This is a genomic window from Natranaeroarchaeum aerophilus (assembly GCF_023638055.1).
Classification (GTDB): Archaea; Halobacteriota; Halobacteria; order Halobacteriales; family Natronoarchaeaceae; genus Natranaeroarchaeum; species Natranaeroarchaeum aerophilum.
This window is the reverse complement of sequence record NZ_JAKRVY010000004.1, coordinates 56,444-112,672: the sequence shown is the minus strand read 5'-3', so window position 1 is coordinate 112,672 and position 56,229 is coordinate 56,444. Positions and strand designations below refer to the sequence as shown.

Genomic DNA, 56,229 nt, shown 5'->3' with positions numbered 1-56,229 from the left:
GGGACGCGGCGATGGAAGCGCGCGATACTCGCGCGGAGGGATAAGGAAGTTCCCACGTCGACGGACGGAGATGTACTGCAGGATGCCGTTATTCAGTATCGAACCGATCGGCAAGTCGGAGCCAGTCATCGCTTCTCGTGTTTTCACGAAGTCCCCGATCTCACGCTGCAGCGAAACGAAGTGGAGTCCGGCGATATCGTCGTCGGTCGTGTCAAAGTCGCGTCGGTAGATGATCGGCGAGCCGTCCTCCCGTGCCCTGGCTGTTTTCTGTGCGTGGCCGACCATCCCCCCGGAAGCGTCTGCTTCAGTCTGTTCGACAACGTCCTCGATTTCGGGGGAGTCGGTGAGCTTCTCACCGTACTCGCCGACGCGGTCCTCGCGTTCGTGAGTGGGACTGAACATCTTCGCGACTCGGACCGACTGGCTGTCCTGTTCCCACCACTGATCGAGTTGCTGGCGGATCTTCGAGACGTGCTGCGTTGTGCCGCCAGCAAAGGGGCCGTCCTGAATCGTTACCCGCTCCTCGCTTGGCTGGCTCTTTGTGAAGCGACCGCGAAACCCCATAAACATCGGTGCTTCCTCGGGAATCGGATAGTCGTCCGGGATTCCGGTCGCGTCGGTGTTCTCGGTGGGTAGTCCAGCTCCGAAAAAGCCCGTCCGACGGTCTGCAAGCTCGAAGACATCGGAGAGCCGATCCTCCACGGCGACCCCGTTCACAGTGTCAGAATCCGTATTCTGGGGCTCGGCGTCCGATCCGCTGAGCGTGTCGGTGTCGCCGAACATCGCCAGTTCGGCTTCGAGCAGCGCGACGGGCTCGTCACTGGCGAAGTGGACGAGCGCATCGTACGTATCCAGATCGTCATCGTCGAGGTCCTCCAGGGATGTCAGGCTGGTCGGGTCTGGGAGATCCACACCATCGGGCAGCGATTCCTCGTACCGATCGAAGTACGATGGGGAGTATCCGATCGTGAACACGAGGCCGTCGTTGCTCCACTCGTAGGCACGTTCGAGGGTTTGCAACGCTGACTCAACCGCTTCACGATCGGTATCGGTCGGTTCGCCGTCCAGTTCGAGATACGCCAGTACGTGATGTCGCGGCAGTCGGACGTTCCCGTGCTCGTCCGCCTCGAAAAACGAGTTCCACTCGTGCTGTCCCATAGGGAGATCGTCGAATTCGTCCGTACCAGATGGTATTTCGATATCGTCGTCCTCACCGAGACAGGCTGACAGAGCCCCTGCACCACCAACTGCAACGACCGATTTCACGTACTCGCGGCGGGACAGTCCCTCTGGGTCCGGAAGCGACATTTGTTACTCGAACTAGTTCCCGATGATACTTGTACCGAACGCCTCGTGCCGTCACAGATACCAGCAACAAAACCCTCTGTTATGGATACAAATATGTTGTTGCCGCTATCTAGGTCAGATGCCGATTTTTGCAACTCTGACGCCCTCATAACGGAGGTCTTTTATTGTAGAATTACTGTAAGAGCCAGTATGACGACCCGAGAAACTCGACGTCGATTCCTGCAGACGAGTGCGGTCGCAGGCGGTATTGCACTCGCTGGCTGCCTCGGCGGCGACGATGACGAGAACGGAGCGGAGAACGGCGACGAAAATGGAGACGAAAACGGCGACGAGAACGGCGACGAAGACGGTGAAGAGGCAGCGGCCTTCGCCAGTGCCAGTCCGGTTTGCCACGACTACACGCACGATGGCGAGGCGTACGTTACGCTCGGTCCCAGCTACGCTGACGGCGGGCTGATCGTATTCGACCCCGAATCGTTCGAGATTACCGAGGAGTTCCCGGAGATCCCCGCGAACTGTGGGACGCTCGCCCACCCGACCGAGGAGAAGTTCTACGTCAATGCCGGAAGCGCGGACACGGACGAAGCCGACGGAGCCGGTGACTGGTGGGTCTTCGATACCGAGAGCCACGAGATGATTGGTGACACCCGCAGCACCGAGGGCTACGACGCACACGGCGTCATGTTCACCCCTGATAACGAGGAGCTGTGGATGGTCAACCGCGACACCGACGACGGCGTCATCATCGATCCGGAGACCGACGAGGTCATCGAGGAGATCGACGAAGTCGGCGAGTCTCCCGACATTCTCGCAGCCTCCCCAGATGGCGAGCTGATGTTCGCTTCGACCCGTGGCCCCGAACAGCAGTCCGGCCCACACCAGATCGCAGGTGATACCCCCGGCGTGGCCGTCATCAACGTCGAGAGCCGCGAACTGGTCGAGGTCGTCGAACCCGACCCGATCGACAACTACGATGACGATGATCGTGAGGACCCCGATCAGCCGACCCCTGACTTCCACGGAATCGGCGTTGTCCCCGGCGACGGCGACGACGATTACGAGGTCTGGGCGCTCGATCAGGGCGTTGCGAACCTGTACATCCTTCATCCGGACGGCGAAGGCTCCATCGAGGTTCAAAACGAGGTCAGTCTTGGCGAGGGTACCGAGGAGGTCCCACACATGGTCGACTTCGACAGTGAGTATCGCTACGCTGCAATCCCGAGCACGGGCGGCGCAAAGACCCAGATCGTTACTGTCGACGACTACGAGGTTGTCAAAGAGCTCGACACGGGTGCAGGATCGCACTTCGCTGGCTGGAACCCCGGCGACGAGACGATCCTCGTCGATGTGATCGGTGACGAGAAGTTCGTCGAAATCGAGGCTGACCTCGAAGCCGAGGAGTTCGAGATGGGTCAAGAGCTCGTCCTCTCCGACCTCGACCAGTTCCCGAACTAGGCGCACCCCGATCCGAACCGATTTTTTTCGAGCACTACTACTAATAGCCAGTGGCCCCTCGCATCGAGAGTGCACGAGCAGACGATACTCAAACTCGCGGCACTCGCCGGTCTCCTCGCGGTGGGAAGCTTTCTGGTACTCGGAACCACGCGACTGGTCCTTGGCTTTGAGACCGCCCAGACCGTTGCGGCGCCGCTGTTTGCCGGTGGATTCGTACTCGCTGCGCTCGTCTTTGTCCTCTCAGTACTGGGCAAAGTCGGTGCGATTGAACTGGAGAACGAATAGCACCCCGTGACGACACCCTTTTTGAACTGCCGGGCATAGACCCAGTGCGTGCCTTTGTCCCCGCCCGAGTACGTCCACACGGACGCGATGACGCGCGGCGAACCCAGGCATGCGACACGCGGCACAAAACACAGGCACCTGCCGCAGTGCCAGCCCGGCACGAGGGTTTCCCGGTTGAGACGGCACGCCGCCAGCAATGATACCGGCCGTTAGTGTTCCGGGCGACATTCTTCACGACGAGAGCGATCGATACGGAAAACGGTTTTGCTCACCCATCGTAACACCTTGTATGAACTACAAAGCAGTCGCGGACCTCTCACCTGGCGAGCGGACGAGTCTGTTCGACCGCGATTCGGGGGTCGACGAGATTCGCTCCGACGTCGCCGAAATCGTCGGACGCGTCGAGGAGGAAGGAGACGTCGCAGTACGGGAGTTCTGCCGGGAATTTGACGACGTTCAGGTCGGCAGTCTGGAGATCACCGATCGGGTCGAGCACGCGTACGAGGAGATCGACGACGAGCTCCGGGGGGCGATCGATACGGCCGTCGCTAACGTCAGCGAGTTCCACGAGGCACAGGTCCCCGAAGACTGGCGAGACGAGTTCGACGGGCGAGAGCTGGGTCGTCGGTTCCGGCCGATCGACAGCGTCGGCGTCTACGCCCCCGGTGGTACTGCGGCGTACCCATCCAGTGCGATTATGGGTGTCGTCCCCGCGAAGGTCGCAGGTGTGGAGGACGTCGCCGTCGCGACGCCGCCGGCCGACGAGATCAATCCGGCGACACTCGCAGCGATCCACGCGGCAGGTGCGGATCGGGTCTACAGTGTGGGCGGGGCTCAGGCGATCGCCGCGCTCGCATACGGTACCGAGTCCATTGAGCGCGTTGGGAAGGTCGTCGGGCCGGGTAATCGATGGGTTACCGCAGCCAAAGCCGAAGTACGTGGTGACGTCGACATCGACTTCCTCGCAGGGCCGAGCGAGATTCTCGTCATCGCGGACGGGACAGCAGATCCCGAGTACATTGCGGCGGACCTGCTCGCACAGGCCGAACACGATCCCAACGCATCAGTCGTCGCAGTGACGGATGACGAATCCCTTGCCGAAGCGATCGGCGAGGCAGTCGAGGCAGGGATCGACGAACGCGCCCGATCGGACGTGATCCGCGACGCGCTGGCCGGTGACGAAAGCGCGATCCTTCACGCCCGATCGATGAGCGAGGCGATACTCTTCGCCGAGGAGTATGCTGCCGAACACCTCTCGATCGTCGCCGAGGACGACGAAGCGGTGCTCGATCGGATCGACAGCGCCGGGAGCGTCTTTCTGGGCCCGTATACGCCCGTCGCAGCGGGCGATTACGCCAGTGGGACGAACCACGTCCTCCCGACCGGGGGCGGCGCAAAACTGACCGGGGGGCTCTCCGTCGACACGTTCGTTCGATCGACGACCGTTCAGCGACTCGATCGGGAAGCGTTGGCGGACCTGGGGGGGACGATCACGACGCTTGCGGAAGCCGAAGGACTGGAAGCACACGCAGAGAGCGTCCGGACGCGGCTCGAAGAGTAGGAGCAGCCAGCTCAGACGCCGCCTAACCCGTTGGTGCTGCGAGACAACGTGCAAGATGCGAATGGCCATTGTGTTAACAGGCACCTAGCCGGATGAGGATCTCAGCTGAGCGACTGCCTCGTGGGGATCAAGTAGTCCGATGGTAATTGCCAGCACACCCCAGACAGCTACACCACAGAAAATCGTCAGTACAAGCATCAGGAGGCCCGAGACGTATGGAAGGATCCAGGAGACGACGAGGCCCATACAGAGGCTGATTCCAATAATAGGAACGATGGATCGAACAACGGATCGGGTGTTCAGAGGAAGTTCGGCTTGCATAATGTATAGATTCACCGCCGTGTACACCCCATACGTGGCCAGCGTAGCGAACGCCGCTCCAACAACCCCATACAGTGGGATCAGAAGTAGATTCAACAGGAGATTGGCGATGGAGGTGATACCTTTGGCTATCGCTCGATCCTTCGCACGTCCAAGATAATCGAGACTCTGGGTTGTCACGTTGGTGATGGCATGAAAGACGACGTACAGGCCAAAGATCTGTAGAACCGGAACCGCACCCAGGTAGTCTGCTCCAAAAATAAGTCGAACAGCAGGCTCAGCAACCAAAAACAGCCCGACTGCGGCTGGCAGGTACAGCAACATGACGTATCTGAGGGTCGTTTCATAGATTCGAGCGCCTCCTTCAAGTGACCCCGTCGCCTTTTGCTCACCGTACGTCGGAGAGACGGAGAAGCCGAGCGAGCCCGCTGGCACAAGAATAAATTCCGTGATCTGCTTGCTAAGTACGTAGTAGCCTACTGCCACGGGGTTGAGAAAGAAGCCGATCAGGATAGTATCAACCCGCTTGTCGACCACGTTTGCGGCCTGTGTGGCGGTCAGTGGAACACTGTATCGTAACATTCGGTTCCGCAGCGTCTTTGTTGGCTCCGTACCGTCGTAGTTCGAGTAGAATCTTATATATAGTATAACGAATCCGATAGTAGCAGAAATGAGTGCCCCGATCAAGTAACCAGCCATCGCTCCAGCAACTCCAAACCCGAGTACGAGGAACCCGACAACGAGTAGCAGCCTGGAGACGTTGTGGACAATATCGATCACTGCCGTCAGAGATACTCGATTGAACCCCTGAAACATGGTCCCTACAAACGAATGTAACGACAGCGTGACGAGATATCCGGCACCGATAACGAGTACTGGGGCCAGTTCGGGCTCGTCCAGAACGGTAGCGATTAGACCACTACCAACCACGAGTAGAGTACCGACGAGACACAGTAGCAATAGTCGGTATTGTATTGCAATACGAAGGACGGAGGGGACCTTTGCTGGCTCTGCTTCTTTGAATTTGGTCACGTAATATGCTGCAGACCGAGAGAGACCAAGGTCGCCGAACATCTTTGCTACCCCAACGATCGAAATAGCAAGAAAGAGTAAGCCATATTCGGTCGGTGTCAGAAGAACACGTGCGAGTAACAGGAGAAGTAGCCCGTTGACAATCATCTTGCAGAGGCGGGCTACGAGTGTTGCTTTCAGTCCGTGTACGATGCGATCAGGAACCGACATCACTCCAGAGATGTGCTGTGCGTTTTCATAGCGCTCAACTCCACGTGTTAATTGATCAAACTGCTATTACGGAGACGGCAGGCGATCCACACTGCTTGTCAAGAGGAAACGATGTATAGTTATACTTTCAATAACGACAAGCTGTATCCATCAGGCAACGAAAGGGTAGTGCAGCGGTTTATAAGAGAATATTCAGGTAGCTTCTGAACCGTAGTCAATTTCTACTCGCTACTATACGTTCTTTATCTGGATTCATCGTTAATAATACGAGATATAACTAAGCAAACGATGGACAACTTGTCGGTATGGAGATCGGGTTGTATCACGATTCGGCAGGAACACGCCACGCAGGTGGTGTTGCTATCTACGCACAATGGATGGCAGCTGAACTCTCGAAGCGCAACGAGGTATCTCTCTACACGCAATCCGGGGAGTTCACAGAACTTGTTCGCTCGTCAGATATCGACATCATCGAGGTACCGTCCTTTTCGAACCGTATTCCGGACGCCCTTGGATCGTATACACCGATCAGCGACCAGAACTGGGCAAAACTGGCGATGGCGATCTGGTCGGCTCGAAGCGACGTCATCCAGCAGATGAACGATAATCTGGATGTGCTGTGTACGTTCCAGTGGCTGGACGACGTGTTGCTCTCGAACGCCATCGACATTCCCACTGTGTTTCAGTACCATGGGCTCGCCAACACAGGAGTTGGAGTCAAGCTACGTGAAACACTGTCGGACACCGAGTTTGTACTGGCGAACTCGCATGACACCGCAACGGCCGTGAGAGAAACGCTCGGGTACGACGTAGAGGACGTAATCTATCCAGGCGTGGACACTGACGCGTTTTTGCCGAGTGCTTCGCCAGCGTTTATCAGTGATGATCCGGTTATACTATTTGTTGGCCGGGCTACCGAGCAAAAAGGGATCTTCGATCTTATCGAGGCATTCGCCACTCTCGATAGCGACGCCCGATTGTGCATCATCGGTCGTGGCAATGAGGAAGTTATTCGAGGCCAGTGTGAGCGACATGGTGTCTGGGACTCAACAACGATACTCGGGGAAATTCCGCATCATGAACTCCCCAACTATTACGCAGCAGCAGATGTGTTTTGTCTTCCGTCGTACTCGGAGGGCTTTGGCATGGTGAATCTCGAAGCTATGGCCTGTGGGACCCCGGTTGTGACCGCTGATCTGGAAGCGATTCGGTCGTATATCACGAATAAAGAGAACGGGCTGTTAGTCGAGCCCGGAGATACCGTCGCCATATCGAACGCCATCTCCAGACTTCTCGATTCAACAGAGCTCCGGGCCGCGCTGGGTGAGCGTGGACGCGAGACGGCGCTGGAGTTCAGCTGGGAACAACAGGCGGCCCGGCTGGAGGAATTCTGTATCAACAACATTGGAACTGTGGCGGAATCCACTACGGACAACGAGCGATTCGTCCGACCGCAAGCTCAGTTGTCGGGAACCCACGACTGAAGTCGTGGGCTTGTCAGTGGACTCCCGCTCTAACTGCGAAGGGCAGTCGGTCGGAATCGACCATTCGCGTTCACTGTCCCTGACTTCAGCGCCACCTGACTGTTGGCGCGTCCAGCACCAGACTTGAGCCAGTGCTGGACAAGACGCGACCCAATATTCCGAGCGGCGTTATGATCTTTCAATATCGAGTCCAGCGTCGCCACGGATCTCGACGCTAATGATGTTACCCGAATACCGGTAGCCGTCTTTCCCGTGGCCAACGACGCCGACCACCGTCCCGTCCGAGATGGTAGAGGGGAGCGTATCCCAGGCCAGGCCCTGGTTGACTACAGATGAGAGCTCTTCGTCAGGCACTATTTCGCCCGAGACGGACACTTCGTACTGACTTACTGTGCCGTTGTCCGACCCGTCGATAATGAGGTCGTTCGGAAGATCTCCCTCATTGGCACCCGTCGATGTCGACGACCTTTGTTCGGTATCGTCACCACTATCTGATGTGATGTTCTCGTTTCCGTCGTCGGTGTCCGCTGACCGTTCTGTGGTGGATTCCCGTTCGTCATCGTCCTCGCTTTCACTGACGTTCTGATCGCCTGTCCGTTTAACGAGTTCCGCTTCGTTGATACGGTCGCCGTCCAGTTCGATGATCATCTCGTCGGAGTCGACTGTCGCTTCGGTAACAGATCCGTAGACTTCGAACGCATCACCATAACCGTTTCCGGTGTGCCCCTGGATGACATAGTCGTCATCCTCTTGATCGATCTGGAAATTACTCGTTGCCCGGATATCGTTCCCGCTAGGGCTCATGTATGGGGATTCTGTGAGGGCTTCGACCGGCCCATCAGCCATGAACTGGTATTCCATTCGGTCGTCGTCGTCCGTGGAAATAAATGTCAGTAGATGTGGCTCCATCTCTGGGAGGTTTTCTGCGGGTTCTTCCTCCTCGGTCGTGTCCTCAGGTCTGCCCGTTGCAGCAGTCTCTGCATCGGTTGGAACACCCTCTGGAACTCTGATCGTGGGATCGCTGCCAACGTTGTCGTACTCGACGTACTCTCCGTGGGTTTCTCCACGTACTTCCGAATCTTGAACTCGGATAGTGGTGAGTGGTCCCTGAATATCGTGGGTTCCGGAGACGAACGCCGATCCTGCACCGTTCGTGTTATGACTGCCGATATCGACGTCGCAATTTCGCACAGTAACTGTCTGTGAGGGATCACCGTAGCCTGTGTAAATCCCCCGAGAATTAATCGCCGAAGAGCCGCCCTGTCGAACCTCTGAGTCGTTATGGAACACACAGTCTTCAATAACTGTTCCGTCGGTTGCAACGCGAAGGTGGCTGATGTTGTTGTCACGGAAATAACAGTTGTAGAAGTTGATAGTTCCACCGCCGCCATCAGTATCCCGAGCCGCACCAGCAGCGTAGACGGCGTTGTCCTCCCAGCCGCTGATGTAGGTGTCGTGGACGTTAATTTCTCCGCTATGGGTGTGGCTCACGCCGATACATCCTTTGCTCCAGCTGGCATCGAGTGGGATACCATCGCCAAAATAACACCGTTCGATCGTCCCGGTACCACTCGCGGCAATACAGTTCGAAAGCGATGATTGTGAGGCCACTCCGTGGAAGCCAACATTGCGAATTGTCCAGTTGTTTCCTTGCGCCACGATTCGTGCGTCAGCGCCATCCGCGGAGATATCGACCAGCAGGTTCTCGAGTGTTTCATCGCTGTTGACTCTGATTACCCGAGTTGCGCCGGAATCTACAGTAATTGTTCTGTAATCGTCGGCAAGCACAGTTGAAGCTGTACCGAGCCCAGCTGCTGTAATCGTGGAAGCTCCCAGTAGCTTTAGATATTTTCTTCGTCCGTACTCTGAATTATCTCCGCGTAAGCTATTCTTACTAAAAGTTTGCTCTGTACTTGTAGTAGTAGTTATATCCTTCTGTGCATCAGTCTGCTCAGACTTTCGGTCCATGTAACGGTAAGAGCAGGTTACTTAAATAATTCTTATTGCTGTATAAAATATCTTCACTGTGAATAGTATCCAGAAACAATTTTTTATAGTTGTTTAGTTACCACATGATGAGTCACACTATATTTACGTGCTACTGTGGACGCAGCAAGACTCTGTACGAGCGCTGTGCCTGTCGTTAGGGTGATTCTACTACTTTTTTAAATGGTTGTGTGACATTCACAGAATCACGTCGGATGTCATTCATCACTGACGGGCAACTTGTCGAATACCTGACGATCAGGAGTGGCGCCCGTCTCGCGATGGGTATGCTACGGGCCACCGCAAGTACCGCTGACCGGGAGAACAACGAACAAATATCCAGTGATCTACTGCGTCACTTTCAGGGCGGGTGTTCGCGCACGGATCAGACAAAAATCGGCAATTCGTTCACGCCTCAGTAGTAGGTTGTCTGTGACGCCACCCACGAAAACGGCTTCGAGATACAGGCACCGGAAGTCGCCGTCAGTATTATCTGCGTACCCATCATATGATGTGTTATGAGTACCGAGACCGCACAGGGCAAGGACGGATCGGGGACCGTCAAGGTAACGCAAGCGGCTGCAGATGAGGCGCTATCGCTACTCGACAGCGAAGGCCTCGACGAGGGGGTCGCCGGACTGCGACTGTTCGTCCAGCAGGGCGGCTGCGCGGGACTCTCGTACGGAATGCGCTTCGACGATGCCCCGGAAGAAGACGATACGATAACCGAACACAACGGGCTACGCGTGTTCGTCGATCCGGCAAGCCAGAACTACATCGAAGGTAGCGTCGTCGATTACGAAAGCGGACTGCAGGCGGAGGGGTTCCACGTCGAGAACCCCAACGTCGTCAGCGAGTGTGGCTGTGGCGAGTCGTTCCGTACCTGATCAGTCCTCGAGTTCGAACGCGATCTCGACTTCTGCCTGATACTCGCGACCGTCTGCAGATGCTACTTCGACGCCGAGGTTCTCGACTTCCGCCCAGTGGATGTTCTCCAGTGTCGCTTCCGCCCTGTCGAGGGCGTCGTCGGTTGCGTCCTCAAAACTGTCCGAGCTCGTGCCGATCATCGTGATTTTCTTGAATACCATTGTATCAACCCTCGTCGTTTCCTTTTACGCGATATCACTTAAACTTCGCCTACGCAGCGACGATCAGGAATCTGTCCGGGAACACTGATCGATACTGGCCTGACTCAGTCTTAAACGACCAGATTGCCGTCGTCGTCGAAGCGGAATCCAGCATCCCTGAACGTGTCCCGCGCAGCCTCCGGATCCACGGCTCCGTCTTTACCCGGAAACAGTCCGAGACTGCTCTGACCAGTCCACGTGAACTCGTCCGTAACGAACTCCGTACGCTTCAGCGGGGTGTCCGATGGCTGTCCATAGCCCTCGAGAACGGTTTCAGCAATATAGTTCCGATCGACAAGACGGGCAACTGTTTGTCTGAAACGGTGATTCCCCATTGGATGGCGTCGAGTGTTGAAGCCGAGAACAAAGAACTCCTGTCCCTCTCCTACGAGTACTTCGGTATTGTCATAGTTGTTCTGGACGCTCTCGACGTCGCCCGGGGGGATCGAAGTTGCGGTAATATCCCGGTTACCGCTGTCGATATCGCTGAGTACAACACCGACGTTCACCCCCACCTCGAACTCGATTTCGTCGAATGTGGTGTCGCCACGTAACGATTCGAGTCGTTCGTGTGGATCCTCAAGATCTAGCAGAAAGTGATCCTCGTTACGCGAAAGGATCAGATCACTGTCCTCGGTCGAGTCCTCGTAGATGAATGGGCCGCTACCGATCGGCTCTTCATTGGATGTTTCGATCGCCGTCGTTAGATGGTCTGCAGACCGTTCTGTCCGATCTTCCCACTCGTGCTGTGGAAGTATCGGGACGGTAAGCGCACGCCGGGCGGTTTCGATACTCGTATCGGGGAACTCCAGGGTGATTTCTCTGTTCGAGAGTGTATCGACGCTGTCGACCAGCGAACTACGGCCACGGAACTGGGGGGCAGGGATCGCATAGTCGGAGTCGCCCATGGTAGTATCCCGTAGCATGTCGTATGTGAACCCGATATCAGCCGTCGTCAACGCGGTTTCGTCGTGCCACCGAAGTGCAGGTCGTATCCGAACTGTCGCCGTGACGGTGTTTTCGGCCTCCGTCCATGTGACATCCTCGGCTAGCCACGGTACCAGTTCGCCATCGATCCACTCGAACAGCGGATCGTAAATACAATCGAGAATTGCGCTGTCGGGTCCGGTTTCAGGGACGAGAGGATTCAGGTTTTCGGTCACAGTCGGCCGAAAGAGGCTCACCAATAGACGATCCCGTTCAGGATTCGCAGCCTCGAGTCGTAGATAGTCGTTCCGCGTAGTGAGTCCCCCAGGGAGAGTATCAGTGACCAGATCTGTACGTACGGCTGTTAGTTTGGAGGGGTACGCGATTACGGACAGGGGGTGGAGATCAAATAGTTCCTTCTGGAGTTCTGTCACCGTCTGCATGCGCTGTTCGCCGGACTCGCTCCGTTGACGATCCAGTAGGTCGTCAAGCGACGGAATGGTTACTCCGTAGGGGTTTTGCCAACCCTTTTCCTCGCTATATCGTGTATGGAGCAGTGTCCGAAGTTCGTCCGGATCGGTGATTGCGGGATGGCGGCCGACAAAAATGTCGTAGTCGTTGTCCAGCAGTAGTGCTCGAAGCGCCTGCTCGTCCTCGCGTGGGTCAATTGTCGCATTGATCCCCGCCTCGGAGAGGTTATCTACGAGCTGACGCGCGATGCGGGAACTAGCAGTATCGTCGTCAGCAGGGAGCGTCGTGACATTGACCGAGAGTTGGGTTGGACCTGTGCTTCCCACTTCACGGAAGAAGTCAAGACAGCCTGCACTCGCTCCCAGTGCTGTCGCTCCCAGGCCAGCTAGTACCTGACGACGATAGCTGACAGATCCGGGGACCATTAGTAACAGGTAGCGTAGTCAACGACTTACCGTTTTCTCATTGGAACGACCTGTTCGTCCGGTGTCGAGACCCTGTCAGCAAAAAATGGATTCAGGCTGCTTCAGCACATGGCGGGGCTCGTACGACCTCGTAGTCATCGTCTTCAACTGTAATGATCGCCCAGTCGTACTCGGGGTTTGCCTGCCGAATTCGCTGGCGAAGGTCGCGGACACTGTGTTGATATGTAACGAAACATCGAAGTGATCCCGACGCGGGTGGTGATTTCGGTTCGGGCATGGGCGTAACCTCAACGACTTTCCAGCCCCGTTCAGCCGTTAATTCGTCGCCGTGGTCAGAGATCGTGTACCCGAGTTCTGCGAAGATGGACCTCGCCTCTTGGGCAAGTGGGTTGCTAACGGTTCCCATTCGCCTATCAGTACCACACCCGGCATAATAAAGCTACTGGCGACACCTCGGAACTGAGAACGATCGGTACGAGGACTGTTACTCGTGGGCGGCGTCCCACTCGGTCGGTTTCCGGAAGTTGCCACAGCGGTTGCACTGGATACGACCCATCGCGTCCATGGCGTTGTCGACCGATTCACAGTTGCTACAGAACCAGCCGTACTTTTGCTCGCGAGCGGCTGTTCCGTACGCGACGTAGAACGGCCCGTCCGATCCTCGGTCGCCCTCGTCCTCGGCAATGAAGAGTGTCTCACCGTCCTCCGTCGTATGCGTTCTCATACGTATTCCCTCGGTGGAGAGCCTGAAATGTGATTCGACACTGGCCGAGGCCGTCCGCGGGGTATATACGCACTCGGGGACTCGGCTACCGGTATGTCCGTGCGGCTGCTTCACTACTCTGATCTCGAAAACGCCTACGACGACCCCGAACGAGTCGGTCGACTCGCAGGGTTGATAGACTCGCTTCGTGACGACACAACGCTCGTTGCGGGAACTGGCGACAACACCGGTCCCGGCGTCCTGGCGCTGACCGAGGACGGGGAGCAATCGCTCGATTTCTTCGAGGCCGTCGAGCCGGCCGCAGACATCCCCGGGAACCACGACTTCGATCACGGATACGACGCGCTCAGAGGGCTTGTAGAATCCTCGCCACAGATCTGGCTGGGTGCAAACATCGAACTCGACGGCGAACGGTTTGGCTCGGACGTCGGTATGCGCCCCTGGACCGTCATTGAACGTGCGGGCCATCGGATTGGCGTGATCGGTGTCACGACGCCGACGACGCCTTCAATTACGCCACCTGCCGCAGATCTCACAGTTACCGATCCAGTCTCCGCGGTGGCGAACGCGACCGCGACGCTTCGCGAGCGCGGCGTCGACATGATCGTCGTTCTCGCACATCTGGCAGACGACGAGCAGATCGCACTCCAGTGTGACGTCGACGTCATCCTCGGCGGGCACGTCCACGCGGAGCGGATCCGGCGGCTCGACGACACCCTCCTGACGCGCCCCAGAGCGGGCGGAAACACGCTGTACGAAATCGTCCTCGAAGACGACGGTACGGCGTCGGTCAACCGGCACACGGTCGACGATGCACCGGTTGCCAGACAGGTAACGGAGGCACTACGAGTGCGCAAGCGCCGTGCGGGACTCCAGACGGTTGTCGCCACGGTCGAACGACCGATCGAGCGAACGGAAGCAACGACCCACCGTGGTGAGAGCCGAATCGGGAACTTCGTCGCCGATGCGTATCGCTGGTACACTGACGCGGATATTGCCCTCCAGAACGCCGGGGGGATCCGTGGTGGAGAACCCCTTGCTGGAGGCGTCACTGTCGCAGATCTGATCGGCATCGTTCCGTTCGAAGAACCGATCGTGACGGCCGAGTTGACGGGGGCGGAGATCGTCAACCTCTGTCGGGAAGCCAGTGGACAGCGAATCGACATCGGGGAACCGGACTGGTGGCACGCACACCTTTCGGGGGCCGAGGTCGTCTGGGACCGCACGGACGAGTCGCTCGTGGACGTCCATGTCGGGGGAGAGCCTGTAGATTCGACGGGGGAGTATACGCTCGCCACCTCCGCGTACCTGCCGGTAACCGACCACGAGTTCCCCACGCTTTCGGAAGGCCACGTCGTGAGCGAGGGACCGATCCAGTACGACGTGCTCGTCGAGTACGCCCGGGATGTGGGGATCGATCCGTCGATCGACGGGCGAATACGCTGGAGCGACGACCGTAGCGAATCGTCAGATGCGGATTCGTCAGATACGGATATACCTGCAGCCGACAAGTGAGAACGTTTACCCTCGTCGCCCCAATCAGTACAGATGATGAGTCACGTGGTCGTTCCGGTCCGGTACCCGCTCAGCAGCCACTCCAAGGAGACGCTGGCACAGGCGATCGAGCTCGCCGACGATCGTGACGGCGATCTTTCAGTTCTCCACGTTGACCTCTATCAGGACAGTCGAGATATCTCCCGGGCTGAACTCAAACGGTCCGTCGAAGCGGAGTTCGGGACCCTACAGAACGCTCGATACATCGTTCGCAAGGGCTTTCTTGTCGAAGAGACCATCCTGGAGGAGATTGCGAACGAGGACGCCGATGTCGTCGTCATCGGCCACAAACAGGAAGGTCGGTGGCGCCGCATGATCCGAAAGCTTGTTTCCGATCCCGATATTGAGAGCTATCTCCGCCAGCGGCTGGAATGTGAACTCGTCGTCGTTCACGCGCCGGAGTAGCAGATCGCTCAGACCAGCTATTGAGCCCCATCATTTTCGACCGAAGGTTCGCCAGGGGCGATCTCACTGCCCTCTGTCACTGCTGGCGAGTGGTCCCCCTGTGAGACAGCAACCTGTGCCTCCCCGCTCGTCTCGTCGAAGACGAGATGCGTATGCGGGTATGCGATCTCGACGTCGGCATCATCGAGGTCGTTCCAGATATTCGTTTTTACTTCGGACTCGATCGCCTGGAGCTTGTACGGCTCTTCGACCCAGTATCTGAGCATCAACAGGACGCCGTTGTCCGCGTACTCCTCGATGAAACAGGTCGGGGCTGCCGGAAACCGGGTCTTGCCGATTCGGATGTCCGGACCGCCGCTGATGACATCCTCGACACGTCGAGCGCTCCGCTCGGCCAGCGTCCGTGCGGCTTCAACATCACTTTCGTACGTGACCAGCAGTTCCAGGGACCGTCTGGTTCGCTCGTCCTCTGCGGAGTAGTTGATCACGTCCCGGTCCCGGATCGTCGAGTTTGGGATGACGATAAAGGTGTTGTCGAGCGTGAACATCTTCGTATAGCGGAGTGTGATATCGTCGACAAAGCCTTTCTGTCCCTCATCGACGAGTTCGATCATATCGCCGATCTCGAATGGCTGGTCCGCGAGCACGAACAGCCCGCTGATAACCGAAGCGACGATCGGCGCGAGGATCACACCGAGTACTGCACCGAATACGGCACCGGAAAGCAGGACATCACCGGTATCTAGCTGCAGGATCCTCGCCGCGATAAAGACGAAGACGACGATAACGCCGGCACGGATTCCGCCCAGTACGGTCTGTGTGATGCTGGGTCGCTGGAACTGTCTGGCAATCGCACGACCGACGGAGCGAACGACGAGCTTTGAGACGTACCAGCCGAGGACCAACACGAGGATTGCACCGACGACCTCCCAGACGCGTGCCGGAACATTCTCGATCGTAGGGTCGACTGCCCGCGATGCTGTTGAGAGTCCGGGCTCGGTTCCGACAGATTGGAGAAGAACTGCAGAGAGCATACTGTAAGCATTCTGCCGGAGCCGATAAACGTTGTGTCCGGGCGACAGACGGAGGTAGCTGGCGGTCGAAGTCCGGCTATGGACGAGCACACGCGGGATCCCTCAGTCGCGCCACCGGACGGTGACCCGACGGGATGGGTCGCTGATACAGCTCACACGGGCGGACACTGGGAACACGCAACGCTCCGGCGGGCAACCGTCCACGGAGTCCGATTGTACAACAGCGGGGAGTTTCACGAATCCCACGACTGCTTCGAAGACGAGTGGTATAACTACGGCAACGGAACCACCGAAAGTGCCTTCGCACATGGAATGGTTCAGGTCGCAGCGGGAGCCTACAAGCACTTCGACTTCAAGGACGACGACGGGATGCGCTCGCTGTTCGAGACGGCCCTGCAGTATCTTCACGGTGTCCCGAACGACTACTACGGCGTCGACGTGCTGGATGTCAGGACGACTCTGACGAACGCACTCAATGATCCCGGGGCGCTGCACGGCTGGCGGATTCGGCTCGACGGCGAGACGCCCACGGCTCGTCAGGAGGATTGTGCGTTCGCCGCCGACCGATGAATCGGTTGAAACCGTTATTTGCGGGGTGAGAGGTGCCTATCGGGTCGGCGATTCGAGGACGGCGTTGAGCAGTTTCGACTGGGCCGCAGAGAGATGCTCGGAAAACGTCGACCGGGCGATGTCGAGGTCGTCAGCAACCTCGCCTGCGTTCGCTCCTTTGGGATAGTCGAAGTAGCCAAGATCGTGGGCCCGTTCTAGAACCTCCCGCTGTTTGTCGGTGAGCTGTCCGCGGTCGACCGGTACGATATCCTCGCCTTCTGTCGGATCGAACTTCGAGAGCGTCTGGAGCCGGACACCGTCGTAGCGGTCACGGAGCCGCTCGATGACGGTTCGGACGTTAGCGACGTCCTCCGCACGGAAGGTGATAAAGAGCGAGCCATCATTCGCGCGGACATCCGCCACGGGTGGGCCTGCAGTCTCGACGAGGTCGCAGGCACATGCGTTCTCGCGTTCGCGGTCGAACCGGTACACCGACCGGGTGCCGTCTGACGTGATCTCGTTGGCGTCGATGTCGCCGTTGGCTGTCGCAGAGACGACGAACTCCTCGCCGACGGTTCCGTCTATATCCGCGCTGGCTCTGTCGACACGGTCGATCCGTGTACCTGTCGTCGAGGACGCACCAGCAACGGGACAGTCTTCTGGGGACGATACTTCGACCTGTGCTCGAACACCACCACTCATACACGACCGTTGGTGTGTAACCGCCATATACTGGGTGCGTCATTTTCAGTCACTGAGAATCGCTCGACTACGGTACGATATTCTCGATATCACAGTGGCTGAACTGATTCAGGAGACGAACAACAGTCGATTTATATGAATGTATCGCTCATGTACGGTAGAATGGTACGGGATCCGTTCGCGGAGGAAGAGAAACCCGATGTGCAGGCCCTTCTCGAAGCTCTGGAGGATTCCGACTGTCGGACAATCATCCGGAAACTCGACGAGCCCATGACGGCGGGTGAACTCTCCGAACGCTGTGAGATCCCACAGTCGACGATCTATCGAAAGCTCGACACCCTGTCCAGTGCGACGTTGCTCGAAGAGCTGACGGAGGTTCGGAGCGACGGACACCATACGACGCGGTACGAGGTCGCGTTCGAGGACGTACGGATCGCCCTCACAGACGATCGGGAGTTCGAGTACGAGGTCTCCCGCCCTGCGCGAACACCGGACGAACGACTGGCGGATATGTGGTCGGAGGTCAGCAAAGAACTATGAGCCCACACGAAACAGCTGGAGCGGAGGTAACGACAGCGCTGGCGATCGTAAAGACACTCATACTGATCCTCGGAACGATCATCACGTACTACGCGTTTAAAGCGTATCGACGTACCCAGAGCACGGCGCTAGGTGCCCTTGCGCTTGGATTCGGTGCGATTACATTGGGGTCGTTCCTTGCCGGTGTAGCGACCGATATCCTCGGCGTCCCACTGGCAGCCGGCATCCTCATCGAAAGCCTGCTGGTGCTGGTCGGCTTTGCGATCATCGCGTACTCGCTGTACGCACGGTGATCTCACTGCAGGTCGGCTCTGTGCTCGTGCCGCCTGTGTGAACAGAATTCATTGGAGTCCAACTATTTATATTGAATAGAGTATAACACTGCAACAACAGTTCAAGGATCACAATGTCTCTCCGGCACGGTACCCAACACGGTATTTTTGGCCTCGTTTCTGTTTTGCTCGCGGTTAAACTGCTCGTGAAAAAAGGGCTCTTTCTCGTCGACGATATCCTGACACACGGCGCGATGAAGGCACCGATGGAACTCGCACTCGTCGAACTCCCGGTATCGCTATTTGGAACGGTCGGTGGCGTAATCGTCCGAAGTATCGGCCTCGGCGTCCCCGCAGAAGCCGCGGGACTCGTTGTGGTCTACCCACTGCTGGTCGCCCTACTGGTCTTCGTGTTCGAAGGGCCTTCCCCCCGTACTGTGGGGAGCTACTGGCTCGGCGCGACGGTGATCACGTCGACGGCTGTCCTGATGAGTCTGGGGTATCTTCCGGATTCGGGTGATATCGGCTCCGGGCTCACGTATCACCTTATCAATCACACGCTCGCCGAACTGCTTCGGGGTCTCGTGCTCGAACTTGGCGGCCTGCTTAACGCGGCCGGACACATGGCTGGCCTCGATGTCGATCCGCTCGTGGGCCTCGTCCTCGCGGTCGCGGTCGTCGCAGTCGGCTACGGACTTCTCTGGGAGACACACGTCGGGCACTGATTCGATAGCTTCCAACCGAAACACGTTTTCTCAGTGCCGTCGAACCTGAACTCATGCACGTCGTCGTCAATGCCGCCATGAGCGCGGATGGAAAGCTCTCCTCGCGGCGACGGGAACAGATCAAAATCAGTGGGTCCGAGGACTTCGAGCGGGTCGACCGACTGCGTGCCGACAGCGACGCCGTCATGGTCGGCGTCGGTACGGTACTGGCGGATGATCCGAGCCTCACCGTCGACGAGACGGAGCTGTTGCCCCAAAGCGACGATGGCACCCCTCGCCAACCAGCGCGAGTCGTCGCTGATTCACGCGCACGCACGCCACCGGACGCCCGGATCGTCGACGACGCCGCGACGACGTACCTGCTCGTGAGCGGCGCCGCACCTGTCGAGCGGATCAAAGCGCTGTCGGCCACGGATGCAGAGATCGTCACCGCAGGCGAGACACGGACCGACCTCGACGCCGCGCTGGATGTGCTCGAAGCGGCAGGTATCGAACAACTGATGGTCGAGGGAGGGGGCGAACTGATCCACTCGCTGTTCGCGGCCGATCTCGTCGACGAACTGACGGTCTTCGTGGGACCGACAGTGATCGGCGGTCGAGACGCACCGACGCTGGCCGATGGCGAGGGGTTTATTGACGAGTTCCCCGCGCTCCAGCTCGACGGCGTCGAGCGGATGGACGGCGGCGTCCTGCTCCGATGGAGCGTTCCCGTGAGTGAACCGAACAGTTAACGGTATCCGGACGAATCGTTTCCGGAAACGGTGTCTATTACGTGAGTCGAAACCGAGGTGACCGCAAGTGCGCCTGATCCAGACCCTCGTCCCGGAGGGAAAACGCGATGTCGTTATCGGCGTTCTGAACGACGCCGAGATCGACTACGCGATGACCAGGGAGACGTCCGAGCAGGGGTACAGCGACGTCCTCTACATCCCGACCGACTCGGACGACGTGGAGGGGATACTTGATCAGCTCCGCGACGTCGGGGTCGAGCGTGAGGGGTACATGGTAGTCAGCGACGTCGAGACGATCGTCTCCGAGCGGTTCGAGGAGCAAAGCGAGAGCGACGAGCTCACGGACGACGAACGGATCTCTCGGGAGGAGCTATCGACGAAAGCCCACAACCTCTCGCGGTCGACGACGAACTACATCGTCTTTACGATCGTCAGTGCGATCGTCGCTACCGCGGGATTGCTCGAAGACAGCGCCGCGGTCGTCGTCGGATCGATGGTGATCGCGCCCCTGATCGGTCCGGCGATGGCCTCGTGTGTGGGGACGGTGATCAACGACGACGACCTCTTCTGGGAAGGGATCCGCTCGCAGGCGCTCGGGATCGGCGTGGCAGTCCTCAGTGCGACGCTGTTTGCGCTTTCCTATCGCCTGTTGCTCGCGCCCGAAGTCGATCTGCTCTTGATCCAGCAGGTCGCGGAACGGGTCCATCCCGGCCTGCTGGCGCTTGCGGTCGCACTCGGCGCTGGCGTCGCAGGCGCGCTCTCACTGACATCGGGGGCCGACGAAGCGCTGGTCGGTGTCATGATCGCCGTGGCGTTGATGCCACCGGCCGCGAGCGTCGGCCTCGGGATCGCATACGCCGATCCGGTGATCGCGGGCGGCGCGGGGATCCTCGTGCTGGTCAACCTGCTGTCGATCAACGCGGCCGGTATCGTGACGATCTGGGCCAAGCGGTATCGGCCGACACACTGGTTCGACGAGCGGCGGGCGAGACGGGCGACCCTGGAGCGGTTCGCGGCCTTCGTCGTCGTCATTCTGCTTTTGACCTCGTTTCTGGCGACGAGTTCGTTCGACGCGCGGGACAACATGACGTTCGAGCAAACGGTCGAGAACGAGATCGAGGCGACGGTTGACGGGAACGTACTGGATATCGAGTTCGACTACCGGGCGGACCTGTTGACACAGTCCCAGACCGGCGTCACGGTGTACGTCGATACCCAGCAACGCGGGATGGCCGAGGAGATACGTGATCGGATCGAGGCCGAGACGGGCGAGCAACTGGCCGTGACGGTCGTCTACGAGGATGTCGAACACAGCGCGGAGTCGTCACCGCCCGATCAGTCTGTCGAGTAGCGACCGATCCTGTTTCGTCTCGGCGAGCAGGACCGAACTGTCGACGCGCTCGACGACGTCGTAGATCAGCGATCGGCGGACGAGCCGCGAGAGCAGCCCCCGTTCGGACGCCCCGATCAGGAGCAGCGTGTGTTCGTCCGCCGCCGCCCCGATGGCTGCCTCGAGATCCGGCGAGACGACGACTTCGAGCCTGGCGTCGTCGAGGTCCATCCGCTCGGCCCAGTCTTCGAGGAATCGCTCGCCCCCGCCGCGGGCGCTTTCCCCGCCGACGACGTGCAAGAGCGTGATCTCGCTGTCGAAGGTCTCCGCAAAACGGGTCGCAACGGTCGCACAGAGGTCGTCGTTTGGCGTTCCCGCGGTCGGGATCACGATCCGCGCGGGATCGAAGTCGCGGTCGCGGAGCACGAAGACGTCACACGGCAGGTTGTGCGCGAGTTCGTCGAGACTGCTTTCCGTGCGGCCGCCAACCGCCGGCTCGCGGCCCCACCAGCCCATCACGACGGCGTCGACGTTCCAGCGGCGCGCCGCATCGAACACTTCTTCGAGCGCCTGATGCGAGTAGACGACGCGCGATTCGACCTCGACGTCGAATCCGGCGGCCGTTTCGCGGGCCGTCTCGACCAGATCGTCGGTGATCGGCTCCGGATCGGCCATCCGCAGGTATTCGGGGGCGCGATCGAGCGGGAGCTGATCGGGCACCTCGATGACGTGTGTCGCGACGACCGTCCCGTTGCGCTCGGCCGCGATCCCGGCTGCGACTGTAGTCAACTGCTCTGCGGTGTTCGGGTTCGAGAGCGGCACCATCACGCGGTACTCCGCCTGCTCGGGACGGGCTGCCCGCGCCGCGGCCACGGCAGGATCAGGAAGCTCCGCCGCCCGGCCGAGCAGGTACTCGCTCAGGATTCCCTCCCTGTCGACGTGGCGGCGGCCGTAGAGAGCATACCACAGACCAGCCCCGAACACGACGAGTGCGGCGAACAGCTGTACCATTCCGGGGAGTGCGAGAAAGAGCGCACCGGTCAGCGCGAGCGCCGCGGCCGGAACAAGGGGGTACAGCGGGACAGTGAAGGGCGGTTCGTACTCGTCGGGGTCGGTGAGCCGGAGCACGAACAACGAGACGGTCGTCAGTCCGTAGACGACGAGGTGGAGCCCGACGGCGATCAGCGCGAGCGTAACGAGGTCGCCGACCAGCACGGCGACGATGACCAGCAGTCCGGTGACCTGCAGGGACCGGTACGGCGTCGCAAACCGTCTATGAAGGTTATTGAGCCAGTCGACGACAAGCCGGTCACGTCCCATCGTGAAGCTGATGCGGACAGTCGAGAGGATCGAGAGGTTGGCGCTGGTTGCGGTCGCGACCAGCCCCGTGACCGCAACGACGAGGACCCCGGTCGTCCCGAGGAGCCCGTCCGCGGCGGTGATCATCGCGGGGTCAGTCGTCGCCGGCTCGACTGGCAACACACCAGAGACGACCGACGCGATACCGACATACAGCACCGTCACGAAGACCACGCTTCCGATCACGGCACGGGGGAGCGTCCGCTCGGGCGAGCGAAGCTCCGCGCCCACCGTGGCGACTTTCGCGTAGCCAAGATAGGAGACGAAGATCAGCGCGGTCGCGCCGAACAGCTCGCCGCCCTGGCCGGGCGTCGTCGGCGTCTCGCCCGGTGGCTGTGCACCCGAGCTGAACAGCCCCACGAGGACGAACAGCGTGAGCACGCCGACCAGCCCGCCGACCACGGCCGTCTGGACGCCACCCAGCTCGCGCGCGCCGAGGTAGTGCAACAGGACGACCACGCCAGCCGCGAGCATCGCGCCGAACTGCTCGGGCGAAAGCGTGACGACCAGCAACCCGACCTCCGGGAGTGCCACGAGATAGCCGAAGTAGGTTCCGAAGCCGAGCACGTAGAAGGCCGACGCGGCGACGAGGCCGATCCAGTCACTGATGCCCGCGACTGTACCGGCGAGTGGACCAAGCGTCCGATCGATCCAGTAGTACGCGCCGCCCGAAGCCGGGATCCCCGAGCCGAGTTCGCTCACGACCAGCGCGTTCAACAGCGCTATCGCGCCGCCGAGCGCGAACACGAGGACGAGCTGGCCGCCGGCCGCCTCCGCGGCGACCGACGGCAACACGAAGATCCCGGCACCGATCATCGTCCCGACACCGATCGTCAGCGCGCCGAGCAAACCGACATCCGCTCCGAAGGCGTCCTCTGGCATCGAGTACTCTCGTGTAAGTTGCCTCGTTTTCGGTATAAAAGAATGCGGATACGTGCCGATCGGGTCGGCCCGTCAGTGGTCGTGCCCAGTCAGCTCGGCGAACGTCGCGCCGAAGCGCGCCTCGAAGAGCTCCATCGTCTGCTCCTCGATGGCCTGAATCTCGTCGTCCGGTTCGCCCTGTGCGTGGTGGACCGCGCCGTGGATCCGCTGTGCCAGGCTGATCATCGCCATATCGGAGACGACTGTCGCCGCCGGCTCCTCGCCCTCCGAGAGGAGATCGAGCAGCGCTGCGGGGACCTCGAACTCGTCGACCGATTCGTCGTCTGCCTCGACCGTCACAGTGACCGTTTCGTTTGCCATGCAATCTGCTTGTCGCGTGGACGTATAAGCCCGGCTTTGTCGTGCGTGGACGCGTATACTTCGAGAACTGTAGTGTAATGCTTCGAGAACAATAGTAATACGCTTCGAAGAATGAAGTATAGGGAGAGAGGGTTTAAAATTGGGTTATATGTCGTTACGGCAGTCAGTCGTCCGCGACGGCTTCCGCAGGCGCGTGCTCGGTGGCGTGCTCCTCGAGATACTCGTCGGCGTCGATGGCTGCCTTACAGCCCATCCCGCCCGCCGTGATCGCCTGCTGGTAGTGGTAGTCGACGACGTCGCCCGCACCGAAGATGCCGGGGACGTCCGTTGCCGTCTGGCCGCCGTCGAAGCCGCCAGCAGTACTGATATACCCCTCCTCGTCGGTGACGACGTCCGTGTCGGCGAGGTACTCGGTGTTCGGCGTGTGGCCGATGGCATAAAAGACCGCGCCGATCTCCTGTTCGTACTCCTCGGTGTCCGGATCGTCGAGCTTGTCGGTGGGATGGCCCTCCGGGTGCGTGACCATCGTCACCGACTCGACGCCGTCCTCGGGCGTTCCGTGCAGCTCGGTGACCTCTGTGTTGCGGACGATCTCGATGTCGCCCGTGTCGGCTTTCTCCTGAACGCGATCGATCCAGTAGTCCTCCGCGCGGAACTCCTCGCGTCGGTGGACGATGTAGACCGTATCGGCGAACTTCGTCAGGAAGTTGGCTTCCTCCATCGCGGCGTCGCCGCCCCCGACGACGATCATGTCCTCGTCGCGGAAGAAGGCACCATCACAGGTCGCACAGGTCGAGAGTCCATAGCCCATTAGCTCGTCCTCGCCGGGAATCCCGAGCGTTCGGGCGCTCGCACCGCTGGCAGCGATCACGGCATCGGCGGTGTAGACGTCGCCGTTACGCATCTCGACGCGGAACGGGCGCTCTGAGTCGTCGACCGACTCGACGATGCCGTTTTTCGTCTCCGCGCCGAACTTCCGGGCCTGCTCTTTCATGCGGTTGATCAGGTCCGGGCCGCTGATCCCCTCGGGGAACCCGGGGTAGTTCGCTACATCCGTAGTGAGAGTGAGCTGGCCGCCGGGTTCGTCGCCCTCGATCACGAGCGGATCGTTGTTCGATCGCCCGGCATAGATCGCGGCCGTCAGGCCCGCGATCCCGGTTCCAGCGATGAGTAATTTTCTGTGTTCGACGAACTCGTCCTCGGCGCTCGGCTGATCACTCATGAATACGAATACGCGTCCGAATCGGTATTTAGTTTGCGCTGTCGGGGAGTGGTTCCGCACGTTCGTCGCTATTCACATACATAGCGGTACGTAGCTCCACGCGACGGCACAGCCACCAGACCGAAGTGCTCCGACAGAGTTACACCGCGTTCGGCCGATCACTCGACCATGCCCGCCGATCTCGCCGAAAAGACGGACCGCTACGAGGGACTGCTCGCGGAGGCACTCGAGGCTGCAGAGGTTTCGCCGCCCGCCGAGACGCCGATGGGCGACGCTGCTGCGGAGTGTCTGGAGATGGCCGAATCGTATCTGGAGGACGGCCGGCACTTTCGGGCGGATGACGACCTCGTGAACGCCCTTGCGGCCTTCTCGTACGGTCATGCGTGGCTGGACGCTGGCGCGAGAGTGGGACTGTTCGACGTGCCGACCGATGGGCACCTGTTCACGGTTTGAGACCGCTACCGTCCGTCAGGTAGCGATCAGCCTGCCGATAGCTGCTTGCTACCTTCGGGATGCTTAAGTATCGTCCCGCGCAACGCTTTGCTCACATGAGCGCCGGGGTCACGATATCGTCGATGGCGGACTACGCTATTCTGGGCTGTGGGAGTGTCGGTCACGTCGTCGCGGAGGAACTGGTCGAACAGGACAAGGACGTCCTGATTATCGACCGGGATGAGGGACGCGTCGAGGCACTGCGCGATCAGGATCTGAACGCCCAGACCGCAGATATTCGCGATGTCGATGTTACGGATACCATCGCGGATCGCGAGGTAGTGATGATCCTGTCCTCCGACGTCGAGGCGAACAAGGCGGCAGTCGAGAACATCCGCGGTCAGAACGGCGATCAGTTCACCATCGCCCGGGCAAGCGATCCCGTCTCGGCCGACGAACTGGACGAGCTGGGAGCCGACGTGGTGATCAACCCGTCTGCGGTGATCGCCGACTTTGCGCTTCGTTCGCTCGAATCTGGCGAGCTGGAGTACAAGGCACGCCAGCTAGCCGAAGTTATCTCGGAGACCAATGATCGGATGGCGGTTCTCACCCACGATAATCCCGATCCGGACTCCATCGCCAGCGCCACGGCGCTGCAGGCGGTCGCCGAACATCACGGTGTCGACGCCGACATCTTCTATCTCGGGGACATCGGTCATCAGGAGAACCGTGCATTCGTTAATCTGCTCGGGATCGAGCTCAACGACTGGCACGAGCGCGACCACGACGTCGAGTACGATACGATCGCGCTGGTCGATCACGCCCGGGCAGCCGAATCCGAGACCTCGTGGGATCCGGATATCATCATCGATCATACGGAGTCCGACGCCGAGTACGAACCGACGTTTGCCGACATCCGGCCGAACATGTCCTCGACCTCGACGATCCTGACGAAGTACATCCAGGAGTTCGACATGAACGTCGGTGAGGCGGTCGCGACAGCGTTGCTGTACGGCATCCGCGCCGAGACGCTCGATTTCAAACGGGATACGAACCCTGCGGACCTCACTGCGGCGGCGTATCTGTACCCCTTTGCCAACCACGATACGCTCGAACAGGTCGAGTCGCCGTCGATGTCGCCCGAGACGCTGGACGTCCTCGCGGAGGCCATCACGAACAGGGAGGTACAGGGGAGCCATCTCGTCTCGAACGCCGGGTTTATTCGGGATCGTGAGGCGCTCGCACAGGCAGCCCAGCATCTCCTCAATCTGGAGGGGATCACGACAACCGGCGTCTTCGGGCTGGCCGACGACAAAATCTACCTCGCGGCACGCTCGAAGGATATCCGGATGAACATCGGGAAAGTGCTCCAGGACGCCTATGGCGAGATCGGGGAGGCCGCTGGCCACTCGACGCAGGCCAGTGCGGAGATCCCACTGGGTATCTTCACCGGAATCGAGACCAACGAGGATAATCGAGACACGCTGCTCCAGTTGACCGAGGAAGCGGTAAAGACCAAGCTGTTCGACGCGATGGGCGTCGAGAGCGGTGACGGAAACGGTAACTGAGCACCGTATCTGCCGGAAGCACTTTATAAACATCCCCGAGTATTCTACGAAGGATCGAAATTCATCGATCAATCTCTCGTGAGCCTCTCACAGACAACACTGACAGTGACGTTGATTCCGGCCATCGGTATCTGTCTGGCCATGGCCATCTACGGCTGGCGAAAGCGGCCGGTTCCGGGGGCGTCCTCGTTCAGTGCATTCATGTTCGGTGGTGGACTCTGGGCAGTCGCAGTCCTCGGTATTCGGACGACTCCGGGCCCGACAACTGAACTGTTCTGGTCCCTGTTCCAGTATTTCGGTATCGTGTTGCTCCCTCCGGCGTGGCTCGTGTTTGCACTGGATTACACCTCACGAGACCGGTGGATCACGCCCTCGACGATCGCCATCCTCTCGGTGTTGCCAGTCGGGACGCTGGTCGCTCTCTGGACGAACGATCTCCACCGGCTGTTTTACGATCCAACGACCACCGAGACTGTCGCATCGGCCTCGATTGCAGGCATGCCGTACGGGCCACTGTTCTACGCAATGGTCACGTGGGCGTATCTGTTCATTCTGGTCGGCTCCGCGATGCTCGTCCATCTCCTGATTACGGCTCCGAAGCGCTACCGGGTCCGTATTGTGGCCGTTCTGGTTGCAATCGCCGCTCCACTGGTCTCCAACCTCCTCTATCTGGTCGGCGTGCTCTCGCTGCCGGTCGATCCCGCTCCGTACGCGTTTGCCGTCTCCGGGCTGGTGTTTGGCTGGGCGCTGTTCGGTCACGAACTGTTCGATGTCCCACCGGTCGCACCGAAGGTCGCCCATACGATCGTCTTCGATCAGACCGACAACGGCGTGCTGATTCTCGATGCTGGTGGGTACGTGGTTGACCACAACGATGCGGCGACGGAGTTGCTGGACCTGCCGAGTGATCCCGACGGCAAGCGCCTCGAGGACGTTATTCCGTCGTTCGCAGAGCAGCTATCGAAGCGAGATGGTGAGACGGTGACTGACGAACTGTCGCTATCGACGGAGCCGCGTCGCTATCTCAAAGTGACATCGACGCCGATCCGTCGCCGCTCGGACCGGAAGATCGGGACGTTGCTCACTATGGACGACATCACGGACCAGCGCCTTCGCGAGCAGCGACTCGACGTCCTCCAGCGCGTGCTTCGGCACAATGTGCGACAGGAGACGAACAAGATACTCGGCTACACGGAGTTCCTCGAAGACGAGGTCGATGGGGACGAAAAGAGTGAGCACGCCGATGCGATCAACCGTGCGGCACACAGCCTGATCGAATGGAGTACGAAGGCCCGGTCGATCGATCGTACGCTCGGTCCGGACGCCGACGAGAAGCGGGTGTTCGAAGTCGAGTCGACGATCGATGCGATCCTTGAAGACGCAACACGGACTCATCCCGGGGCAGAGATCGACGCCGACGTTCCCACCAGCGAAACTATCCGCTGTCATACCTCGATCGAGAAGGCGCTGTACGAGATCATCGACAACGCTATCAGACACAACGACAGCGACGAGCCGTCCGTCACAGTGAGTGCCGAGGTCGAGGACGAGTGGGTGACGATCAGCATCTCTGACGACGGGTCAGGACTTCCAGCAATGGAGCGCGACGTCCTCGATCGCGGTCGAGAGACGCCGCTCGAACACGGGAGCGGTCTGGGGCTCTGGCTCGTCAACTGGTCAGTAACAGCCTCGGGCGGCTCGGTCTCGATAGATACGGACGAGGGAACGACCGTTCGGATCAGAGTTCCGCGGGCAAACGTGGGCGCAGAAACGGCCGAGAGCAAAATCGCGTGAGGCTCAGTCGTCGGCCGGCGTCGGGGCGTCTATCTCAATCTCGCCCGCATCGAGTTCGGCTTCGACTTCACGAGCCGCCAAGACCATGTTCTCCATCTTGCCGTAGGCGACCTCTCGCGGAAGGAGTTTGACCCCACAGTCCGGGCTGACGACGAGTCGCTCCGGCGGGACGACCTCCAGGCCCTTTTTGATATTCTCCTTGATCTCCTCGACGCTCTCTACTTCCGCGACGTGAACGTCGGTGACGCCCAGCGCGAGGTCCTTCGTGAACTCGGGGTCTTTGAACACGTCGAGCTGTTCGTAGTCGCCGTTGGCGAGTTCGAGATCGAACTCGTCGACGGGGAACTCGAGGATGTCGGGGTAGATCCGGAAGTAGTCGCCGTAACAGACGTGCAGGCCGATTCGGACGTCCTCGGGAATGTCGGCGACGATGCGTTCGAGACAGTCGCCGACGATCTGGTGGTCATCGGGCGTCGTCGCGAGCGCGGGCTCGTCGATCTGGATGTACCGGGCACCGGCGTCGACGAGCTTTTCGATCTCCTCGTTGACGAGTTCGGCGAGGTCGTAGGCGAGTGCTTCCTCGTCCTCGTAGGCCTCGTTGAACGACCACGAGGCGAGGGTGTAGGGGCCGGTGATCGGCACCTTGACGGGCCTGTCGGTGACGCTGGCAGTGAATTTGTACTCGTCGACCAGCCAGGACTCGTCGTACTCGACCTCGCTGGCGACGCTTGGCTTGTCGAAGGTGTTGTGTCCCCAGACCTTCACAGGGCCGTTGAACTCGTACCCCTCGATCCGGTCGGCGAAGAACTCGACCATCTCGTTGCGCCGCATCTCGCCGTCGACGACGGTGTCGAGTCCGGCGCGTTCGTGTTCGTTCGTGATCAGGCGCGCGGCGTCGTCTTCGGCCTCCTGCAGGTCCTCCTCGTCGACTGGACCGTCGTCTTGCTCGTAGAGGTCATTCATCCGGTTGAGCCACTTGGGCTTCGGGTAGCTCCCGACGACGGATGTCATGATGAAGTGATCGTTCGGGTGGTCCTCCGGTTTGAACTGGTCTCTGTTCTCGTTTGTCATGCTTCCACCTCCGTGGTTGCGGCGGCCGCAAGCGCTTCGAGTTTGGCCTCGAACTTGTTCACGGGCAAATAGAACAGCTCCGTGTTCGTCGTGAGATACGCTTTCTCGAATTCGGCACTTGGCGTCTGGTCGTCGACCCACTGGACGCGCTCGCGGATCGTCTCGGGCTCCTCGACGAGCGTGTTCTGGCCGTCGACGAGACCGAGTGCGATCTCGTCTTTCGTGCCGTACTCGTTGATGTTGTAGAGGTTCTCCTCTTTGTTGGCGACGAAGTCGTAGCCCACGGCGTCGATGTCGGCATCGAGCAGGTGTGCGTGGACCTTCTCCTCCAGGGCACCCCAGTAGGTGTTGACGACGACATCGGCGTCGATGGCGTTCGCGACAGCGTCGATCGCTTCGCTGGCGCGCTCGTCCTCACCCTCGTCGGGCGCGTTCTCGGTCAGCGACGGTTCGAGCAGGAACAGCGTCTCGACGTCCGGGAAGGCGTCGGCCTCACCTGCGAGGAACTCCGCGATAGCGCCGAGGAATTCTGCGTCGTCGCCGTAGTGGTCGTCGGTGGCGAGATCCGCGAGCGAGTACGGACCCGGCAGGACGGCCTGCAGCGGCGCGTCGGTCAGCTCGGCGGTCGCCTCCAGTTCGGCGGCGATGTCGCCATCGAAGTTCAACTCGCCCTGAACGACCGGATCGCGATAGAAGTTGTTGTTGTCGTAGTAGCGGACGATCCCCTGCGTGTCGACGTTGTCGTGGACTGCCAGGGGGTGTGCAAGCATATCGTCCCAGCGAAGCTGTCCCTCGACGATCCGGTCGAGTCCGGCCGACTCCTGGACGTCGACGACTTCGGCGCGGGCGCGCTCGTACACGTCGACGATCTCTTCGCCCTCATCACCGCTGATGAGGTCGTGTTTCTGGTGGCCTTTCAGGTCGCCGAGTTCGTCCTTTGCCCAGTCAGGGAGCGGATACAGACCGGGGGACGTGGCTACGAGTTCTGTCATCGTTCGATAGAACGTAATGACGGGCTTTAATATTTCCTCTTTCGATATATTCGTCAAGGTAATGTTCTCCGGAGAGTCACGGGGGGGCAGCGACGGTGATTGTCACCAGACCATACGCTTCCGTTGATGCGTGAGATTACTCTGTGCGCAGCGATACTACGGCCTCCGAATCTGGGTCTGTCGTGACGACGTGGATATCCTCCGGCTCGAACCCGATGACGATCTGCTCGTCCGGGGGCGCACGGTCGGTCAGTGCAACCAGCTCTTGATCGCCCCAGCGGAGGTGAAGACGAACAGAGCCGCCGAGATACTCGCTGGCAACGATGTTCGCTGTGAGCTGGTTCGTTCCACTGCCCAGACGGAGCGCCTCCGGCCGAACGCAGACAAGCGCGCTGTCGGCGTCGATCCGGGGGAGCTCGATCGGGGTTCCCGCAAAATCGAGCACGGATCGGTCCTCGGGAGCCGAAGCCTGCGAGACCGCTCCCGCAAAGACGTTGTTATCGCCGATGAATTCCGCAACGAACGGTGTCTCCGGTCGACGATACACGTCTCTGGGCGATCCGACCTGTTCGATCCGGCCGCCGTTCATCACCGCCAGTCGATCGCTGATCGCCAGCGCCTCGTTCTGATCGTGGGTGACGTACAGCGTCGTCACTCCAAGATCGGACTGGATCGTCTGGAGCTGGCGGCGGAGGCTCTTTCGCAAGCGCGCGTCCAGTGCGCTCATCGGCTCGTCCAGCAAGAGTAGATCCGGTCCGGGTGCCAGTGCCCGAGCGAGGGCGATCCGCTGGCGCTGTCCACCCGAGAGTTCGTCCGGTTCACGCTCCTCGAACCCGTCGAGATCCACCAGCGAGAGGAGTTCGCTGACGCGCTCGTCGCGGGAGACGCCCCCCGGTGGGTCACGAAACCGAAGCCCGTAGGCGACGTTTTCCGCCACGGTCATGTGGGGAAAGAGCGCGTAGTTCTGAAACACGACGCCGATATCGCGATCCTCCGGCGGAACATCGGCAACCGACTGGCCGCCGATCCGAACCTCGCCAGCGTCCGACGACTCGAACCCGGCAACGGTCCGCAGGGTCGTCGTCTTTCCACAGCCCGAGGGGCCGACGAGGGTAAAAAACTCCCCGTCACGGACGCGCAGGGAGACCCCATCGAGTGCGCGTGTCTTCCCATAGGATTTCGTGATATCAGTGAGTTCGAGCTCACTCACAGTCGATCACCCCGCCCGGAGCCGACGCGATCGATAATCACGAAACTGGCGCTCGTCACCGCCAGGAGGATAGTCCCCATCGCCGTTGCCGGCCCGAGCGTCCGATCCCCGAGGTATCGTTCGACTGCGACCGGCATCGTGTAATAGTCACCGCCTTCGGCCAGGATCACCGTCGAGTTAAATTCGCCGATACTAATCGCGAACGCGAAGGCCGCTCCGGCGACGATACCCGCAGTCGCCAGCGGGAGCTCGATATCCACCATCGCTCGGACCCGCGACGCCCCGAGCGCTCTGGCAGACTCGACGAGAGACCGATCGACGCGACCGACTGCCGGGGCGACGTTGCGGACGACGAACGGGTAAGTCGCCGCTGCGTGGGCCGCGATGATGGCGAGCGCACCGGTCACCTGTATCCGAAATCCGCCGGGCAGTGGGATCCCGAACACGAGTCCGCGGAGCAGTCCGATCCCGAGGACGATGCCGCTGACTGCCAGTGGCGCCGTCGCAAGCGCATCGAGTAGAATCCCGCCCCGGTCGCCGCGGACGCGTCGAACTGCAATAACGATCCCTGTTGGCAGCGCGAGCGCCAGCGTTGCCCCTGCAAACAGCAGAGAGTTACGGACAGCTGGCCACGGTCTGATCTGGAACGCCTGCCCACCGACCTGACGATCGAGCAGAAACGCGTAGTGGCTCGTGGTGAATCCGTTCGGCCCGGTCAGGCTCTCTACGACCATACTCGCCATCGGACCGACGAACAGGACGAGGACGAAGACGCTGTACGCGCCAATGGCAAGACGGCTTGGCCGGAGCATAGCTCGCAGCGAGGGCAACAGCGGCCGTCGGTCCAGCGGCGTTGGTGCCGATCCTGTACCGTAGCGGCTGGCCTCGAACCGGAGGTACAGAAGCAAGACGCCGATCGAAATGATGGTTTCGACGACGGCCAGCGCCGCGGCCGCGGTCAGATCGAGCTGTCGGATGCGACTGAAGATCCACACTTCGATCGTCGCCATCTCGAGGCCGCCGAGGGCCAGAACGATCGGAAACGTCCGAAAGGTGAACACGAACGTCAACACTGCACCCGCAAGCACCGCCGGGGCCAGTTGCGGTGCGATCACGTCCAGAAACGCCCGGGGCGGACTCGCCCCCAGACTCCGGGCAGTTTCGACCGTTCGTGCGTCGACGCTCTCCCAGGCGGCGGTCACAAGGCGGGCGACCAGTGGGGCGTTGTAGAAGGCGTGCGCGAGAACGATCACCTCCAGCGTGAACAGCAGCTCGACGGGTCCGAGGCCGACCAGCCCGAGAAGCTGGTTGAACGGCCCGTCCCTGCTGAACATAGCGAAGAACCCGATCGCGACCATGATTCCCGGGAGGACGAACGGGAGGATGGTCAGCGAGCGAAGGAGTCGTCGCCCCCGGAACTCGTACCGGGACAGTATATACGCACCGGGAAGGCCGATCGCCACACTGGCGATCGTCGAGAGCACGGCCTGATACGCAGTAAACCCAATGAGCCCCAGCGACGGTCGGGGGAAGCCAGCCGCGATCCATCCCGCGAGCGAGGATAGATGCTCTCCGACCGCTGTCGGCCTGGCGAACAAATCGGCGAGGACGCCAACGTAGAACGGATCAGTCAACACCGAGCGTAACGGGCCAAGCGATGGTGTCCCGTCGGGAACGACCGCCTCCAGAAAGACGATTCCAGTGGGGAAATAGAACACAACGAGGAGGACGGCTCCAGCAGCGACGGCCGAGAGCGGGAGTATCCGACGGATTACCCAGCGAGACAGGTGCTGAGACGTGGTGATCCACGCCGGTGGATCCGCCCTCGGTGAGGGCATGTTATCCCGCGATCTCGCGGGCCCAGTCCTCGACCCAGCCGTCGAGGTTCCCCTGAAGCTCCTCGTAATCGAAGAAGACGGTTTCGGGCGGCTCCTGTGCGAACTCCGTATACTCGTCGTCGAGATCGGCGTTGTCGGTCGCCGGGAACTGCACGTTCAATTTGGCGATCTGTCCCTGTGCCTCGGGTGATAGCAGGAAGTCGAAGAATTCGTGTGCCAGCGTGTTCGTTCCCTCGTCAGCACCGGCAAACACGGCCATCGCCTCCGGGTTGGCGTAGCCCTGATCCTCGAGGAAGCCGAGCTGGTGACGGGACATATCGTTCCCGTCGCGGTTTGCAAACACCTGATCGGTCGAGTACGAGACGACCATCGGGCGTTCCTCCTCGAGATAGGCGCTGTACGTGTCCCACCAGGAGCCGAGAATTTGAACGTCGTTTTCCTGAAGATCACGCCAGTACTCCAGATAACCGTCCTCGCCGAACTCGTGGATCGTCCACAGCAAGAACGCCTGCCCCGGATCGCTCTGCTGGGCGTTCTGTGCGAGCAAGGTGCCCCCGAACTCGTCCTGAGTCAACTGCTCGAACGTCTCGGGGGTCGAGAGCTCGTTCTCGTCGTATACCATGCTGATGTAGCCCGTGTCGAAGGGTAGCACTCGGTCGTGCGGGTCAAATTCGAGGTCGGGCCGGACGTGCTCCGCGTTGTCGACGGCGTCCCGGTCGAGCTCCTGAAATAACGAGTCATCCAGCTGATCGTCCGCGCGGATCAGATCATCGACGTTGAGGCCGAGGTAGATATCCGCGTCGAACGCGACGTCCTCGTCGAACCGCTGGATGTAGTGGTTCAGTCCGCTTTCGGGGGTCTTCCACTCTATCGTGACGTTCTCGTGTTGACTCTCGAACTCCGATTTGACCCATTCGCCGGGGGCTGTGCTCGGTGCATCCAGGAACGAATCGTAGGTCGCAACGGTGAGAGTCCGTTCAGCCGAGCCGTTCTCCGATCCAGCGTCATCGGTATCGTCCGAGCTATCGTCTACAGTCGGTTCACTATCATCGCCATCATCGCGCGAGATGCAGCCAGCCAGTCCAGCACCGGCAGTACCACCGATCGCAGCGATAAATCGTCGTCTATCCATTACCCGGTTTTTTCACCTGGTGGTAATAAGAGGCTTGATCTGATCTGTCCGGGATCTCACCGCAGCAACTTCAGTACGGTCAACGACTCGAACGGATAGGACTCGTCCCGGAGCGCGGCAGCGCTGAACCCCTCCGTCGCCGCCGTGTCGACGACTTCGTCGACGCCAGTGAGACTGCTCACAAGCAAAAGGACGCGGCCGTCGGGGGCCAGGACGCGCCCGACAGCTCGCAAAAACGGGTCGATCACCGCCCGGCCCGTCTCGCCGCCGGACAGTGCGACTTCCATCCAGTCGTCCCACGCCTCGGATTCGTCGGTCGGCAGATAGGGCGGGTTGAACAGGACGGCGTCGAAGGCGTCGTCACGAAATGGCGACACCAGATCTGCACGGACTGTCTCAACACCGCGCTCTCTGGCCGACCGACAGGCGTGCGGGTTCAGATCGCTCGCGACCACGCGCGCACCCGATTCAGTGGCGACGTGCTCGGCAACGTAGCCCGAGCCTGTCCCGACTTCGAGCACGAGGTCGTCTTGCCCGACCTGTTCGGCCGCGACGGTTGCAAGCAGGTGTGAATCCTCGGCTGGCTGGTACACATCGGTTTCGACGCCCCGGCGCTCGGCGAGATCAGTCACTCGTCACCACCGGGCGAGGGCTCGGAGACGAAGTCGACGGCCTCGGTGGCCCCGCTTCGACGACCAACGGTCCGCTGTGGGAACGGGATCGTGATTCCCGCCTCGTCGTAACGGTCCTTGATCGATCCGATCGCCTGCGTGCGTGCGCGGTTGTACCGGCGCGCGCTCGGGGAGTCGATCCAGAACCGGACCCCAAGCAGGATCGCCGAGTCGCCAAAGCGCTTCGAGACGACCTGTGGCGTCGGTGCATCTTCGGCGTCCTCGACGTCTTCGACGGCATCGAGCGCAAGCTCTTTGGCCCGTTCGAGATCGGTATCGTAGTCGACACCGACCTCGATATCGACTCGAAGTCGCCCCTTGCGGCTCCGATTGACGATCGCCTGACTGGAGATGACGTCGTTTGGCACCATCACGTACTCCCCGTCAACGGTCTCGATGCGGGTGTTCATCATCGTTATATCGGTGACGATCCCTTCCTGATCGTCTCGCCCGACCTGGACCCAGTCGCCGATCTCGAACGGCCGGGAGAACATCAGCACGAAGCCAGCGAGCAGCGAACCGAGGGTCTGTCTGGCGGCCATACCAACCACGATCCCGAGGAAACCAGCACCGACGAGGAGTCCGCTGACGTTGACCTGCCAGACGCCCAGCACGACGAAGAGTGCAAACGTCCAGATAAGCAACTGCGAGAGCCGGTAGGTCACCTGACGCTGGTGGCGGGTGACGGCGTCACTCGATCCCATCAGATCGTCGAGCAGGCGACGGATCACGCCCGTAAACACCTGCGCACCGACGAGGACCAGTACAGTGACGATAAGCTGTGGAATCACCGCCGACAGCTCGAACGCTTCGATCTCCGCCAGTACGTCGTTGCTCAGGCCCCACAGCTCGACGAGAAGACCGACCGCTGTTGCAAAGACGCCGATCACGACGACCGACGCGATCAGATCGGCGACCGTCGGGGAGACGAACCGTTTTAGCTGGGACTGGGCTCGACGGGCAAACCAGCTCGCAAGCACGGCACCGAGGATCGCAAGCAGCGTGACGAGAATCTTTCCTTCCGTCGATGCGACCTCTTCGGCGAGCCCGGTCACGCCCATGACCAGGAACAGCCACGCAAACTCGATACTCCCACTCAGCACGATCACGTACCCCCCCTGGTTCCGGGATCCATACCGTACTCGAGTGCGACAGTCGCAATCTCCGCAAATATGCTCGGCGGGAGCTTGCCCGGTCGTCGACGGAGCAGGTCCTCGTCGAGTTGGTCGATCACTGCCGCCGCGTCGTCGATCCCCGAGATGTGGACCGTGTTGCGGATCGCGTTGCGCAAGGTCTTGCGTCGCTGGGTGAACACGGCCGTGACGAACCCGAGGAAGAACTCCTCGTCGGCGACCTCGTACTCCGGTTCACGAGGTATGGTTCGGACGATCGCGCTTTCGACCTCCGGTGGCGGCGAAAACGCCTCACGGGGAACTGTCTCGACGATCTCGATATCGGCGTAATGCTGGGCGCTCACGGAGAGGCGGCCGTACTCGTCAGTGCCCGCCGCGGCCGCCATCCGCTCGGCGAACTCCCGCTGAAACATGAGGACGGTCGGCTTTGCCCGCGGCAACAGCCGAAAGGCGAACTCGCTGGACGCGCCGTACGGAAGGTTCGAGACGGACGCGGTGTACTCGGGGAATTCGACGTTCAGCGCGTCCCCCTCGATCACCGTTAGCCGACCCGCATCGATCTCGTCGGCGAACTCCTGGCGGAGAAACGATACGAGCTTACCGTCCTGTTCGATCGCAGTAACGTGATCGGCGACTGCGAGCAACCGGTCGGTGAGCGCGCCAGTTCCGGCACCGATTTCGAGGATGTGGCTACGGTCGGTGTCGGCATCGAGATGCTCGGGCACTCGATCGAGCACGCGATCGTCGATCAGAAAGTGCTGGTCGCGGTCGGGGTTCCCCCGGACGCCTGCCCGCGCGAGCAACCCATCAGGATCTCTCATTGGTTCGACCGGTATGGCACCCGTGCGTGTAAACGCATTGGCTTGTGATCGAGCGGGACGTCCCGTCGGAAAAAGCGTTGTGGCCGCGCATAGTGTTTACTCTCGTCATTTACGGTCGATCGTCGGACCGGTACGGACGATCACCGGTAACCAGTGAGAGTAAACACTATCAGTCGTCGCCACCGACGAACCGCCGGTACTTCAGGTCGTCCTCGCGGAGTTCTTCGATGATCCGCTCGACGATCACACCCTCTGGATCGTGGAGGCCGCTGACACGCTCTTCGACCTCCTCGAAGCTCTCGAACGGTTTTCGCTTTCGCTCGTCGAGGATCGTGTTTCGGAGCTTCTTCCCGATCCCCGGAAGCAAGTTCAGCTGGTGGAGTCGGAGGGTGATCGGCTGTGCGTCGTTGTAGAAATCGACGAACCGCCCTTCGTTTGCCTCGACGATCTCTTCGACGACGTAGTCGAGTTCGGACGTCGCACCGCTGGAAAGGTCCTCGTACTCCACGGTCCGGAGCTGCTGGATGGATCTCCGTTCCTCGGCGGGGGAGACGACGATCCGATCACCGATACTCACGTCGGCCTCGTCCTCGAAGAGGAGCTCGTAGAGATAGAAGTCCCGCTCGCCGAGGGCGTACGCTGCCGAGGGCGTCTCGTACTGTGGTCGATCGTCACCTGGCAAACCGTGTGGCAGGTGATCGAGTACGACCGCGTGACGTAACGTCGACTCGTCGCCAGTGGCGTCGCTCATCGTACGTAGGTGTAAGGCGACCTGTCACTTAAAGAGTCGGCACATCAGGCGTACTTCGCGACAATGTCGAGAATGGTATCGAGTTCGTCGCCAGAAAGCGAGTATCGCTCCTTTGCGTACACCGTTCGGAGTTCGTCGCGGTCCTGTGGAAGCAGGTTGGTGATCTTGTATGCCGTCGACTCGTCGACCTTGTCGAGTTCCTGAAGCTCCGTGACGAGTTCGCGTGACTCCTCGGGTTCGAGCACGGCAAACCGATTGGCGTGCTCGATCGCCCGTGCCAGCTCGTAGCGCATCTCCCGGTCCGGATCCTCGGCGCGCTCCGCTTCGACCTCGGAAAGCAGTTCCTTGGTCTCGGAGACGGTGAGATACTCCTCGCTGATCTTCTCTTTGAAGATCGTCATCGCTTACTCCTGGGCCGACAGGTGTGCTGGGTTCGCGAGCAGGGTCTTCGATTTACCCTTGTCGCTGATCTCGACCTGGAACGAGCGACCCTGCTTGCCGACGACGGTTCCAGTGTGGCCGTTGAATCGCGGGTGGAACCGACCTTTTGGGGTGCTGGGGTCGATCGCGAGGTGGACCTTCTGGCCCTCGTCGAATTCTTGAATCGAGCGCTGTGGCGGCGACGCGCCGCGGTCACGCGGACTGTTCGACAGCTTGTTCCGGGTTCCTTGGCGGGGTCCTTTGGAGTTTGGCATAGTCGTATCCCGGCCTAGACCGCTTGGCGTAATAAAAGGTGCGTTCCCGTCCCGCGAGCCCGCGTGCGAACTGCTCCCAATGGCTTCGCAATGCTTTTCGCCCGACACGAACTCTACGTAGACATATGGACGAAGACGCTGTCCGCGATCTCCTTCGGGAGGTCGAAGACCCGGATCTGGACGACGACATCGTCTCGTTGAACCTCGTCAACGGGATCGAACTCGACGGTAAGTCAGTACACGTCTCGCTCGCGCTGGGTGCGCCGTACTCGCCGACCGAGACCGCGATCGCCGACGAAGTACGACAGGTGCTCGGTGACGCGGGACTGGAGGTCGACCTCTCCGCGAACGTCGACGAGGGGATCAGTGCCGATGAGCAGGTGTTCCCCGGCGTCGAGAACGTCATCGCGGTCGCCTCCGGCAAGGGCGGCGTCGGCAAGAGCACCGTCGCGGTGAACCTCGCTGCCGGACTCGCCGATATGGGCGCTCGCGTTGGCCTCTTCGACGCCGACATCTACGGCCCGAACGTGCCGCGGATGGTCGACGCCGACGAGCCCCCACAGGCGACCGAAGACGAGACGCTCGTCCCACCCGAGCAGTACGGCATGAAGCTGATGAGCATGGCCTTCCTCGTCGGCGAGGACGACCCGGTCATCTGGCGGGGACCGATGGTTCACAAAGTGCTTACCCAGCTCTGGGAGGATGTCGAGTGGGGCCAGCTCGATTACATGGTGATCGACCTGCCGCCAGGAACCGGCGACACCCAGCTTACCCTGCTCCAGACGGTCCCGGTCACCGGCGCAGTGATCGTCACGACGCCCCAGGATGTCGCGCTCGACGACGCGCGGAAGGGTCTGGAGATGTTCGGCAAACACGACACGCCGGTGCTGGGCATCGCCGAGAACATGGCGACGTTCAAATGTCCGGACTGTGGCGGCGAGCACGACATCTTCGGGGCCGACGGCGGGAAACGCTTCGCCGACGTTCACGACATGCCGCTGCTTGGCTCGATCCCCCTCGACCCCGCAGTCCGGAGCGGCGGCGACGCGGGCAAGCCGATCGTCCTCGACAAGGACAGTGACACCGGCGAGGCGTTCAGACACATCGCACGTGGAGCGGCGAACAACGCGGGGATCATCCGTCGCCGTACCCAGCAGTGAGTGATGTCGGAGAACCCAGCCGAGCGGTTCGACGCCGACTCCGAACGCGTCGACGCCCTGCGCGAGATTGCGGATGACGTCCGCGGGGACTCCTCGGAAAGCCGCCAGCTCGCGGCGATCCTCTATCGGGTCAGCGATCTCTATGACGAGGACGAACAGACCGATCCCATCGAGATCTACCGAAACGTCGAGACGATCATGCAGATCAAGGCACAGGGTGGGCGGGAGCCCTGAGTCCGTACACAATATCACATTGTGCACAATGTAACATTGTAACATCGCAGACAGCGGCGGGGTGGCACAACCGGGAGCATTGACTGCTCCTGTCCCACCCCATTTCGGCTGCAGCTCGGCTTGCGGACGCTTCGTCGGTACTGGTTTGAGGCAGGCTACCAACCACTCTGTATGGACCTGTATGATCCACTCGGGACACTCCCCGTCGACATCGACGAGTGCACGTTTCAGCGACGTGAGCGCGATACCTCCAGCGGCTTCACCCGCGTGAGCACGACGGTCGAACTCCACGGCGACGGTGTCGTGGGCCGTGGCGAGGACGTCACCTACGAGACGCCGGATCACGACGCGCTGCACGAGGCTGGCCCGCCCACCCTTGCGGGCGAGTACACTCACGCGGAGTTCTCCACGCTCCTCGACGATGTCGAGCTGTTTCCGGAGCCGCCGGTGCAGACGGCCTCGCACAACTACCGCCGGTGGGCCTTCGAGAGCGCGGCGCTCGACCTCGGACTCAAGCAGCGCGGCGAGACGCTGGCCGACGCGCTCGGCCGGGAGTACGATCCGGTACGATTTGTCGTCAGCACGCGACTGGGTGATCCACCGTCGATCGACCGCGTCGAACGCTGGCTGGAGCTATACCCCGATCTGGAGTTCAAGCTCGACCCGACGAGCGAGTGGCCTGTCGAGCTCGTCGACGCGCTCGCCGAGCGTGACGTCGTTCGCGTCCTCGATCTCAAGGGCCAGTACAAGGGCACCGAGGTCGACCAGCCAGCCGATCCCGACCTCTACGAGCGGGTCGCAAGCGGCTTCACCGATGCCCTCATCGAGGACCCCGAGTTGACGCCGGCAACGCGGGCGGTACTCGATGGGCACTGGGACCGGGTTACGTGGGACTACCCGATCACCGGCGTCGAGAGCATCCGCGACCTCGACCGGGAGCCCGACTGGCTCAACATCAAGCCCTCACGGTTTGGCTCCGTCGAGTCACTGCTCACGAGTATCGGACACTGCCTGGATCGCGGGATCGAACTGTACGGCGGCGGCCAGTTCGAGCTGGGTGTGGGTCGCCAGCATATCCACGCTATCGCGTCGCTGTTTTACCCCGACGCACCGAACGACGTGGCTCCGCGGGCGTACAACGATCCCGAGCCCTCGGCGGGCCATCCGACAAGTCCGCTTTCGCCCCCGGCTGAACCGTCGGGGCTGGAGTGGGGCGAAAACTAGCGTGCAACGAGACGCTTTTGTCGCCCCCCAACCATCCTCGATGTGTGGACGCAAATCAGGACGTGCTCTCGAACCCGTTCGGGATGGACGAGGACTGCCGGAACTGCCCGGCGCTCTGTGAGACGCGCGAGCAGGTAGTGCATGGATACGGCGACGTCGGCGGCGATTTCCTGTTCGTCGGCGAGGTGTCCGGCGAGGGTCCCGACCGCACTGGCGTTCCGTTCACCGGTGACGAGACGGGGCGAGCCCTCCTCTCGATTCTCCGACGGCTCGGCCTCTGTGGCTCGGAACCGGACAGCGAGGAGCCCAGACTCGGAAACACGTTTCTCACCTACACGGCTCGCTGTCGCCACCCCGAGCGGGCACCGACCGACGAGGAACTCGGGAACTGCGAACCCTATCTCAACGCCGAGATCAGAATGATCAACCCCGAGATCATCGTTCCAGTCGGCGAGCGAGCCCTCGAAGAGATCGGCACCGAATATACGACAACGCCGGTCGAAGAGCTCGATATCGTCGCGGATCACGCCAGTCGGATCCGCGGCAGAGGGTTCGAGTTGATGCCGATGATCGACCCCGACAGGCAGACCGACGCGCAGACACAGGCGTTCGTCGAAGCCTTTGCCGAGCTAATGGCGAGCGATTACCGGCAGACGAAAGGGCGGCGGGGTCGGTGAGCGCGGAAAAAGTCGTCCTACAGCTCGACGCCGCTCGGGATGAGACTGTGCTTTCGCAGCAAGTTCCCCTCCTCGTTGTAGACGAGGAACGTCTCTTTATCATATGACAGCAGTTCGTCCCCGTCGATCCGTAATCGGACACCGTATCGACCGTCACTGTCCGGGTCGTGCTCGCCGTAGCGTCGTGCAGCCCGAATGAACGCCAGGACATCGTCGGCGTCCTCGTTGAGTTCGAGGACGAAGTCGCCAGTCGTCCGGTTCGTCACGCTAACGACGCCAGCCGCGTCCTCGGCATCGGGTGGCGATTGAAGCCGGAAGGCGACGTCAGTGTCTTCGGCGGCGAGCAGGTCACCGTTTACGTCCGTGAGGCGCTCTCGGAGTGTCGTCCCTGGCCCATCGAAATCGATCGTTACCTGCGGCTGGGCGGGCTCGCCGTCGTCGTCGATCCAGTCGATGTTCTTCGCCTCCAGTGTAAAGTAGTCGCGCCTCATTCCCTGTCGAGCGATATGTCCTCGCTGGCAATGAACGTAACGCCTGCGGGGAATACCACGACCACCCCACGGCAAGGGTCACTGGAGCGTGATGGTTGATTTTATGTACGCTCCGCAGCGTCCTCCTGCATGGCCTGGGTCCGCTCTGAATACGCCGGTGAACTGGCAGTCGTCTCCGCGTGGCTCGCGGCACTGCTGCCGTGGAACGTGACGTACGCGACGATTATCGAGGGCGAGGTCACTATCCTCTCGATTCGATTCCCGTTCGTCCAGCTACGGTATTTGTTGGGCGTCGAGCTACCGGGCGATGAGGGGCTCTCCATCGATCACCCGATGGCTGCCCGAAGTCTGGTAGAAGGAGACCCCATGATGGTGTACAACCTCTGGATCGTCGGCGCGCTGTTCGTTCTCGCTGCGGTCGGGCTCAGCGTCGTCATGTACCTCCGCGAGAAGTGGGTAACCGAGCGGCTCCCGCGAAGTCCGGTCCGGGTCATGGGGGCGTTGCTCGCCGGAGCGACGATCGCGCTGTCGGCGTCGACGGTCGCTATCATCACACACGGCGAGTTCGGCGGTGGACTCCCGATTCCGATCGGTCTGGTCGTACTCGGGGCGCTCTCGTGGATACTGTTGACCGTCGACCTTGCCTGAGTTCGCCCGCCCAATTTAAGGGAGTCGGCTACATTGTACCGCGACAGACAACGCCGTGTCGATAGACGACAGCGAGAGCCCGATGCATGACAGACGATACTGACCCCGGTTCGATCCCGCTCGGAATGGACGACGTACCGACAGCGGACGCTACCGCGGACGGGAGCGCAACCCAGGAGTCACTCGGGCAGCGACTGCGACGAGCCCTCGATCTGCTGAAAGGGTCGACGATCGATGTCGATCGATATCGGCCGGGAGAGCATGGCCCATTACTGTCCTTTACCGGACTCGACGGGTACGACGAAATCGACCGATACTGGGTGAACGCCCCCTTCGCCTTCGTCTCGATCAACCACGACCGGGAGCGCAACCGCAAGCGCTACCACGTCGTCGAACCCGAACTGGACGACGACGAGTACGAGCTGCTCGAAACGCTGTTCGACGATATCCGCGACCCACTCGTCTATCGGGGTGATATCGACACCGAAAACGTCGAGGCGGTGCTGGTCGAGGAGCTCCGCGACCACCTCGAACGATACGGCGTCGAGATCGATACTGTCGGCTTCTACAGACTGTTTTACTACCTCTATCGATCGTTCCGAGGTTACGGCAAGATCGATCCGATTATCCACGACCCGCATATCGAGGATATTTCATGTGATGGGTACGAACTACCGATCTTCGTCTATCACGACGACTACACCGACATCGAGACGAACGTCTCCTTCGAGAAAGGGGCGCTCGATAACTTCGTGACCCGCCTTGCCCAGCAGTCAGGGCGGCACATCAGCGTCGGCGAGCCGATGGTCGAGAGCACACTCCCCGACGGGAGTCGGGCAGAACTCGCACTCGGCGAGGAAGTGACACCTCGCGGCTCGGCGTTTACCATCCGCAAGTACTCCGAGGAGCCGTTCACGCCGATCGATCTGCTGGAGTACGGCACCTTCAACGTCGACCAGATGGCCTTTCTCTGGCTTGCGATCGAGCACAACAAGTCGCTGATCTTCGCCGGTGGGACTGCCTCGGGGAAAACCACCTCGATGAACGCCATCTCGATGTTCATCCCGCCGCGCTCGAAAGTACTCTCGATCGAGGACACCCGCGAACTGACGCTGTACCACGATAACTGGCTGTCAAGCGTCACGAGAGAGCGGATCCACGAGGGCAACGACATCACGATGTACGACCTGTTGCGCTCCGCACTCCGACATCGGCCGGAGTACATCATCGTTGGGGAGGTGCGTGGCGACGAGGCGATCACGCTTTTCCAGGCGATGAACACCGGCCACACGACCTACTCGACGATGCACGCCGACTCGGTACAGACGGTGATCAACAGACTGGAGAACGATCCAATAAACGTCCCCCGGTCGATGGTCCAGTCCCTCGACGTCCTCTGCGTACAGACACTGACCAGGTTTGACGACGAGCGGGTCCGACGGAACAAGACGATCGCCGAGATCGAGGGCGTCGACCAGCGCACCGGCGAACTCGACTACTCGACGAGCTACAGATGGGACGCGAGCGACGACACGTTTACCGAAAGCGGGAGCAGTATTGTTCTGGAAGAGATCCGGGAAGACCGCGCTTGGTCACAGTCACAGTTGCTATCGGAGTTACGAAACCGACGGACCTTCCTGGAGTACCTCTGGGAGAACGATATCAGCGGCTACCGGCGGTTCACCGCGCTAGTCAACGACTACTACGCCGACCCTGATGCCGTAATCGAGCGCATAGAGAACGACGAAATGGATCGGCCAACACCTCCCGCCGAGTGACAGTATGTGGGTCTCTCTCTCGGTCGCGCTCGTGGCGCTGTTGACTGCACCGCCACTGTTTGCCATCCTCAGCGAACGGGCAAACCGGGTCGTGACACGGCTCTCGATCGTTGCGTTCGCGGACCGTCTCGACATGGCTGGCAGAAAACGTCTCCGCCACGAGCGTCGGCTCAGGCAGGCACAGTTCGCCACCACGTATCGGATCTACGCCGTCAAGACGGTTCTGTATGCGGTTCTCGGCGGGCTGGTCGGCGTGGTCCTCGGCATTCACGTCGCACGGGGAGTCCGACGTCTCCTGACGACCAGTCCGGAGGCCCTCGTAGCCGAGCTCCCTGCAGCACTCCACTTCCTGGCAGGTATTGGCGGTAGTGCCGAGTTGCCGACAGTACAGTGGGCGACGATCCTCGTGATCAGCTGTCTACTCGTCGGCGCGCTGTTCGCGGGGGGTGTCTACTGGTTCCGCTGGTGGTATCCGACCAACGTGGCGGACGCACGCAGTGCACGGATCGAGGCCAACCTGCCACAGGCGGTCGCGTTCATGTACGCACTCTCCCGAAGCGGTATGGAGCTCCCACAGGTAATGCGAATTCTCGCCGAGACCGAGCACGTCTACGATGCCGCCGCCGAGGAGTTTGCCGTCGGCGTGCGCCACATGGACCTGTTCGGCAAGGACGTCGTGACGGCGATCCAGACGATGGGCGAGCAGACGCCCAGCCCGCAGTTCAAAGAGTTCTGTGAGAACCTGGCGAGCGTCCTCAAGAGCGGACAGAGCCTTGCTGAATTTCTCGAAGGAGAACACGAGTCGTTTCAGGAGGAAGCCGAGGCCCAGCAAGAACAGCTGCTCAACGAGCTGGCCACGCTCGCAGAGGCCTACGTTACGGTGCTTGTTGCCGGACCACTCTTTTTGATCACGATCCTCGTCGTCATCGGCATCGCCGTCACCGACACACTCGATTTCCTCCGGCTGTTCGTCTACGTGCTCTTGCCGCTCGCGAATCTCGGGTTCATGCTCTACCTGACGACAGTGATGGGCGAACAGTCGGCCGGAGATGCCGTCAGCGGGATTGCTTCGTCGGTCGAACACCTATCTGGAATCCGCCAGAGCGCTGCTGACACTGCCCGTACGGACGGAGGACGGACCGCTTCCCGGAACGACCAGCGCGCAGAGAACCTCCGCAACGTGCAGTTGTACCGGCAACTCCGCTGGCTCCGGGACGTGCTCGGACAACCGGTACGAACGGCGATCGACCGGCCGGTGACCGTCCTCTGGGTGACTGTCCCGTTTGTGGTTGTCGTCGGCGTCCTCCGGCTCTACTGGACGGTATCACTCGGCATTCCGCTGGTGGTGGTGCTCGACGACATCCTCATTCAGTCGGCGCTGTTCGTTATCGGGAGCTTCGCCATCGTCTACGAGATTCATCGCCGCCGGATCGCGGCAATCGAGGCCATCATCCCCGATCTGATGGATCGGCTGGCAAGCGTCAACGACGCCGGAATGACGGTTATCGAGAGCCTCGGCCGCGTCCGCGGGAGCGATCTGGGTGCGCTCAACAACGAACTCGACCGCGTCTGGGCGGACATCCAGTGGGGCGCGAACGTCACCACGGCGCTCCGACGGTTCGAGACGCGCGTCCGAACGAAGACCGTTTCTCGAACCGTGACACTCATCGTGCACGCGATGAACGCGAGTGGCGACCTCGCCCGCGTCCTCCGGATCGCGGCCGGACAGGCGAAAGCCGACCGTCGTCTCCAGCGAGCACGGACCCAGGAGATGCTCACCTACGTTGTCGTCGTCTACGTCGCCTTCGGCGTCTTCCTCGTCATCATCGCCGCGCTGGATCTGGTACTCATCCCCAGCCTCCCGGACGACAGCGTCCTTCCGGAATCGACCGGTGCCGCCGGACAGGTCGGCTTCGGCGGCGTCCTCGACGAACTCGGCTCGGTCAACGAGACTGCCTACACGCTCGTGTTCTTCCACACGACCGCAATCCAGGCCGTTTTCTCGGGGCTGATCGCCGGACAGATGAGTGGCGGGTCGATCAAAGACGGCGCGAAACACGCCGCCGTGTTGCTCTCGATCGCCTACCTCGTCTTCCTCTTCCTCTGAGCCGTCGCTGTTTTGTCGATACCGATCCTTCTTCGGGTATGGACCGCTCGACGGCCGACGTTCGCGACACCTACGACGAGATCGCGAGCCATTTCGCCAAGACTCGCGAGTACGCCTGGCCGGAAATCGAGGAGTTTCTTTCCGACCGCACGGGTTCCGTCGGGCTTGATCTCGGCTGTGGAAACGGCCGTCACGCCGAAGCGCTCACGGCGCATGTCGACCGCGTGCTCGGCGTCGACGTGAGCCGTGGGCTGCTCGAAACTGCGCGTGATCGCCGCCGCGAGCGTGGCTTCGACGTCGAACTCGTACAGGGCGACGCATCGCGGCTTCCCCTCACGACCAGTGCAGTGGACCTCGCCGTCTACGTCGCCACGCTCCATCACGTGCCCACCCGGACGGATCGGGTCGCCAGTCTCGACGAACTGGCGCGGGTGCTTGCCCCCGACGGCAGGGCGCTCGTCTCGGCGTGGAGCACGGCACACGACACGTTTGACGCCGACGAGGGCTTCGATACAACGGTCGAGTGGACGCTTCCCGGTGGCGAGGCAGTCGACCGATTCTACCACATCTACGATCCCGAAGAGTTCCGCGCTGATCTCGACCGGAGCGCGCTCGATCCACTCGACGTCTTCCTCTCCAGTGGCAACTGCTACGCAGTCGTCGGACCGAAAGGGAAACGCCCTTAATGGACGGCGGATTACGATAGGGTGCACGCTGGTGTGGGCCTACGGCCCACCGGTACAGCGTATCGGGTCTTGACTCCCGATGCGTTTCACCATGTGCGCGTCGGTGGTCTAGTGGCAGGACCTGAGCCTTCCAAGCTCATGGCCCGGGTTCAAATCCCGGCCGACGCATTTCTACTGTGAACCACAGTGAGCAGTGAAATCGTCAGAGGGATTTGAATCACGCAAACGCGAACGGAGTGAGCGTTTGCCTCGGGTTCAAATCCCTGGCCGATGTCCAGCCGAGCGAAGCGAGGCTGGGCTCGGAAGACGAACAGTGTGAGTCTTCCGGTGCACTCTCTGCGGTCGTGCGTCGCCCGTAGTTCGCAAACAAACCGCGTTTGCTCACTCCTGATCGACAGAGTCGATCAATGTTTGCTTCGCTCAGCAAACTCCCGGCCGACGTATTATTCTGAAAAATACTCCCCACCACGCAAGGTGTGAGCTGTGCAGTGGGCACCGAACAGCCTAGATCACAGGTCCTCCTGCGAAAAGACGAGACGGGCACTGTTCGATTCGAGCCAAGCTGCGTGAGATTCGTACTCGGGATCGTGTACAGCGACCAGTGACCAGTACTCCTCGGTGTGGTTCTGTTCGCGGAGATGCGCCAATTCGTGGACAACAATATACTCTGCAACCTCTTCTGGGGCCATCATCAACCGCCAGTTGAGGCCGAGCGTCCCCGACGTTGAACAGCTCCCCCACTTCGTTCGTTGATTCCGGATATCGATCTGTTCGTACTCAACACCCATCTCCTCGGCGAAGTGATCAGCTCGGTCCTTGAACCACTCGCGAGCTTTACGGCGATACAGCGTTTCCAGGGCCCGTTTGATAGAGGTCTGTTCGACGTGGTGTTTTGCGAGACGGAACTCTCTATCGACCACTCGTGAGGTGGGCCGTTTCTCAACGACGATCTCGTGGGGCTCCCCTCGATATGGAAACGCTTCACCGACTGCAAACTCTCGATCGGGGACCTGTTCGCGAAACCGTTCGTACTTGGACTGTTTCTCGACGACCCACGCCCCGTTCTCGGCGAGAAGGGTCTCTGGATCCGCTGAAGAGCCCTCAGGAACCACGACTCGGACGCCGTGAATATCCACGTCGATCCGGGGTTCGGTCGCCTCCTTGCTCCGACGTACCTCATACGGTACGGTCTTCCCGAGAAGCGTGGCCTCACCCTGGGTGGACTCAGACATAATTGCTGATCAGGTACGTCCGAATATCGTCCTCGAACGATCCCGAAATGAGGTCGGCACGGTCGAACTCTTTGATCACCACGTCGAAGACGAGTTTCGTGATCTGCTGTTCGGTAGACTGTGTCGTCTCCCATCCGGGATACCCGTAATCAATGCGGTCCTCGAAGGTTTCCACGATAGCGGCCGCAAGCTCCGCGGCGTTCTCGTCGTCTTCGAGAGCATCGTCGTATTCTTCGGTCAGGTGCGTTTCAATGGCATAGGTCGCCCGTTCAGCGGCCTCCTCACCTGCTTCCTCCTCTACTTCGAGTACCTCCTTCTCGACGGACTTCAGCGCCTCAACCGCTTCAGGATCGGAGAGATCTTTCCCCTGCCAGCGTTCAACGATTTCGGTAACGCGCTCGCTAAGTCGCTGATACCGTGGGTTCTGCCCCATCCGCGGATGAAGATGGTCCTGTGTGGCGTGTGCGATCTGGGACGCTTTCACCCCCGGATTGTCGAGTTCTTCGACGTCTTCGAGGTACTCCTCTCCGAGCTTGTATGTTGGAAAGTCGTCGCGAATCTTGCCTACGTCAACGTTCTCGTTGAGGATCTCGCGAGTCTTCTCCTGCATATCCTCTTCAGGACTCTCCGTTCCCGACGTGGTGCGCTGGAAGGCGACCTGTATCTTGCTGAGCCACTTGTACTGGTCCTGAATCCCGTCCTCGATCAGACGGCGGTCCGGCGCGACGGATTCGTAGAGATTCTGGAGGCGGCGGAATCCCTGCTTGAACTGCCGTCGCTCGGGGTGCTTGCTAATTCGGTTGACGGCCTCGTTGGTCGCTTCCTGCGAGTCGTCCATCGGAATGCCATCGAAAATGTCTACGACGGACTCCAGTTGATCGATCAGGTCGTCGTACAGCTCCTCCTTGTCACGAGCGGCGTAGGCCTTCGTCTCTGCGTCGTAATCGAGGGCCTCGTCGATGTTCTCGAAGACGCCCTGGAAATCAACGATCTCGCCGTTCTCCTTGTTTTCGGCAACCCGGTTGGTCCGGGCGATCGCCTGCATGAGATTGTGGTTTTTGAGGTTTCGGTCGAGATACATCGTCTTCAGGATCGGGGCGTCAAACCCGGTCAACAGCATGTCGTGGACGACCAGCAGGCTCGGGTTCTCGTCTGGATCCTTGAATCGCTTGACGATCTGGTCGCGTTCCTCGTTTTCGGTGTGGAACTGCTGGATGAGGTCCGGGTCGTCCTTCGTCGCTGTGTAGAGTACCTCGACAGCGTCCTCACCGCGGCGCTCCTGAAGGCGTTCGCCGTACATCGCGGCCGACCGACGGCTTGGCGTCACGACCATCCCCTTCCAGCCGTTGGGAGCGACCTTCTCGCTGTAGTGTTCATCGATCTCCTCGACAGCGCGGTCCACGCGGGGTTCGATCTCCGCCATAGTCCGGCTGGTCACGTTATCCTTGATGAATTCTCGTTTCTCCTCGGTCGTCATGCCGCGGAACTCCTGCTCGAACTGTTCGTCGAGAGCGTCTTCGGAGACCTCCCACTCCATCTCGTGGCGGAGCGTGAAGTAGACTGGCAGGATCAGGCCGTCGTCGATCCCCTGCTTGACCGAGTAGCGATGGAGGTAATCCTCGCCCTCTGGGCTGAACTCACGGAAGGTGTTCTTGTCCTTCTCGCGTTCCCCTTCGCGGACGGGCGTTCCGGTAAACCCGAAGTGGGTACTGTCGGGAAGCGCGGCATCAAGTCGGCTCCCAAGGTCGGCCTCCATGAACCGATGGGCCTCATCGGACATGACCACGACCTCGTTGTTCCCTTGCACGTCCGGTTCCACGTCCTGGAACTTCTGGATAGTCGTCAAAACGAGCTGGCTACTGCCCTCCTCGATGAGTTCCTGAAGGTGATCGATACTCTCGGCTTCAGTCCAGTGCGAAAGCGAGAGGTTTGCCAGCTGGTCGCGCATCTGGCTGTTGAGCTTGTCCGTATCGACGATGATGAAGACCTGCGGATTGCGGGCGGCACTTCCGGAGAGTAGGTTCTCCGCGGCGTAGAGCATCGTGAACGACTTGCCCGATCCCTGCGTGTGCCAGATGAGTCCGCGGTCGTGTTCACCGCGCCGGACGCGATCGAGGATCCGGTTGACCGCGTAGTACTGCATGTACCGCGGGATGATCTTGGCGTCACCGCCGGGCCGTTCCTCGAAGAAGACGAAGTTCTTCAGTACGTCCAGGAGGGTCCCCGGATTACACAACGCCTGCGTCGCCTGTTTCATCCGGTTCTCTTCGGCGGCATACTCCGCGGGCGCTTCATTCCACGGCTCGTAGAACTCGCCCGGTGCGCCCACGGCCCCGTAGCGAAGCTCCATCGTGTCGGCGGCGACGTTGAACAGCCCCGGAACGAACAGCCGGGGGACGTCCTCCTCGTACTCCTGAAGGTCCGTGATGGCGTCGTAGTAGTCGTTGTCCTGCGCGAGACTTTTCAGCTCCATCGTCACCAGCGGGATCCCGTTGACGAACAGCGTCACGTCAGGACGGATCGTCGTCCCGCGCGAGACGGAGAACTGGTTGACCGCGTGGAAGCGATTGGCCTCCGGGGTCTCGAAGTCGATCAGATCAACGTAGACCGTCTCTTTTCCGTTCTTGTCGGTCTGGACGGTGAACGTCTTGCCTTTCGTCAGTAGTTCGTGAAAATGCTGGTTACCAGCGAGCAAGTTGTCGTGATCGAGGTCCCGCCGGAGGGATGTGGTGAATGTGCCGACGTTGTCCTCGGTGATCTCGTCGTTGAGCGCGATCAGTTGCTCTTCTAGCAGATCCCAGTAGATGACCTCCTTTTGCTTGCGATCGTGTGTCTCGTCAAGGACCTTGGCCCCCTGTCCGCCGTCTTTCCCATGAGTTTCCCAACCGACGCCGTCGAGCCACGAGAGGAGGGACCGCTCGACGCCGCCTTCGTTGGGAGTGCTAACCATTACCGTCGTGTTTGTTCGCTTACCGGATGTGTCTATCGATTACTATGTCAGGATGAGACAGATTCGACCATCTCGGACGCCATACAACAGCGTCATGGCTTGCTCTCGTGGCGCTCGTTGCAGTTACATCGAGACTGCGCATCCGCAAACTCGACAGCGTACGAATGGACTTCCTCAGCTAGCTCGTGCATCCCCACTGCCAGATCTCGGCCGGGCCGATCAATATCGTAATAGATTCGGGCACGATGCTCCGACCGGAACGCATCAATTCGGGCGGCCACACCTGTATCGGAAAATACCCCACGATTTTCGATATCCTCGAACACTTGCTCATGTTTTCTGAAATCAGATGACTCTGCCGCAGTCTGATCTACCAAATAGAACTGGAACGACCGTTCGATCGCATTGAACGACAACTCGACGATACTGACGTAGTTGTTCGTTCCGTCGCGTAACTGTCGGCACGTTCCCAGCATCGCACAGGCTTTCCCCAGTTGCACGTCAGCATCCGTCTGCTGCCAGGACAACGAATCCTGGACAGGGCCGGTCTCCTCGTCGGCTAACAACGACTCGACGTGTTCGACAGCAGCAACAACCGCTTCAAGTCCCATTCGCGAACACCTCCTGTTTCACCGCGTCGAGAACCGGGGCGTCCTGAAGCGTGATCCCCTCCACCAGTACGGTACGGATTCGGTCGTGTGTTACTGCTGACTCCCGCGTTTCGACGACAATGTGCGGCTCGAATCGATCACCATCGAACTGTTCCGACGTAATCTCGTCCTCGATACTGTGGGCCGCTCGTTGTGCTGCCATGCGGCCATCACCAACGATAACGAAGACATCGATATCGCTTGCCCGGTCGGCCTCGCCGCGGGCGACACTTCCGAACAACACGATGGCTGCCTGCTCACCAATACGCTCTACAAGCCGATCCCGAACAGTTCGCACTGGGTCGTGGAACTCGGTCTGTGGGATCGTGGTAACTGGATCATCGCTGCGAACGAATCGCTCCGGGTGAATCTGGACGGCGTTTGACCGTCCGTCGCGATCGACGCGAATGATACCGAGGGCTTCGAGCGAGAGAACGGCGGCGTTCACGCTCGACATTCCGCGGTCCGTCAATCGATGGAGTTCCCGATTCGAGAACGCCCTGTCCGGGTTATCAGCGAGTATATGGAGGATGTCAGCTGTTGCGCGGTGTCGGAACGCCTCGCGATCACCGAGTGGAATCGGGAGGCAAACGTACGTTCCCTCACATCCATCTCCCGACCGAACTGTTTTGCGGTTCATGAACCATTAATCAGTTCAATAGCAGGTAAGTGTTCCGCCTGTGAGCACTACTTCTGGTACCTCTTCGAGCCCGTGGCCGGTCGATACGACATGGATTCCTGGTGCTGCACGATCAACAGCAGTTGTGGAAAGGTCCTTGCTCCCGTGAACCGATGGTGTCAGCCATGCTGGGCGATTTCGTCGGTGATCTCGCGTTGACGCCAGTGATTAGGACATCGTCGGAGACGACCTATCCAACCAGCTACTCCGAGTGAACTTCCGTTATCCGGACCGTGTACTCGTCCGGCAGGGCGTCAATGACGACCCGAATCTTCAGAACGCCGTACCCGCGAGCGACTGCCTTCATGCCACGGACCTGATTGCGCTCGAACGATGCGTCTCCGGTCTTGATCTCGCAAAAATACTGTTCGACGATACGCCAGTCGGCTCTCGATCGGACCCGCACCACACAGTCCGGCGACCACGACACGTCCGCTCTGATGTCGTCCGGAAGCTGCGCGTCGTCAGTGCCGCGGAGACGGTGGGTTTCCTCTTCGATGCCCTCCAGTTCGTTGTACAAGTAGTACTGTATCCCGGGCGACAGGCCGTAGGAGCCACACACCAGCGCCTCTCCCAGTTCACCGTACTGATTCGGCCCGACATCGAATGTCAGCCCAGTCACTGTCGACTCTTTCGGCTCCGAGGTATAGCGTTTGGGCGAGGAGATCAGGTAGCCATCCACGTCTTCGGGGTCCTGGGGAGCGACTTTCTGAATCCCTACGTGATCCCCAGAGTGGCTCAGACGCCGTGCGAGCGTTTCTGCCTCCGTTCGTGACTGAAACTCAAGGACTGCCCCCTGTTCCTCCACGATGTCTGCAACAGCATCGTTTGATTGTACGGCTGACTGCTTGACCGACACGCGGTACATCAGAGGCTATCCATACTGTGCGATCTCGTCGGGGACCTCTATGGTAGTGTCGGTCGTTCTGACTGTTCCGGAGAGGAGGTCTTGCATGAGGCCTTGTTTGAGGCGCTGATATTGCCTCTTCGCAGACTTATTTTCCGAGATAGATTCGTCCACGCTATTCAATACACTAACTATTGAACTCTGTTCTTCAACTGGCGGAACGACTACATCGAACTTTTCGATGATTCCTTTACTAATATTCTGCTGACCTGACCCTGCGCTCAACGATTTGAGGTGGTTAGAGAGATAGTTCAGTTGATGGAATAAAAATTCAGGTTTCATATCATCAGTAGTAACAACACCGCAACATGCCTGATTCGTTGTAGCCTCAATATCAAGCAGAGATACCTCTCCGGTTGTTGCCCCGTACATTGCGATTAAGATTGTTCCGGGCGAGAACAGTCGTGCCGTAGATTCTTGGAATCCTTTTTCAGTGATATTTTGCTCTGTTTCCTTCACACGGTACTGCGACAATTCTCCGGTCTTAACCCAAGGAATGTCACCGCCATAATACTCTGGTTCATTAGTATCGGGTGTGCCACCGGCTTGGATCTGAGATGTTATCTCAGCAAGTTTCAAAACACGCCAACTCTCTGGTACTTCACCGTACTTGGTTGATTTGAATTGGCTGTGGTTTCGGTACCCCTCTGAAAATAGGGTTTGAGACAGACCTTCTTTTACTCGGCCCAGTTGAGAAGTAGTTTTTTCGGTCTTCTGAATTGCTTGGTCAACGTTGTGGAATACGGTGGCGATTTTGCGCTGTTCCGAGAGTGGTGGAATCGGAACATCAAGCAACTGTAGGTCGTTTTTTGTGACGGATTTAAATGTACTACCAGTAGCAAGACGGGAAAGCCATGGCCTTCGTTCTGCAAGATTGTAGAAGAGGTAGAGTCCACTGACAGTTTCTGGTCTTAGGGCCGCAAGTCCACGCCCGATACAGCAGTTCCTATCAGCGATATTCAGGTCCCCAACCGGAGCGCGAATGCTCATCAGCACATCATTCTTTTCGGCTTCTTTCCGAGGGTCCGAACACCATGTATCTGCCTTGGGGTGGAAGTGTCCGAACTCTGAATTGCCTTGGAAGAATGGAAGCCCTTCTCCTTCCTCGTTGTAGGTAGACGAAGGGGGTGAGTTTCCCGGGATAATTTCGGCTATATCCGCGAGCGAGTCAATTGTCCAATATGCCGGTATCTCCCCCAACCCGAAGAGTTCTTGTTCACCATCCTCTCCCGACTCTGCCTCTTCAGCAGTCTCGGTGAAATCATCCAAGGTTGCTTCTTCACTCATAATTCAGTGCCCTCATGTGCTGATTCATGCGTGATTCAATCTCGTCTCGTTCAGCCTGTAACTCGCGTAGTTTCCCGAGTTCCTCTTCTACGTTTATGTCTTCTTCCGGCTCAGTCGTATCGACGTACAGCGCGATATTCAGATTGTAGTCGTTCTCCCGAATCTCCTCCAGTGAAACCGTCCGACTGACGCGCTCCTCGGTCGTCCAGTTCTCGAAGTTCTCGACAATGTGATCCAGCCCCTCGTCGATTAGTTCGTTCTGGTTCGAGAGCTCCTGGTAGAAGTCCTCGTCGGCGGCGTGAATGAACTGCACCTCATCCTCTCGCTCCTCTGGCTTGTCCGTGTTCAACACGAGAATTCCCGAGGGGATCGAGTTGTTCTGGAATAGGTTCTCGGGGAGTCCGACGACCGCTTCCACCATATCATTCTC

The 56,229-nt window shown here is 60.1% G+C and carries 55 protein-coding genes and 1 tRNA gene (2 of these 56 only partly in view); 25 read left to right on the top strand and 31 right to left on the bottom strand.

The window, feature by feature from the left end; translation table 11 throughout:
• A protein-coding gene (locus AArcSt11_RS09120; protein WP_250596479.1) for a DUF7405 family protein crosses the window boundary here: on the bottom strand, positions 1-1,308 show its 5' portion. 6 nt of this gene lie to the left of the window's left edge; 1,308 of the gene's 1,314 nt are visible here — the first part of the coding sequence; its start codon is at positions 1,306-1,308; its stop codon lies off the left edge, out of view.
• A gap of 189 nt (positions 1,309-1,497) precedes the next feature.
• Here AArcSt11_RS09120 and AArcSt11_RS09115 point away from each other — a divergent pair, with 189 nt between their 5' ends.
• The 3 genes from AArcSt11_RS09115 (at position 1,498) to hisD (ending at position 4,609) form a co-directional block, all read left to right on the top strand.
• On the top strand, positions 1,498-2,763 hold the full coding sequence (locus AArcSt11_RS09115) for a YncE family protein (RefSeq protein WP_250596478.1): 1,266 nt from the start codon (positions 1,498-1,500) through the stop codon (positions 2,761-2,763).
• Between the two features lie 69 nt (positions 2,764-2,832).
• Positions 2,833-3,048 carry a hypothetical protein gene (locus tag AArcSt11_RS09110; RefSeq protein WP_250596477.1) on the top strand — a complete coding sequence of 72 codons (216 nt, stop codon included), beginning with the start codon at positions 2,833-2,835 and terminating at the stop codon, positions 3,046-3,048.
• A 289-nt stretch (positions 3,049-3,337) separates the two neighbouring features.
• Positions 3,338-4,609: a histidinol dehydrogenase gene (gene hisD / locus AArcSt11_RS09105; RefSeq protein ID WP_250596476.1), complete on the top strand. Its 1,272-nt coding sequence runs from the start codon at positions 3,338-3,340 to the stop codon at positions 4,607-4,609.
• A gap of 84 nt (positions 4,610-4,693) precedes the next feature.
• On the opposite strand, the gene AArcSt11_RS09100 is transcribed toward hisD, so the two are convergent.
• The gene (locus AArcSt11_RS09100; protein WP_250596475.1) at positions 4,694-6,172 is read right to left on the bottom strand and encodes a flippase; all 1,479 of its coding nucleotides are present in this window, start codon (positions 6,170-6,172) and stop codon (positions 4,694-4,696) included.
• 305 nt (positions 6,173-6,477) lie between these two features.
• Here AArcSt11_RS09100 and AArcSt11_RS09095 point away from each other — a divergent pair, with 305 nt between their 5' ends.
• Positions 6,478-7,656 carry a glycosyltransferase family 4 protein gene (locus AArcSt11_RS09095; protein ID WP_250596474.1) on the top strand — a complete coding sequence of 393 codons (1,179 nt, stop codon included), beginning with the start codon at positions 6,478-6,480 and terminating at the stop codon, positions 7,654-7,656.
• A 168-nt stretch (positions 7,657-7,824) separates the two neighbouring features.
• Here AArcSt11_RS09095 and AArcSt11_RS09090 read toward each other — a convergent pair whose 3' ends face one another.
• On the bottom strand, positions 7,825-9,444 hold the full coding sequence (locus tag AArcSt11_RS09090) for a hypothetical protein (RefSeq protein WP_250596473.1): 1,620 nt from the start codon (positions 9,442-9,444) through the stop codon (positions 7,825-7,827).
• 716 nt (positions 9,445-10,160) lie between these two features.
• Between AArcSt11_RS09090 and AArcSt11_RS09085 the strand changes: the two genes are divergently transcribed.
• On the top strand, positions 10,161-10,529 hold the full coding sequence (locus AArcSt11_RS09085) for a HesB/IscA family protein (protein WP_250596472.1): 369 nt from the start codon (positions 10,161-10,163) through the stop codon (positions 10,527-10,529).
• On the opposite strand, the gene AArcSt11_RS09080 is transcribed toward AArcSt11_RS09085, so the two are convergent.
• The 4 genes from AArcSt11_RS09080 to AArcSt11_RS09065 all read right to left on the bottom strand — a co-directional run bounded on the left by AArcSt11_RS09080 (position 10,530) and on the right by AArcSt11_RS09065 (position 13,316).
• A complete protein-coding gene (locus AArcSt11_RS09080) occupies positions 10,530-10,730 on the bottom strand; it encodes a dodecin (RefSeq protein ID WP_250596471.1) in 201 nt (66 codons plus the stop codon).
• Positions 10,731-10,840: 110 nt separating this feature from the next.
• Complete coding sequence (locus AArcSt11_RS09075) at positions 10,841-12,592, bottom strand: ABC transporter substrate-binding protein (RefSeq protein ID WP_250596470.1); 1,752 nt, start codon at positions 12,590-12,592, stop codon at positions 10,841-10,843.
• A 91-nt stretch (positions 12,593-12,683) separates the two neighbouring features.
• Positions 12,684-12,998, bottom strand: coding sequence for a DUF7116 family protein (locus AArcSt11_RS17210; protein WP_250596468.1), 315 nt, complete (start codon positions 12,996-12,998; stop codon positions 12,684-12,686).
• 78 nt (positions 12,999-13,076) lie between these two features.
• Positions 13,077-13,316, bottom strand: coding sequence for a DUF5816 domain-containing protein (locus tag AArcSt11_RS09065; RefSeq protein WP_250596467.1), 240 nt, complete (start codon positions 13,314-13,316; stop codon positions 13,077-13,079).
• Between the two features lie 93 nt (positions 13,317-13,409).
• Here AArcSt11_RS09065 and AArcSt11_RS09060 point away from each other — a divergent pair, with 93 nt between their 5' ends.
• The gene (locus AArcSt11_RS09060) at positions 13,410-14,831 is read left to right on the top strand and encodes a bifunctional metallophosphatase/5'-nucleotidase (protein ID WP_250596466.1); all 1,422 of its coding nucleotides are present in this window, start codon (positions 13,410-13,412) and stop codon (positions 14,829-14,831) included.
• Between the two features lie 36 nt (positions 14,832-14,867).
• Positions 14,868-15,275 (top strand): universal stress protein, encoded by a 408-nt coding sequence (locus tag AArcSt11_RS09055; RefSeq protein ID WP_250596465.1) that lies wholly within the window; start codon positions 14,868-14,870, stop codon positions 15,273-15,275.
• 17 nt (positions 15,276-15,292) lie between these two features.
• On the opposite strand, the gene AArcSt11_RS09050 is transcribed toward AArcSt11_RS09055, so the two are convergent.
• The gene (locus tag AArcSt11_RS09050) at positions 15,293-16,309 is read right to left on the bottom strand and encodes a mechanosensitive ion channel family protein (protein ID WP_250596464.1); all 1,017 of its coding nucleotides are present in this window, start codon (positions 16,307-16,309) and stop codon (positions 15,293-15,295) included.
• Positions 16,310-16,387: 78 nt separating this feature from the next.
• Here AArcSt11_RS09050 and AArcSt11_RS09045 point away from each other — a divergent pair, with 78 nt between their 5' ends.
• Positions 16,388-16,879 carry a DUF309 domain-containing protein gene (locus AArcSt11_RS09045; RefSeq protein ID WP_250596463.1) on the top strand — a complete coding sequence of 164 codons (492 nt, stop codon included), beginning with the start codon at positions 16,388-16,390 and terminating at the stop codon, positions 16,877-16,879.
• Between the two features lie 36 nt (positions 16,880-16,915).
• Here the strand turns inward: AArcSt11_RS09045 and AArcSt11_RS09040 are convergent, their stop codons facing one another.
• Positions 16,916-17,560, bottom strand: coding sequence for a helix-turn-helix domain-containing protein (locus AArcSt11_RS09040; protein WP_250596461.1), 645 nt, complete (start codon positions 17,558-17,560; stop codon positions 16,916-16,918).
• Between the two features lie 162 nt (positions 17,561-17,722).
• Between AArcSt11_RS09040 and AArcSt11_RS09035 the strand changes: the two genes are divergently transcribed.
• The 5 genes from AArcSt11_RS09035 to AArcSt11_RS09015 all read left to right on the top strand — a co-directional run bounded on the left by AArcSt11_RS09035 (position 17,723) and on the right by AArcSt11_RS09015 (position 21,179).
• Positions 17,723-18,100, top strand: a complete 378-nt coding sequence (locus tag AArcSt11_RS09035; RefSeq protein WP_250596459.1) for a winged helix-turn-helix domain-containing protein — start codon at positions 17,723-17,725, stop codon at positions 18,098-18,100.
• A complete protein-coding gene (locus tag AArcSt11_RS09030) occupies positions 18,097-18,393 on the top strand; it encodes a DUF7521 family protein (RefSeq protein WP_250596458.1) in 297 nt (98 codons plus the stop codon). Before AArcSt11_RS09035 ends, AArcSt11_RS09030 begins: the two co-directional genes overlap by 4 nt.
• A 113-nt stretch (positions 18,394-18,506) precedes the next feature.
• Positions 18,507-19,097, top strand: a complete 591-nt coding sequence (locus AArcSt11_RS09025; protein WP_250596457.1) for a hypothetical protein — start codon at positions 18,507-18,509, stop codon at positions 19,095-19,097.
• 53 nt (positions 19,098-19,150) lie between these two features.
• Positions 19,151-19,828 carry a 2,5-diamino-6-(ribosylamino)-4(3H)-pyrimidinone 5'-phosphate reductase gene (locus AArcSt11_RS09020; RefSeq protein ID WP_250596456.1) on the top strand — a complete coding sequence of 226 codons (678 nt, stop codon included), beginning with the start codon at positions 19,151-19,153 and terminating at the stop codon, positions 19,826-19,828.
• A 67-nt stretch (positions 19,829-19,895) separates the two neighbouring features.
• The gene (locus AArcSt11_RS09015) at positions 19,896-21,179 is read left to right on the top strand and encodes a TIGR00341 family protein (protein ID WP_250596455.1); all 1,284 of its coding nucleotides are present in this window, start codon (positions 19,896-19,898) and stop codon (positions 21,177-21,179) included.
• Here AArcSt11_RS09015 and AArcSt11_RS09010 read toward each other — a convergent pair.
• The 3 genes from AArcSt11_RS09010 to AArcSt11_RS09000 all read right to left on the bottom strand — a co-directional run bounded on the left by AArcSt11_RS09010 (position 21,153) and on the right by AArcSt11_RS09000 (position 24,981).
• Positions 21,153-23,399, bottom strand: coding sequence for an amino acid permease (locus AArcSt11_RS09010; protein ID WP_250596454.1), 2,247 nt, complete (start codon positions 23,397-23,399; stop codon positions 21,153-21,155). The genes AArcSt11_RS09015 and AArcSt11_RS09010 overlap by 27 nt on opposite strands.
• A gap of 72 nt (positions 23,400-23,471) precedes the next feature.
• Positions 23,472-23,759, bottom strand: coding sequence for a DUF7545 family protein (locus AArcSt11_RS09005; protein ID WP_250596453.1), 288 nt, complete (start codon positions 23,757-23,759; stop codon positions 23,472-23,474).
• A gap of 163 nt (positions 23,760-23,922) precedes the next feature.
• Complete coding sequence (locus AArcSt11_RS09000) at positions 23,923-24,981, bottom strand: NAD(P)/FAD-dependent oxidoreductase (protein ID WP_250596450.1); 1,059 nt, start codon at positions 24,979-24,981, stop codon at positions 23,923-23,925.
• Between the two features lie 168 nt (positions 24,982-25,149).
• Here AArcSt11_RS09000 and AArcSt11_RS08995 point away from each other — a divergent pair, with 168 nt between their 5' ends.
• The 3 genes from AArcSt11_RS08995 to AArcSt11_RS08985 all read left to right on the top strand — a co-directional run bounded on the left by AArcSt11_RS08995 (position 25,150) and on the right by AArcSt11_RS08985 (position 28,775).
• Positions 25,150-25,434, top strand: coding sequence for a DUF357 domain-containing protein (locus AArcSt11_RS08995; protein ID WP_250596448.1), 285 nt, complete (start codon positions 25,150-25,152; stop codon positions 25,432-25,434).
• Positions 25,435-25,529: 95 nt separating this feature from the next.
• Positions 25,530-26,981, top strand: a complete 1,452-nt coding sequence (locus tag AArcSt11_RS08990) for a DHH family phosphoesterase (RefSeq protein WP_250596446.1) — start codon at positions 25,530-25,532, stop codon at positions 26,979-26,981.
• 78 nt (positions 26,982-27,059) lie between these two features.
• The gene (locus AArcSt11_RS08985) at positions 27,060-28,775 is read left to right on the top strand and encodes a histidine kinase N-terminal 7TM domain-containing protein (RefSeq protein WP_250596444.1); all 1,716 of its coding nucleotides are present in this window, start codon (positions 27,060-27,062) and stop codon (positions 28,773-28,775) included.
• Positions 28,776-28,778: 3 nt separating this feature from the next.
• On the opposite strand, the gene AArcSt11_RS08980 is transcribed toward AArcSt11_RS08985, so the two are convergent.
• From AArcSt11_RS08980 to AArcSt11_RS08930, 11 genes are all read right to left on the bottom strand, one after another.
• Complete coding sequence (locus tag AArcSt11_RS08980; protein ID WP_250596442.1) at positions 28,779-29,846, bottom strand: methionine synthase; 1,068 nt, start codon at positions 29,844-29,846, stop codon at positions 28,779-28,781.
• Positions 29,843-30,838, bottom strand: coding sequence for a 5-methyltetrahydropteroyltriglutamate--homocysteine methyltransferase (locus AArcSt11_RS08975; RefSeq protein ID WP_250596441.1), 996 nt, complete (start codon positions 30,836-30,838; stop codon positions 29,843-29,845). Before AArcSt11_RS08975 ends, AArcSt11_RS08980 begins: the two co-directional genes overlap by 4 nt.
• Before the next feature lie 136 nt (positions 30,839-30,974).
• Positions 30,975-32,048 (bottom strand): ABC transporter ATP-binding protein, encoded by a 1,074-nt coding sequence (locus tag AArcSt11_RS08970; protein WP_250596440.1) that lies wholly within the window; start codon positions 32,046-32,048, stop codon positions 30,975-30,977.
• The gene (locus AArcSt11_RS08965; RefSeq protein ID WP_250596439.1) at positions 32,045-33,886 is read right to left on the bottom strand and encodes an ABC transporter permease; all 1,842 of its coding nucleotides are present in this window, start codon (positions 33,884-33,886) and stop codon (positions 32,045-32,047) included. Before AArcSt11_RS08965 ends, AArcSt11_RS08970 begins: the two co-directional genes overlap by 4 nt.
• Before the next feature lies 1 nt (position 33,887).
• A complete protein-coding gene (locus AArcSt11_RS08960; RefSeq protein ID WP_250596438.1) occupies positions 33,888-35,018 on the bottom strand; it encodes a thiamine ABC transporter substrate-binding protein in 1,131 nt (376 codons plus the stop codon).
• Positions 35,019-35,074: 56 nt separating this feature from the next.
• A complete protein-coding gene (locus AArcSt11_RS08955; RefSeq protein WP_250596437.1) occupies positions 35,075-35,650 on the bottom strand; it encodes a HemK2/MTQ2 family protein methyltransferase in 576 nt (191 codons plus the stop codon).
• Positions 35,647-36,798, bottom strand: coding sequence for a mechanosensitive ion channel family protein (locus AArcSt11_RS08950; RefSeq protein ID WP_250596436.1), 1,152 nt, complete (start codon positions 36,796-36,798; stop codon positions 35,647-35,649). The genes AArcSt11_RS08955 and AArcSt11_RS08950 overlap by 4 nt, the downstream gene beginning before the upstream one ends.
• Positions 36,795-37,643 carry a 16S ribosomal RNA methyltransferase A gene (locus AArcSt11_RS08945; protein WP_250596435.1) on the bottom strand — a complete coding sequence of 283 codons (849 nt, stop codon included), beginning with the start codon at positions 37,641-37,643 and terminating at the stop codon, positions 36,795-36,797. Before AArcSt11_RS08945 ends, AArcSt11_RS08950 begins: the two co-directional genes overlap by 4 nt.
• A 169-nt stretch (positions 37,644-37,812) precedes the next feature.
• Complete coding sequence (locus AArcSt11_RS08940) at positions 37,813-38,394, bottom strand: DUF655 domain-containing protein (RefSeq protein ID WP_250596434.1); 582 nt, start codon at positions 38,392-38,394, stop codon at positions 37,813-37,815.
• A gap of 44 nt (positions 38,395-38,438) precedes the next feature.
• On the bottom strand, positions 38,439-38,795 hold the full coding sequence (locus tag AArcSt11_RS08935) for an RNA polymerase Rpb4 family protein (RefSeq protein WP_250596431.1): 357 nt from the start codon (positions 38,793-38,795) through the stop codon (positions 38,439-38,441).
• Positions 38,796-38,798: 3 nt separating this feature from the next.
• Complete coding sequence (locus tag AArcSt11_RS08930; RefSeq protein WP_250596429.1) at positions 38,799-39,089, bottom strand: 50S ribosomal protein L21e; 291 nt, start codon at positions 39,087-39,089, stop codon at positions 38,799-38,801.
• Positions 39,090-39,214: 125 nt separating this feature from the next.
• On the opposite strand from AArcSt11_RS08930, the gene AArcSt11_RS08925 reads away from it, so the two are divergent.
• The 4 genes from AArcSt11_RS08925 to AArcSt11_RS08910 all read left to right on the top strand — a co-directional run bounded on the left by AArcSt11_RS08925 (position 39,215) and on the right by AArcSt11_RS08910 (position 42,384).
• The gene (locus tag AArcSt11_RS08925; protein WP_250596427.1) at positions 39,215-40,249 is read left to right on the top strand and encodes an Mrp/NBP35 family ATP-binding protein; all 1,035 of its coding nucleotides are present in this window, start codon (positions 39,215-39,217) and stop codon (positions 40,247-40,249) included.
• Positions 40,250-40,252: 3 nt separating this feature from the next.
• A complete protein-coding gene (locus tag AArcSt11_RS08920; RefSeq protein ID WP_250596425.1) occupies positions 40,253-40,483 on the top strand; it encodes a DUF7976 family protein in 231 nt (76 codons plus the stop codon).
• 171 nt (positions 40,484-40,654) lie between these two features.
• Positions 40,655-41,707, top strand: a complete 1,053-nt coding sequence (locus AArcSt11_RS08915; protein WP_250596423.1) for an enolase-like domain-containing protein — start codon at positions 40,655-40,657, stop codon at positions 41,705-41,707.
• Between the two features lie 44 nt (positions 41,708-41,751).
• Positions 41,752-42,384, top strand: coding sequence for a uracil-DNA glycosylase (locus AArcSt11_RS08910; protein WP_250596421.1), 633 nt, complete (start codon positions 41,752-41,754; stop codon positions 42,382-42,384).
• 17 nt (positions 42,385-42,401) lie between these two features.
• Here the strand turns inward: AArcSt11_RS08910 and AArcSt11_RS08905 are convergent, their stop codons facing one another.
• Positions 42,402-42,875, bottom strand: a complete 474-nt coding sequence (locus AArcSt11_RS08905; protein WP_250596419.1) for a DUF5793 family protein — start codon at positions 42,873-42,875, stop codon at positions 42,402-42,404.
• Between the two features lie 129 nt (positions 42,876-43,004).
• Between AArcSt11_RS08905 and AArcSt11_RS08900 the strand changes: the two genes are divergently transcribed.
• The 5 genes from AArcSt11_RS08900 to AArcSt11_RS08880 all read left to right on the top strand — a co-directional run bounded on the left by AArcSt11_RS08900 (position 43,005) and on the right by AArcSt11_RS08880 (position 48,262).
• Positions 43,005-43,523 carry a DUF7549 family protein gene (locus tag AArcSt11_RS08900; protein WP_250596417.1) on the top strand — a complete coding sequence of 173 codons (519 nt, stop codon included), beginning with the start codon at positions 43,005-43,007 and terminating at the stop codon, positions 43,521-43,523.
• Positions 43,524-43,609: 86 nt separating this feature from the next.
• Entirely contained in the window at positions 43,610-45,301 is a 1,692-nt protein-coding gene (locus AArcSt11_RS08895) for a type II/IV secretion system ATPase subunit (RefSeq protein ID WP_250596415.1), read from the top strand.
• Positions 45,302-45,305: 4 nt separating this feature from the next.
• A complete protein-coding gene (locus tag AArcSt11_RS08890) occupies positions 45,306-47,408 on the top strand; it encodes a type II secretion system F family protein (protein ID WP_250596413.1) in 2,103 nt (700 codons plus the stop codon).
• Positions 47,409-47,446: 38 nt separating this feature from the next.
• On the top strand, positions 47,447-48,094 hold the full coding sequence (locus AArcSt11_RS08885; RefSeq protein WP_250596411.1) for a class I SAM-dependent methyltransferase: 648 nt from the start codon (positions 47,447-47,449) through the stop codon (positions 48,092-48,094).
• A 97-nt stretch (positions 48,095-48,191) separates the two neighbouring features.
• Positions 48,192-48,262 (top strand) — tRNA-Gly (locus AArcSt11_RS08880).
• A gap of 341 nt (positions 48,263-48,603) precedes the next feature.
• On the opposite strand, the gene AArcSt11_RS08875 is transcribed toward AArcSt11_RS08880, so the two are convergent.
• The 7 genes from AArcSt11_RS08875 to AArcSt11_RS08845 form a co-directional block, all read right to left on the bottom strand.
• Positions 48,604-49,326, bottom strand: a complete 723-nt coding sequence (locus AArcSt11_RS08875; protein ID WP_250596409.1) for a M48 family metallopeptidase — start codon at positions 49,324-49,326, stop codon at positions 48,604-48,606.
• A complete protein-coding gene (locus AArcSt11_RS08870) occupies positions 49,319-52,276 on the bottom strand; it encodes a type I restriction endonuclease subunit R (protein WP_250596407.1) in 2,958 nt (985 codons plus the stop codon). The genes AArcSt11_RS08875 and AArcSt11_RS08870 overlap by 8 nt, the downstream gene beginning before the upstream one ends.
• 92 nt (positions 52,277-52,368) lie before the next feature.
• The gene (locus AArcSt11_RS08865) at positions 52,369-52,887 is read right to left on the bottom strand and encodes a DUF8154 family protein (protein ID WP_250596405.1); all 519 of its coding nucleotides are present in this window, start codon (positions 52,885-52,887) and stop codon (positions 52,369-52,371) included.
• A complete protein-coding gene (locus AArcSt11_RS08860; RefSeq protein ID WP_250596403.1) occupies positions 52,877-53,566 on the bottom strand; it encodes a nucleotidyltransferase domain-containing protein in 690 nt (229 codons plus the stop codon). The genes AArcSt11_RS08865 and AArcSt11_RS08860 overlap by 11 nt, the downstream gene beginning before the upstream one ends.
• A gap of 241 nt (positions 53,567-53,807) precedes the next feature.
• Entirely contained in the window at positions 53,808-54,473 is a 666-nt protein-coding gene (locus AArcSt11_RS08855; protein ID WP_250596401.1) for a DUF8081 domain-containing protein, read from the bottom strand.
• A 6-nt stretch (positions 54,474-54,479) separates the two neighbouring features.
• A complete protein-coding gene (locus AArcSt11_RS08850) occupies positions 54,480-55,799 on the bottom strand; it encodes a restriction endonuclease subunit S (protein WP_250596399.1) in 1,320 nt (439 codons plus the stop codon).
• Positions 55,792-56,229, bottom strand: partial view of a type I restriction-modification system subunit M gene (locus AArcSt11_RS08845; protein WP_250596397.1) — the 3' portion only. 1,068 nt of this gene lie beyond the right edge of the window; 438 of the gene's 1,506 nt are visible here — the last part of the coding sequence; its start codon lies beyond the right edge, outside the window; the stop codon is at positions 55,792-55,794. The genes AArcSt11_RS08850 and AArcSt11_RS08845 overlap by 8 nt, the downstream gene beginning before the upstream one ends.

Excerpts from the sequence above, each read along its gene's own strand:
- AArcSt11_RS08930 (WP_250596429.1), bottom strand. The coding sequence starts at position 39,089 with ATGCCAAACTCCAAAGGACCCCGCCAAGGAACCCGGAACAAGCTGTCG.
- AArcSt11_RS09040 (WP_250596461.1), bottom strand. The coding sequence starts at position 17,560 with ATGAGTGGTGGTGTTCGAGCACAGGTCGAAGTATCGTCCCCAGAAGAC.
- AArcSt11_RS08935 (WP_250596431.1), bottom strand. The coding sequence starts at position 38,795 with ATGACGATCTTCAAAGAGAAGATCAGCGAGGAGTATCTCACCGTCTCC.
- AArcSt11_RS08865 (WP_250596405.1), bottom strand. The coding sequence starts at position 52,887 with ATGGGACTTGAAGCGGTTGTTGCTGCTGTCGAACACGTCGAGTCGTTG.
- AArcSt11_RS09000 (WP_250596450.1), bottom strand. The coding sequence starts at position 24,981 with ATGAGTGATCAGCCGAGCGCCGAGGACGAGTTCGTCGAACACAGAAAA.
- AArcSt11_RS08905 (WP_250596419.1), bottom strand. The coding sequence starts at position 42,875 with ATGAGGCGCGACTACTTTACACTGGAGGCGAAGAACATCGACTGGATC.
- AArcSt11_RS09080 (WP_250596471.1), bottom strand. The coding sequence starts at position 10,730 with ATGGTATTCAAGAAAATCACGATGATCGGCACGAGCTCGGACAGTTTT.
- AArcSt11_RS09055 (WP_250596465.1), top strand. The coding sequence starts at position 14,868 with ATGAGTCACGTGGTCGTTCCGGTCCGGTACCCGCTCAGCAGCCACTCC.
- AArcSt11_RS09075 (WP_250596470.1), bottom strand. The coding sequence starts at position 12,592 with ATGGTCCCCGGATCTGTCAGCTATCGTCGTCAGGTACTAGCTGGCCTG.
- AArcSt11_RS08855 (WP_250596401.1), bottom strand. The coding sequence starts at position 54,473 with ATGTACCGCGTGTCGGTCAAGCAGTCAGCCGTACAATCAAACGATGCT.
- AArcSt11_RS09065 (WP_250596467.1), bottom strand. The coding sequence starts at position 13,316 with ATGAGAACGCATACGACGGAGGACGGTGAGACACTCTTCATTGCCGAG.
- AArcSt11_RS08980 (WP_250596442.1), bottom strand. The coding sequence starts at position 29,846 with ATGACAAACGAGAACAGAGACCAGTTCAAACCGGAGGACCACCCGAAC.
- AArcSt11_RS08945 (WP_250596435.1), bottom strand. The coding sequence starts at position 37,643 with ATGAGAGATCCTGATGGGTTGCTCGCGCGGGCAGGCGTCCGGGGGAAC.
- AArcSt11_RS08860 (WP_250596403.1), bottom strand. The coding sequence starts at position 53,566 with ATGAACCGCAAAACAGTTCGGTCGGGAGATGGATGTGAGGGAACGTAC.
- AArcSt11_RS08885 (WP_250596411.1), top strand. The coding sequence starts at position 47,447 with ATGGACCGCTCGACGGCCGACGTTCGCGACACCTACGACGAGATCGCG.
- AArcSt11_RS09060 (WP_250596466.1), top strand. The coding sequence starts at position 13,410 with ATGTCCGTGCGGCTGCTTCACTACTCTGATCTCGAAAACGCCTACGAC.
- AArcSt11_RS08925 (WP_250596427.1), top strand. The coding sequence starts at position 39,215 with ATGGACGAAGACGCTGTCCGCGATCTCCTTCGGGAGGTCGAAGACCCG.
- AArcSt11_RS09095 (WP_250596474.1), top strand. The coding sequence starts at position 6,478 with ATGGAGATCGGGTTGTATCACGATTCGGCAGGAACACGCCACGCAGGT.
- AArcSt11_RS09035 (WP_250596459.1), top strand. The coding sequence starts at position 17,723 with ATGGTACGGGATCCGTTCGCGGAGGAAGAGAAACCCGATGTGCAGGCC.
- AArcSt11_RS08990 (WP_250596446.1), top strand. The coding sequence starts at position 25,530 with ATGAGCGCCGGGGTCACGATATCGTCGATGGCGGACTACGCTATTCTG.
- AArcSt11_RS08960 (WP_250596438.1), bottom strand. The coding sequence starts at position 35,018 with ATGGATAGACGACGATTTATCGCTGCGATCGGTGGTACTGCCGGTGCT.
- AArcSt11_RS17210 (WP_250596468.1), bottom strand. The coding sequence starts at position 12,998 with ATGGGAACCGTTAGCAACCCACTTGCCCAAGAGGCGAGGTCCATCTTC.
- AArcSt11_RS08915 (WP_250596423.1), top strand. The coding sequence starts at position 40,655 with ATGGACCTGTATGATCCACTCGGGACACTCCCCGTCGACATCGACGAG.
- AArcSt11_RS09100 (WP_250596475.1), bottom strand. The coding sequence starts at position 6,172 with ATGTCGGTTCCTGATCGCATCGTACACGGACTGAAAGCAACACTCGTA.
- AArcSt11_RS08940 (WP_250596434.1), bottom strand. The coding sequence starts at position 38,394 with ATGAGCGACGCCACTGGCGACGAGTCGACGTTACGTCACGCGGTCGTA.
- AArcSt11_RS09020 (WP_250596456.1), top strand. The coding sequence starts at position 19,151 with ATGCACGTCGTCGTCAATGCCGCCATGAGCGCGGATGGAAAGCTCTCC.
- AArcSt11_RS09115 (WP_250596478.1), top strand. The coding sequence starts at position 1,498 with ATGACGACCCGAGAAACTCGACGTCGATTCCTGCAGACGAGTGCGGTC.
- AArcSt11_RS08890 (WP_250596413.1), top strand. The coding sequence starts at position 45,306 with ATGTGGGTCTCTCTCTCGGTCGCGCTCGTGGCGCTGTTGACTGCACCG.
- AArcSt11_RS09030 (WP_250596458.1), top strand. The coding sequence starts at position 18,097 with ATGAGCCCACACGAAACAGCTGGAGCGGAGGTAACGACAGCGCTGGCG.
- AArcSt11_RS09050 (WP_250596464.1), bottom strand. The coding sequence starts at position 16,309 with ATGCTCTCTGCAGTTCTTCTCCAATCTGTCGGAACCGAGCCCGGACTC.
- AArcSt11_RS09005 (WP_250596453.1), bottom strand. The coding sequence starts at position 23,759 with ATGGCAAACGAAACGGTCACTGTGACGGTCGAGGCAGACGACGAATCG.
- AArcSt11_RS09010 (WP_250596454.1), bottom strand. The coding sequence starts at position 23,399 with ATGCCAGAGGACGCCTTCGGAGCGGATGTCGGTTTGCTCGGCGCGCTG.
- AArcSt11_RS08870 (WP_250596407.1), bottom strand. The coding sequence starts at position 52,276 with ATGGTTAGCACTCCCAACGAAGGCGGCGTCGAGCGGTCCCTCCTCTCG.
- AArcSt11_RS08875 (WP_250596409.1), bottom strand. The coding sequence starts at position 49,326 with ATGTCTGAGTCCACCCAGGGTGAGGCCACGCTTCTCGGGAAGACCGTA.
- AArcSt11_RS08965 (WP_250596439.1), bottom strand. The coding sequence starts at position 33,886 with ATGCCCTCACCGAGGGCGGATCCACCGGCGTGGATCACCACGTCTCAG.
- AArcSt11_RS08920 (WP_250596425.1), top strand. The coding sequence starts at position 40,253 with ATGTCGGAGAACCCAGCCGAGCGGTTCGACGCCGACTCCGAACGCGTC.
- AArcSt11_RS08975 (WP_250596441.1), bottom strand. The coding sequence starts at position 30,838 with ATGACAGAACTCGTAGCCACGTCCCCCGGTCTGTATCCGCTCCCTGAC.
- AArcSt11_RS08900 (WP_250596417.1), top strand. The coding sequence starts at position 43,005 with ATGGCCTGGGTCCGCTCTGAATACGCCGGTGAACTGGCAGTCGTCTCC.
- AArcSt11_RS08995 (WP_250596448.1), top strand. The coding sequence starts at position 25,150 with ATGCCCGCCGATCTCGCCGAAAAGACGGACCGCTACGAGGGACTGCTC.
- AArcSt11_RS08895 (WP_250596415.1), top strand. The coding sequence starts at position 43,610 with ATGACAGACGATACTGACCCCGGTTCGATCCCGCTCGGAATGGACGAC.
- hisD (WP_250596476.1), top strand. The coding sequence starts at position 3,338 with ATGAACTACAAAGCAGTCGCGGACCTCTCACCTGGCGAGCGGACGAGT.
- AArcSt11_RS08850 (WP_250596399.1), bottom strand. The coding sequence starts at position 55,799 with ATGAGTGAAGAAGCAACCTTGGATGATTTCACCGAGACTGCTGAAGAG.
- AArcSt11_RS09025 (WP_250596457.1), top strand. The coding sequence starts at position 18,507 with ATGTCTCTCCGGCACGGTACCCAACACGGTATTTTTGGCCTCGTTTCT.
- AArcSt11_RS09045 (WP_250596463.1), top strand. The coding sequence starts at position 16,388 with ATGGACGAGCACACGCGGGATCCCTCAGTCGCGCCACCGGACGGTGAC.
- AArcSt11_RS09085 (WP_250596472.1), top strand. The coding sequence starts at position 10,161 with ATGAGTACCGAGACCGCACAGGGCAAGGACGGATCGGGGACCGTCAAG.